The organism is Paenibacillus thiaminolyticus (assembly GCF_003591545.1).
GTDB lineage: Bacteria > Bacillota > Bacilli > Paenibacillales > Paenibacillaceae > Paenibacillus_B > Paenibacillus_B thiaminolyticus_A.
In genome coordinates, this window is record NZ_QYZD01000004.1 from 139,188 (window position 1) to 191,449 (window position 52,262).

The 52,262-nt window shown below is 44.4% G+C and carries 44 protein-coding genes, 5 pseudogenes and 1 other annotated feature (1 of these 50 only partly in view); of the genes and pseudogenes, 15 read left to right on the top strand and 34 right to left on the bottom strand.

The window, feature by feature from the left end:
• On the bottom strand, nucleotides 1-913 hold the beginning of the coding sequence (locus DQX05_RS07010; protein WP_119792413.1) for a Tc toxin subunit A. 2,285 nt of this gene lie to the left of the window's left edge; the window shows 913 of its 3,198 coding nt (coding positions 1-913); it begins with the start codon at nucleotides 911-913; its stop codon lies beyond the left edge, outside the window.
• 250 nt (nucleotides 914-1,163) lie between these two features.
• Here DQX05_RS07010 and DQX05_RS07015 point away from each other — a divergent pair, with 250 nt between their 5' ends.
• Both DQX05_RS07015 and DQX05_RS07020 read left to right on the top strand, forming a co-directional pair.
• Nucleotides 1,164-1,970: an N-acetylmuramoyl-L-alanine amidase gene (locus DQX05_RS07015; RefSeq protein ID WP_119792147.1), complete on the top strand. Its 807-nt coding sequence runs from the start codon at nucleotides 1,164-1,166 to the stop codon at nucleotides 1,968-1,970.
• Between the two features lie 18 nt (nucleotides 1,971-1,988).
• Nucleotides 1,989-2,228 (top strand): transposase, encoded by a 240-nt coding sequence (locus tag DQX05_RS07020; RefSeq protein ID WP_182914650.1) that lies wholly within the window; start codon nucleotides 1,989-1,991, stop codon nucleotides 2,226-2,228.
• Between the two features lie 484 nt (nucleotides 2,229-2,712).
• On the opposite strand, the gene DQX05_RS07025 is transcribed toward DQX05_RS07020, so the two are convergent.
• The 12 genes from DQX05_RS07025 to DQX05_RS07080 form a co-directional block, all read right to left on the bottom strand.
• Nucleotides 2,713-3,324: an ADP-ribosyltransferase gene (locus tag DQX05_RS07025; RefSeq protein WP_119792149.1), complete on the bottom strand. Its 612-nt coding sequence runs from the start codon at nucleotides 3,322-3,324 to the stop codon at nucleotides 2,713-2,715.
• A gap of 79 nt (nucleotides 3,325-3,403) precedes the next feature.
• Nucleotides 3,404-4,648 carry an anthrax toxin lethal factor-related metalloendopeptidase gene (locus DQX05_RS07030; RefSeq protein ID WP_119792150.1) on the bottom strand — a complete coding sequence of 415 codons (1,245 nt, stop codon included), beginning with the start codon at nucleotides 4,646-4,648 and terminating at the stop codon, nucleotides 3,404-3,406.
• 145 nt (nucleotides 4,649-4,793) lie between these two features.
• Entirely contained in the window at nucleotides 4,794-7,349 is a 2,556-nt protein-coding gene (locus tag DQX05_RS07035) for a binary toxin-like calcium binding domain-containing protein (protein WP_119792152.1), read from the bottom strand.
• Between the two features lie 64 nt (nucleotides 7,350-7,413).
• A complete protein-coding gene (locus DQX05_RS07040; RefSeq protein ID WP_119792154.1) occupies nucleotides 7,414-9,975 on the bottom strand; it encodes a binary toxin-like calcium binding domain-containing protein in 2,562 nt (853 codons plus the stop codon).
• 90 nt (nucleotides 9,976-10,065) lie between these two features.
• Entirely contained in the window at nucleotides 10,066-11,799 is a 1,734-nt protein-coding gene (locus DQX05_RS07045) for a TULIP family P47-like protein (RefSeq protein WP_119792156.1), read from the bottom strand.
• A 23-nt stretch (nucleotides 11,800-11,822) separates the two neighbouring features.
• On the bottom strand, nucleotides 11,823-13,298 hold the full coding sequence (locus DQX05_RS07050; protein ID WP_182914651.1) for a TULIP family P47-like protein: 1,476 nt from the start codon (nucleotides 13,296-13,298) through the stop codon (nucleotides 11,823-11,825).
• 112 nt (nucleotides 13,299-13,410) lie between these two features.
• Nucleotides 13,411-15,684: a TULIP family P47-like protein gene (locus DQX05_RS07055; protein WP_119792160.1), complete on the bottom strand. Its 2,274-nt coding sequence runs from the start codon at nucleotides 15,682-15,684 to the stop codon at nucleotides 13,411-13,413.
• Nucleotides 15,685-15,706: 22 nt separating this feature from the next.
• Nucleotides 15,707-16,126: a hypothetical protein gene (locus tag DQX05_RS07060; RefSeq protein WP_119792161.1), complete on the bottom strand. Its 420-nt coding sequence runs from the start codon at nucleotides 16,124-16,126 to the stop codon at nucleotides 15,707-15,709.
• A 258-nt stretch (nucleotides 16,127-16,384) separates the two neighbouring features.
• Nucleotides 16,385-18,178: an RICIN domain-containing protein gene (locus DQX05_RS07065; RefSeq protein WP_119792163.1), complete on the bottom strand. Its 1,794-nt coding sequence runs from the start codon at nucleotides 18,176-18,178 to the stop codon at nucleotides 16,385-16,387.
• A 314-nt stretch (nucleotides 18,179-18,492) separates the two neighbouring features.
• The gene (locus DQX05_RS07070) at nucleotides 18,493-20,211 is read right to left on the bottom strand and encodes a methyl-accepting chemotaxis protein (protein ID WP_119792165.1); all 1,719 of its coding nucleotides are present in this window, start codon (nucleotides 20,209-20,211) and stop codon (nucleotides 18,493-18,495) included.
• A gap of 211 nt (nucleotides 20,212-20,422) precedes the next feature.
• The gene (locus DQX05_RS07075) at nucleotides 20,423-20,788 is read right to left on the bottom strand and encodes a hypothetical protein (RefSeq protein ID WP_119792166.1); all 366 of its coding nucleotides are present in this window, start codon (nucleotides 20,786-20,788) and stop codon (nucleotides 20,423-20,425) included.
• Between the two features lie 167 nt (nucleotides 20,789-20,955).
• Nucleotides 20,956-22,407, bottom strand: coding sequence for a BglG family transcription antiterminator (locus DQX05_RS07080; RefSeq protein ID WP_182914652.1), 1,452 nt, complete (start codon nucleotides 22,405-22,407; stop codon nucleotides 20,956-20,958).
• 455 nt (nucleotides 22,408-22,862) lie between these two features.
• On the opposite strand from DQX05_RS07080, the pseudogene DQX05_RS32810 reads away from it, so the two are divergent.
• Nucleotides 22,863-23,452, top strand: a pseudogene (locus DQX05_RS32810) (sugar O-acetyltransferase).
• A gap of 92 nt (nucleotides 23,453-23,544) precedes the next feature.
• On the opposite strand, the gene DQX05_RS33045 reads toward DQX05_RS32810, so the two are convergent.
• The 3 genes and pseudogenes from DQX05_RS33045 to DQX05_RS31375 form a co-directional block, all read right to left on the bottom strand.
• Nucleotides 23,545-23,727: a DDE-type integrase/transposase/recombinase gene (locus tag DQX05_RS33045; protein WP_182914653.1), complete on the bottom strand. Its 183-nt coding sequence runs from the start codon at nucleotides 23,725-23,727 to the stop codon at nucleotides 23,545-23,547.
• Entirely contained in the window at nucleotides 23,678-24,007 is a 330-nt protein-coding gene (locus DQX05_RS31370) for a helix-turn-helix domain-containing protein (RefSeq protein WP_220483161.1), read from the bottom strand. The genes DQX05_RS33045 and DQX05_RS31370 overlap by 50 nt, the downstream gene beginning before the upstream one ends.
• 48 nt (nucleotides 24,008-24,055) lie before the next feature.
• Nucleotides 24,056-24,247: pseudogene (locus DQX05_RS31375) on the bottom strand (transposase); the annotation flags it as partial.
• A gap of 822 nt (nucleotides 24,248-25,069) precedes the next feature.
• On the opposite strand from DQX05_RS31375, the gene DQX05_RS07110 reads away from it, so the two are divergent.
• Both DQX05_RS07110 and DQX05_RS07115 read left to right on the top strand, forming a co-directional pair.
• On the top strand, nucleotides 25,070-25,849 hold the full coding sequence (locus DQX05_RS07110; protein WP_119792177.1) for a polymorphic toxin-type HINT domain-containing protein: 780 nt from the start codon (nucleotides 25,070-25,072) through the stop codon (nucleotides 25,847-25,849).
• Between the two features lie 15 nt (nucleotides 25,850-25,864).
• Nucleotides 25,865-26,266 carry a DUF4279 domain-containing protein gene (locus tag DQX05_RS07115; protein ID WP_119792179.1) on the top strand — a complete coding sequence of 134 codons (402 nt, stop codon included), beginning with the start codon at nucleotides 25,865-25,867 and terminating at the stop codon, nucleotides 26,264-26,266.
• Between the two features lie 507 nt (nucleotides 26,267-26,773).
• On the opposite strand, the gene DQX05_RS07120 is transcribed toward DQX05_RS07115, so the two are convergent.
• The 3 genes from DQX05_RS07120 to DQX05_RS33050 form a co-directional block, all read right to left on the bottom strand.
• On the bottom strand, nucleotides 26,774-27,436 hold the full coding sequence (locus DQX05_RS07120; RefSeq protein ID WP_147385162.1) for a hypothetical protein: 663 nt from the start codon (nucleotides 27,434-27,436) through the stop codon (nucleotides 26,774-26,776).
• A 95-nt stretch (nucleotides 27,437-27,531) separates the two neighbouring features.
• Nucleotides 27,532-27,708 (bottom strand): hypothetical protein, encoded by a 177-nt coding sequence (locus tag DQX05_RS07125; RefSeq protein WP_182914654.1) that lies wholly within the window; start codon nucleotides 27,706-27,708, stop codon nucleotides 27,532-27,534.
• An 885-nt stretch (nucleotides 27,709-28,593) separates the two neighbouring features.
• Nucleotides 28,594-28,962, bottom strand: coding sequence for a transposase (locus DQX05_RS33050; protein WP_397335045.1), 369 nt, complete (start codon nucleotides 28,960-28,962; stop codon nucleotides 28,594-28,596).
• Nucleotides 28,963-29,734: 772 nt separating this feature from the next.
• On the opposite strand from DQX05_RS33050, the gene DQX05_RS07135 reads away from it, so the two are divergent.
• Nucleotides 29,735-30,511 (top strand): Cof-type HAD-IIB family hydrolase, encoded by a 777-nt coding sequence (locus tag DQX05_RS07135; protein ID WP_119792185.1) that lies wholly within the window; start codon nucleotides 29,735-29,737, stop codon nucleotides 30,509-30,511.
• Between the two features lie 374 nt (nucleotides 30,512-30,885).
• Here DQX05_RS07135 and DQX05_RS31805 read toward each other — a convergent pair whose 3' ends face one another.
• From DQX05_RS31805 to DQX05_RS07145, 3 genes are all read right to left on the bottom strand, one after another.
• A complete protein-coding gene (locus tag DQX05_RS31805) occupies nucleotides 30,886-31,146 on the bottom strand; it encodes a hypothetical protein (RefSeq protein ID WP_259391840.1) in 261 nt (86 codons plus the stop codon).
• A 91-nt stretch (nucleotides 31,147-31,237) separates the two neighbouring features.
• The gene (locus DQX05_RS31810) at nucleotides 31,238-31,438 is read right to left on the bottom strand and encodes a hypothetical protein (RefSeq protein ID WP_310735648.1); all 201 of its coding nucleotides are present in this window, start codon (nucleotides 31,436-31,438) and stop codon (nucleotides 31,238-31,240) included.
• A 64-nt stretch (nucleotides 31,439-31,502) separates the two neighbouring features.
• Nucleotides 31,503-34,514: a KAP family P-loop NTPase fold protein gene (locus tag DQX05_RS07145; RefSeq protein ID WP_119792419.1), complete on the bottom strand. Its 3,012-nt coding sequence runs from the start codon at nucleotides 34,512-34,514 to the stop codon at nucleotides 31,503-31,505.
• Nucleotides 34,515-34,766: 252 nt separating this feature from the next.
• On the opposite strand from DQX05_RS07145, the gene DQX05_RS07150 reads away from it, so the two are divergent.
• The 3 genes from DQX05_RS07150 (at nucleotide 34,767) to DQX05_RS07160 (ending at nucleotide 35,759) form a co-directional block, all read left to right on the top strand.
• A complete protein-coding gene (locus tag DQX05_RS07150) occupies nucleotides 34,767-35,084 on the top strand; it encodes a hypothetical protein (protein WP_119792187.1) in 318 nt (105 codons plus the stop codon).
• A 113-nt stretch (nucleotides 35,085-35,197) separates the two neighbouring features.
• Nucleotides 35,198-35,422, top strand: a complete 225-nt coding sequence (locus tag DQX05_RS07155; RefSeq protein WP_119792189.1) for a hypothetical protein — start codon at nucleotides 35,198-35,200, stop codon at nucleotides 35,420-35,422.
• The gene (locus DQX05_RS07160; RefSeq protein ID WP_119792191.1) at nucleotides 35,403-35,759 is read left to right on the top strand and encodes a hypothetical protein; all 357 of its coding nucleotides are present in this window, start codon (nucleotides 35,403-35,405) and stop codon (nucleotides 35,757-35,759) included. Before DQX05_RS07155 ends, DQX05_RS07160 begins: the two co-directional genes overlap by 20 nt.
• 631 nt (nucleotides 35,760-36,390) lie before the next feature.
• On the opposite strand, the pseudogene DQX05_RS31815 reads toward DQX05_RS07160, so the two are convergent.
• Nucleotides 36,391-36,674 (bottom strand): annotated as a pseudogene (locus DQX05_RS31815) (multidrug resistance efflux transporter family protein); the annotation flags it as partial.
• 9 nt (nucleotides 36,675-36,683) lie between these two features.
• On the opposite strand from DQX05_RS31815, the pseudogene DQX05_RS07170 reads away from it, so the two are divergent.
• Nucleotides 36,684-36,856: pseudogene (locus DQX05_RS07170) on the top strand (N-acetyltransferase); the annotation flags it as partial.
• Between the two features lie 52 nt (nucleotides 36,857-36,908).
• Here DQX05_RS07170 and DQX05_RS07175 read toward each other — a convergent pair.
• From DQX05_RS07175 to DQX05_RS07210, 8 genes and pseudogenes are all read right to left on the bottom strand, one after another.
• Nucleotides 36,909-37,895: an SMI1/KNR4 family protein gene (locus DQX05_RS07175; protein WP_119792193.1), complete on the bottom strand. Its 987-nt coding sequence runs from the start codon at nucleotides 37,893-37,895 to the stop codon at nucleotides 36,909-36,911.
• A 10-nt stretch (nucleotides 37,896-37,905) separates the two neighbouring features.
• A complete protein-coding gene (locus DQX05_RS07180) occupies nucleotides 37,906-38,307 on the bottom strand; it encodes a hypothetical protein (RefSeq protein WP_119792195.1) in 402 nt (133 codons plus the stop codon).
• Nucleotides 38,308-38,361: 54 nt separating this feature from the next.
• Nucleotides 38,362-38,808 carry an Imm63 family immunity protein gene (locus DQX05_RS07185; protein WP_119792197.1) on the bottom strand — a complete coding sequence of 149 codons (447 nt, stop codon included), beginning with the start codon at nucleotides 38,806-38,808 and terminating at the stop codon, nucleotides 38,362-38,364.
• A gap of 32 nt (nucleotides 38,809-38,840) precedes the next feature.
• Nucleotides 38,841-39,263 carry a hypothetical protein gene (locus DQX05_RS07190; protein ID WP_259391842.1) on the bottom strand — a complete coding sequence of 141 codons (423 nt, stop codon included), beginning with the start codon at nucleotides 39,261-39,263 and terminating at the stop codon, nucleotides 38,841-38,843.
• A gap of 388 nt (nucleotides 39,264-39,651) precedes the next feature.
• Nucleotides 39,652-41,226 (bottom strand): GMC family oxidoreductase, encoded by a 1,575-nt coding sequence (locus DQX05_RS07195; protein WP_119792199.1) that lies wholly within the window; start codon nucleotides 41,224-41,226, stop codon nucleotides 39,652-39,654.
• The gene (locus tag DQX05_RS07200) at nucleotides 41,223-41,819 is read right to left on the bottom strand and encodes a gluconate 2-dehydrogenase subunit 3 family protein (protein WP_119792201.1); all 597 of its coding nucleotides are present in this window, start codon (nucleotides 41,817-41,819) and stop codon (nucleotides 41,223-41,225) included. Before DQX05_RS07200 ends, DQX05_RS07195 begins: the two co-directional genes overlap by 4 nt.
• Nucleotides 41,820-41,822: 3 nt before the next feature.
• Nucleotides 41,823-42,221 (bottom strand): hypothetical protein, encoded by a 399-nt coding sequence (locus tag DQX05_RS07205; RefSeq protein WP_087443802.1) that lies wholly within the window; start codon nucleotides 42,219-42,221, stop codon nucleotides 41,823-41,825.
• A gap of 168 nt (nucleotides 42,222-42,389) precedes the next feature.
• A pseudogene (locus DQX05_RS07210) lies at nucleotides 42,390-43,091 on the bottom strand (ABC transporter ATP-binding protein); the annotation flags it as partial.
• A 121-nt stretch (nucleotides 43,092-43,212) separates the two neighbouring features.
• Here DQX05_RS07210 and DQX05_RS07215 point away from each other — a divergent pair.
• Genes DQX05_RS07215 through DQX05_RS07230 form a run of 4 tightly spaced genes read left to right on the top strand, consistent with a single transcriptional unit; the run spans nucleotide 43,213 to nucleotide 47,216 of the window.
• Nucleotides 43,213-44,709, top strand: a complete 1,497-nt coding sequence (locus tag DQX05_RS07215; RefSeq protein WP_119792203.1) for a spore germination protein — start codon at nucleotides 43,213-43,215, stop codon at nucleotides 44,707-44,709.
• Between the two features lie 5 nt (nucleotides 44,710-44,714).
• The gene (locus tag DQX05_RS07220; RefSeq protein ID WP_119792205.1) at nucleotides 44,715-45,932 is read left to right on the top strand and encodes a Ger(x)C family spore germination protein; all 1,218 of its coding nucleotides are present in this window, start codon (nucleotides 44,715-44,717) and stop codon (nucleotides 45,930-45,932) included.
• Complete coding sequence (locus DQX05_RS07225; RefSeq protein WP_119792207.1) at nucleotides 45,913-47,016, top strand: GerAB/ArcD/ProY family transporter; 1,104 nt, start codon at nucleotides 45,913-45,915, stop codon at nucleotides 47,014-47,016. The genes DQX05_RS07220 and DQX05_RS07225 overlap by 20 nt, the downstream gene beginning before the upstream one ends.
• The gene (locus tag DQX05_RS07230) at nucleotides 47,013-47,216 is read left to right on the top strand and encodes a hypothetical protein (protein ID WP_119792209.1); all 204 of its coding nucleotides are present in this window, start codon (nucleotides 47,013-47,015) and stop codon (nucleotides 47,214-47,216) included. The genes DQX05_RS07225 and DQX05_RS07230 overlap by 4 nt, the downstream gene beginning before the upstream one ends.
• A gap of 297 nt (nucleotides 47,217-47,513) precedes the next feature.
• Here DQX05_RS07230 and DQX05_RS31820 read toward each other — a convergent pair whose 3' ends face one another.
• From DQX05_RS31820 to DQX05_RS07240, 3 genes are read right to left on the bottom strand one after another with little or no spacing between them, the layout of a single operon-like run.
• A complete protein-coding gene (locus DQX05_RS31820; RefSeq protein ID WP_259391843.1) occupies nucleotides 47,514-47,954 on the bottom strand; it encodes a hypothetical protein in 441 nt (146 codons plus the stop codon).
• Nucleotides 47,939-48,199 (bottom strand): ABC transporter transmembrane domain-containing protein, encoded by a 261-nt coding sequence (locus tag DQX05_RS31825; RefSeq protein WP_259391844.1) that lies wholly within the window; start codon nucleotides 48,197-48,199, stop codon nucleotides 47,939-47,941. The genes DQX05_RS31820 and DQX05_RS31825 overlap by 16 nt, the downstream gene beginning before the upstream one ends.
• A gap of 31 nt (nucleotides 48,200-48,230) precedes the next feature.
• Nucleotides 48,231-49,442, bottom strand: coding sequence for an MFS transporter (locus tag DQX05_RS07240; protein WP_119792211.1), 1,212 nt, complete (start codon nucleotides 49,440-49,442; stop codon nucleotides 48,231-48,233).
• Nucleotides 49,443-49,978: 536 nt separating this feature from the next.
• Nucleotides 49,979-50,235, top strand: a binding site (T-box leader).
• A gap of 60 nt (nucleotides 50,236-50,295) precedes the next feature.
• On the opposite strand from DQX05_RS07240, the gene brnQ reads away from it, so the two are divergent.
• The gene (gene brnQ / locus DQX05_RS07250; RefSeq protein ID WP_119792213.1) at nucleotides 50,296-51,657 is read left to right on the top strand and encodes a branched-chain amino acid transport system II carrier protein; all 1,362 of its coding nucleotides are present in this window, start codon (nucleotides 50,296-50,298) and stop codon (nucleotides 51,655-51,657) included.
• Nucleotides 51,658-52,262: the final 605 nt, after the last annotated feature.

Below are 52,262 nucleotides of genomic sequence, written 5' to 3' on the forward strand. Positions count from 1 at the left end.
CAATGTTGTAGTGGTTGGCGATATCCTGCGCTGTCGGCTCAGGCTTAACCAGCAGACGGAAGCTGTTTGGCGTCAAGGAAAGGGCTTCCCTCGTCCGCGGAGACGGGGTAGTATCGGCCGCTCGGGAAGCCAAGTTCCGCGTCTTGCTTATCCGGCGGATAGCGACGTGATCCTGCAGGATGGAAGTCCGCTGCGTGTCCAGCAAGGTATCCCAAATTCCCAGCAAATTGGATGAACGCGCCTCCGCCACGGCCCTGATTTGAGTGAGATCGTCATCATAGGGGAGTGTCATGGGATAGTATTTATCCTTCAAGGATGTCAGCGTGCCGGAACCGTCGGGCTGCAGTACATCCAACAGGATATCCAGGGAAGAGACCTCTCTGTTCATGTTATCCGTGTTGAGGATCAGTGACTTCAAATCAGGGCGGCGGTTGTCAATATGCAGTTTGTCATTTGAGTCGTGGAGCTCCCGCGCAATTTTATACAGCATCGTCAGGTAACGGCCCGGCGAAAAAAGCGACTGTATGGAGGAAGCTTCCGCATAGCCTTCCGGCGAGCTCTCCGGGAACAAGTCTCCCCAATCGGCTCCGCCTCCAAGACTCCGCTCCAACGCTGCACGCATGCCTTGCAGACCGGTATCCGCGGATAATTTGGGAAGGCTCTGGACGACCGGATCATTGTGCAGTTGCCAGGCCTTGTAAAGCATGCATAAGTTGTCTGTCCTCTGGACGGCTAATTGATAAATCTCCTTTGCGTCGGAAGAGGGAATCTCCGGATTGTTTTTCTGAAATTCCGCCAGATCTTCAGATGCAATCTCAAAGACTGTCCGATAACCGGATTGCTGAAGCGCTGCTGTTAATTCTTCGGTTCCGAGCCGGAATACGCCGGCCGTGTTGTCTGTTGTTGACACTATGAACTCCTCCTCTTGTGTTCTGAATGATGAGTACGCAGTCAAAATGACGTAGACATCAAAACAATAGAAAATATCCTTACCGTTTTTGGTTATTCCCCATGAACAGGTCCCCCCTTTCATTTACAATCCAAGCATACCTCTCGCGTTCTTATTAAAAGCATAGACATTTTCATTAATGGGTGAAAATATATTTCATCCTTCAGGAATCTCGAAAGGTATATTTTAGGTGTAACTGCAAGGAAGATTTGCAATGAGAAAGGACATCAAAAGATCACACATTGTTATAAAGGGAGAGAGAAACATGGGATATAAAATGATTACCGTCCATGCGGGGCACAACGCATTTGTTCCGGGCGCAACCGGATGCGGCTACAAGGAACATGAAGTCGCCAGAGAATTTGCAGCCATGCTCATAGATGCCTTCAAGCAAGCGGGTCAAGCTGTTGCCTCCACTACGGATGACATGGGGAAAACGCAGAATGAGAACCTGGCCAACATCGTCCGCAATTGTAACAGCTATGATAAAGATGGAAGATTAGATATTTCCTTGCATCTTAACGCGGCCGCATCAACGGCTACAGGGGTAGAAGTTCTTTATTACGATCAACAAGCCTTGTCTGCAAGCGTTAGCAGGGCAATCTCTGAGGCGGTTGGAATTAGGGACAGAGGAGCTAAGGAACGGAAAGAGCTTCAGGTGCTTAATTCCACGAACGCCCCGGCCATATTAATAGAACTGGCTTTTATCACGAATCCTGACGATATGCGGAGACTTTTGAATAATAAAGAAAATGTCATGTCTGCAATCGTAAAGACAGTAACTGGCCGAGAAGCGCCTGAGTCCTCTGGCAAAAAGAAAATCGTTACAGGCGGATTGAGTGTAGCCGCTATTCATGAGCTCTCTCAGATGTTCCTGGAGAAGAGATTTTGGGCACAGATTCAGTTTTTAAATAATGGCACTTCTTATGCGGTTACAGGAGCGTTAAGCGGCGAAAATCTGGCGCGTGCGGAGACATGGTTCCAACAGCACGGGTGGAACTATGAACTGAGAGACGCGTAATTTGGAGAGGAGGAATAGATGAATATGGAGATTAGTGATGTTATGATCGTGGCCGTCATTGTCGGATTAGTAGAAATAGCAAAAGGGCTCGGCCTTTCGAGTCGCCTGGCTCCGGTACTGTCCATTATTCTAGGTATTGCGGCAGGCGTTGTCTATCTCGCTCCAGGCGATTTGAAAATGGGCGTCATGTATGGAATTGTCTCTGGCCTCACCTCTTGCGGATTGTACAGCACGGGGAAAAGTGCCTTGAGAAAATAACAATAGTAGAGTTGCGCCGCAAGTTTAGTGATATGCCCCTCCTTATAATAGATTAATCGTAGATATCTGCCGCTCTGCGATTCTTATCATCCATTCTAAACTCACACTTCTTCTTACCACCAAACACGAAAGCCGACTGCATCAGCAGCCGGCTTCATCATTATCATCTTCCGATGTCTCAAAGCCCTCTGTAAATTCCACCATCGGGTAAGTTTATTATGCGGTTGCAGCATTTACACCTTCAGGACGCTCAGAAATTTAACCATCTTTTATACCTGATTCCAAGGCTACATGCATCGCCGGAAGCTATCCATTGCCGGCTGCTGTAAGCCGCCAGAGCTTCCTGAACTGCCGGAACTGCTTGTTCCGCAGGCTGTCAATGAAATGCGAGCCGTCCATGCAATAACCGCAGATAGTGATAGCTTTAAACATAAAAAGACCCGAGATGTACTCAGGTCTTTACGAGTTCCTGCAAGTGAAGATTCTATTTTATGATTCTAGCTTCAACTTTTAATCTTTGTGATCCGCCATTAACAATCGTCCTTATATTATCAATATAATATTGAGTATTCCTGGGCAATAACATCTCAAGTTGGCCAGGAAAATAGCTAATTGGATCTACATACCCGGCACTCTCTCCTTTAGGAACCTTTAGTTCTATAAGAACGTTTCTTGCCAGAAAATTGTTCCCAAGAACGATTGATGTGCTTAAGTAGCCCCGCTCCAATAGCTCAGTTCCTTGGAATTGTCCTCTGATCTTCCTGGCCACCTCCTCATTAACTTTATTCCCCTTCATTAAAGTGGTCTGGAATTCTTCTCCGAATATGATTCCATCCGTCCCACGATATACGGTTATGGTATCATTTAATTTTGACTTATTTAACGCTTTGTCCATTAGTTCAATTTTCTTGTCCATATTAGGATTGGCCCCTAAGTTGCCGTTATTTTCTCTAAGATAACTATTTATAGGACTGGCGTTTTTGGTATAGTCCGTAATTTGTATTTTTTCATTCTCTGTTAATACGGATTTCCAGCGGGAATATTTTTTCTCTCCCCATTTTTTTGCTTTTACTGTGTCAATACGAAAATCTATCATATTGCAACTCACCTACTTACACAGCATTTTGGCAGGAAACATTTTCGAACCCAAAATTGCTTGTTATTTTAACTGATAATTAATCCTCTATATATTCCTTTATTTTAGTTTTTATATAATCAACAGCTTTAGGTGCTTCTTTTTGAACAGCATCTTGTTGTTTAGGATCTGTAGAGTGCATTGCTTTGAATATTTCCGCAAAAAATTCCTGTGCGTTACGTGTAGCGTAGTCTTGATATGTTACGATGTTCGTAATATTATTTTTTTCTTCCTCATAAATCCCATTAAATCTAGGACTATACGAAGTCTTATTAAATAAGACGATATCCGCGACATGCCCCATTTCATGTATTAACCCTCTTGCTGGATCTGCGCTCTGATCTATATTTTGAATAAATGTTTCGTGCTTCACTCTTATATAGACTTTATTCGTATTTTCATCAAATAAACCCCGCGGATTATTTTCCCGTATTTTCACATCTTGAAATACGATAGATTCTAATTCATCAAGAGCATCATTTAATAACTTTGAAGGTACATGTTTGATTAAAGCATGAATTGCTTCTTTCGCTTGATCGATTGTGTAGGACTCAAATCCCCCTCCAATATTTAACTTGACAAAGTCAGTATCTTTATTTAGCATTTTGTTTAATGCTGCTTCCGTCTCTTTTACTTTATTTTCAATCTTCTCTTTTTTGATTAATCTTGCATTTACTTTAATAAGTTCTTTTCCATTTTCTCTAATAACCTTCGGTTTTCTAAACATGTTATTCGTGATTTCTATTGCATAATCCGTTGGCAATACCGTTTGTCCATCTTCAAAATGGCCTACATAGGTGCCTTTCGGCAGCTCTAACTCCGCTACATAGTATTGTCCTGTTTCTCCCCCGGAAAGTGTTAAATTTCCTGTTTTTAAATCGGTCAAGTTGCCATATTTATACTCATTTAAGACAGTTTTAATTTTCCCGCGATCTAACTGTCTACTCTCGCTTCCAACCAACATTTGCAATTCATTGGAATAGCCTAAAGCTTTCGGATCAAAATGGGTATAAATGATTTGTCTTTCCTTTAATAGATTAACGGGTTGCTTGATCATGCTGTTCATTTCTTTGATTTGACTTTTTAATTGTTCATCAGTTAGTTCATCAATATTTCCACGAACTTCATTCAACTTTCTATTCATTTCTTTTGATGATCTTTTAAATTCCTCGAGTGCTTCCTGCCGATTTTGTGGTAGTGTTTTAATCCAAGCCGAATAACGATTCTTACTCCATGCTTCGGCTTTACGTTCATCTTTCTTGAAATTCAGAGGTTTTTTATCCATTAGTCATTCCACCATATCTTGTTTTATTAAAGTTACCTGATATCTGCACGTATATTATGGGGGGGGGACAAACCCGCCAGAAAAGGCAAGGTTTGTCCAGGAAAACCAATTGCGATCTTTAGATATATTCCCTAGGTGCTACATATTATTTTACGGGCGATAACACAAAATATTGATTCGCTTTTGCTTCGTCTAATGTCGCAATTTGAAGTGGTGTTAGATCTGGTGGTTTTTCAATGTCGTAAGCCAACACTTTACTTCTATCTGCGGCGCTTACAATGTTATATCCTTTGTTTCCTGATTTTTGTAAAAACCAAAGTTGATATCGTACACCCAAATCATTCATAAATATTAATTTCTGATTTCTTCTGTCCCATGTCAGAACTTTCTTGGCCGGTATGTCATAAATGTAAAAGGCTCCCCTATACACATGATAGACCAGTTTAAATTCTTGTTTGGAATTAGCATCCCATTTTTTTATAAATGCTTCATCCTTATAATTGGTAATATATTTTGTTAAATCGGTAGATGCAAAATAAAAATCCTTTTGATCATTGATTTTGGAGAACTCTTTGTTTTCCTCTTTCAATTTATCCCATGCATTTCCTATTTTTATAATTGAAAAATTATCAATATATACCGTACTATTCGTTGAAATAGTGAGGCTTCCAAAATCATCTGGAAATTCGAATATTTCAAACATCATCTTTTTCCTTTTGTATCCGTTAGAAATATCGAATTCACGTGTTGTTCCGCCAAATTCAACAGTGGCCTTACCCGTACCGTTTCCTTTAACATCTATGCTAATAAGATATTTAGAATTTGCTTCTAATGTAATATCATCCAAATCGTAGGTCACATTTTTATTCGGCTCTATCTTGTAACATCTGCCATTATGCAAGCCATTCGTTTGGTCGTATGAACCTCCGTCCCAGTTTCCATTGTTACTTTTGAAATCATCCCATGCTACAGGGACACTGATTTGAATATTCATTCCAGGCCGGATTGTCATATCGTAAATCGTTTTTATATTTTTATTCCCTTCGCGTTCTTTTTTGATCTTTCTTTCTGTTCTTCGATCATAGATAAAATGTACCAGGTTCGGACTCAGCATATGTGCTTCATCTGTATACTCATCTTTAAAATACCAATTTTCCCCCGCCTTATATGCCCCTATCGATTTTATCAATGCTTCACCTAGCGTAAGTTCCGGTGTGCGGTCATTTGGATTATCAGGATCCTTTGCCGCAATACGGCGCTCCATCATTAGGCCGCCCTTAATATCAATCAGGATTCCGGTTGTTACACTTTCGATTTGCGGGATATAATTCGCCCACTCATTCTCTTCGATGACTACTTGTCCTCCTGCGGGGTCTCTTTTGGCAAACGCCCCTTGAAATTGGGTCGTTTCCAACTTTAATTTTTCTCCATTTTCCAATCTATCCACTAGATTGATATTCATGGAAATAGGGGTAGAACTGAATTGATCTAACGTATTCAAGGCTATCGCATGTAAATGTCTTCTAGGATACGATTGATCTGGAGGCAAGCTGAAGGCTTCCTGATTCATTTGCCCTGTGATAGTGGCAATCGTCTCTTTCCCTAACACTAAATTTGTGGTGGGGATAAATTTATACACAGGAGCTGTTCCTGTATTGTAATAGCGAATATTCGCATTCACATAGGCTGCCTGCGCAGAATTTAAACCTAATTGTTCGGACCAGTCCTGTCCTGAAGTCTGTGCAGAGTTAACCGTATGCGTAGACGTATGCGAATAATGGCCGGTAACAGACCCTGAAAACCCTTCAAAGAGAGAAAAACCTGCACTCACATCTATTCCTTCCGTATTGGAAGCACTGGAGCTGGAAGACGTCTCCCGGCTGATTCTTTTTCCTGATGATGAACTAAACTCTTTATTATCGGAAAGAATCAGCCTTTCCATCCCCACCGTGATACTTGGATATGCTGCAACAAGCGGATCCCAAGCTACTTTTTTTATGTTCCGATCTATACTTCCGCTGGCTTTTTCCAGGTCAGAGTAGGGATCTCCTGCCGTATGGGATTCGTTGGGATTGGACACATATTTTTTGTATCCTTGCGCGGCATATTTTTCATCCCAAGGCACAACTAAATGATTAATTACGGTATATCCGTTTATCTCCCACTCATCATAAATTCCGTCATTATCTGTATCTAAAAGAGGCTGTTCATCCTCGGTGTTGTCACTGCCTCCGGGGAGATATTCAAAAGAAACCTGTCTGGGAATGGAGAAGTCTTCTGCTGCAATCGCTTGAGTTTCTTGCTGGTTACATGTATATTTCACTTCAAATTGAAACAAGTCTTCTTGCTTCACATCCGGGTTTCCAAAATAGAGGACAACAAATGTATACTGTTCTCCTTCTGTCAGTGTTACTTCCGTATCCTTTACTTCTTTTCCATCCACAAAAATATGTGTATATGGATTTGAACTGGTTATAAATTGATATAGACCGGTTTGCTTTGGAGTAAAATCGGCAATCCATCGGGCTGATTTTACTTTCTTTTTCAAATCGACTCCTTTTAATTGGCTTGGATCTACCTTAAATCCATTCATTCCACGTCCGATGACAAAAGCCGGTTCATCCAAATTCTCTCCATAGAAAAATTGACCCACCGATTTTAGCATTTGTTGATTTTCCTTGATTCGGCTTGTTTTTTCCATCGTTCTTCTCTCCTTCTTTAGAACTCATTTTTTTCTTATTCATTTAGATTCATAGCTTTTTTCATTAAAATGGAGGAGATATCGTAAAATATTGATTATTTTTTGCTTCATCTAATGTCGCGATTCGAATCGGGATTGTATTATTTACGGCTTCAAGGCCGTATTCCAGCACTTTACTTCTATCTGCAGCGCTTACGATCTTATAGCCTTTGCTTCCGGATTTTTGAAAGAACCAAAGCTGGCTTAGCACAGATGTATTGTCTGCAAAAATCAATTTTTGGCTGCCTCTATCCCATGTCAAGACTTTATTGGAAGAACTAAGAATGTAGAATGCTCCCCTAGGCCTCCGGTATTCTAGCCTGAATTTTTGATCAAACATTGTTGTTGAATTTGCCATAATGGCTTCACCTGCAAAGCTAGTCATATATCTTTCTGGATTCATGGACTTAAAGGAAAAAGTTCGCCCCGCAACCTTTTTAGAATAATCTTCATTTTCCTCTTTCAGTTTGTCCCATGCATTTCCTACCTTTACAATCGAAAAATTATCCATGTAAACGCTTCCTGAACTACTTGTCGAAATTTTCAATTTATTAAAGTCGGCTGGAAAATCAAATACTTCTACCATTACCTTTTGTCTGCGATATCCGTTAGGAATATCGAATTCATTTGTTGTTCCACCGAACTCAATCGTAGCCTTACCCGCACCATTTCCTTTCATATCCATGATAACTAGATATTTTGAATTGGCTTTAAAAACAATCCCTTCCTTGTACACTTCTCTGTTCGGATCTATCTTGTAACATCTGCCGTTATTCAACCCATTCGTCGGGTCATATGAACCCCCCTTCCAGTCTCCCTCTTCATCCTTAAAATCATCCCATACTAGCGGGACACTGATGTGAATATTCATCCCCGGCCGGATTGTCATATCGTAGATATTTTTTATATTCTTGTTCCCTTCCAGTTCCTTTTTAATCTTTTTTTCCGTTTTGCGATTATAAATAAAATGGACCAGGTTCGGACTCAGAATATGCGTGTTATCCGCACGGTCAAAATACCATCTATCCTTTTCTTCGTAAGCCCCTATCGCTTTTTCCAGCGCTTGGCCCAGTGTAAGCTCCGGTGTAAGGTCATTTGGATTATCAGGGTCTTTTGCCGCAATACGGCGCTCTATCATCGGTCCGCCTGTAATATCAATCAGGAGTCCGGTTGTCACACGTTCAATTTGCGGGATATAATTGGCCCACTCGTTTTCCTCTGTAACGACTTGTCTCCCTGCCGCATCTCTTCTTGCAAATGCTCCTTGAAATTGGGTCGTTTCCAATTTCAATTTCTCACCATTTTCTAGCCTGTCCACTTGATTGATATTCATGGAAATAGGAGTGGAGCTGAACTGATCTAACGTATTTAAGGCAATACCATGTAAGTGTCTTTTAGGGTAGGCCTGACTCGGAGCCAAGCTGAAAGCTTCCTGATTCTTTTGTCCTGTGATGGTAGCAATCGTCTCTTTCCCTAAAACTAAGTTAGTGGTGGGAATAAATTTATACACAGGAGCTGTTCCGGTATTGTAATAGCGGATATTGGCATTTACATAGGCTGCCTGCGCAGAGTTTAAACCTAAGTGTGTGGACCAGTCCTGTCCTGAAGTCTGTGCAGAGTTAACCGTATGCGTAGATGTATGCGAATAACGGCCGGTAACGGATCCTGAGAACCCTTGCAAGAGAGAAAAACCCGCACTCACATCAATTCCTTCCGTATTGGAGGCACTGGAGCTGGAAGATGTCTCCCGGCTGACACTCTTTCCTGACGATGAACTAAATTCTTTATTATCGGACAGAATTAGCCTTTCCATCCCCACCGTGATACTTGGATACGCTGCAACAAGCGGATCCCAAGCCACTTTTTGTATATTGTGATCTATTCTTCCGCTAGCTTTTTCCAAATCAGTGTAGGGGTCCCCTGCCGTATGGGATTCATTCGGATTGGACACATATTTTTTGTATCCTTGAGCGGCATATTTCTCATTCCATGGTACAGCCACATTATTAATTACTGTATATCCGTTTATTTCCCATTCATCATAAATTCCATCCTTATCCGTATCTATAAGCTTTTCTTCATTCCCTTCCGCTCGAGGTACAATGCCCACGGGGAGACTATCGAAGGAAATTTCTCTGGGAATGGAGAAGTCCTCTGCTGCGATCTCTTCGGTTTCTTGCCGGTTGCATGTATATTTCACTTCTAGTTGAAGCAAGTCTTCTTGCTTTACGTCCGGGTTCCCAAAATAGAGGATAACAAATGTATAATGCTCGCCTTCTGTCAATGTTACTTCATTATCTTTTACTTCTTGTCCGTCCACAAAGATATGTGTATACGGATTTGAGCTGGTTATAAATTTATAAAGGCCCGTTTGCTTTGGTGTAAAATCGGCAATCCATCGGGCTGATTTTACTTTCTTTTTCAAATCAGCTCCTTCCAATTGGCCAGGATCGATCTTAAACCCATTCATCCCACGCCCGCTGACAAAAGCCGGTTCGTCCAAATTCTCTCCAAAGAAAAATTGTCCCACAGACTTTAATACTTGTTGATCTTGTTGCTTTTCCACGGTTCGCCTCGTCTCTTTCATCGTTCTTCCTTCCTTCTTATTTATTTTTCCCTTTTATACACAAGGCAACATCAAGTACACAATCTGCAACTTCTGAATTGTCAAAGGCTTTCAAACTTGAATCAATTTAAATTTTTGTGCTTTAATATACGGGCTACTAAAATCATGTTGCTCATTCACTTTAATATTTGTTCCATTGTCAGTGTCAGCCTTATCTACATCCAATACGAAATAAGGGTACTTTTTATTCTTTAAAATATAATAACCATCTCCTGTATCCTCAAGGAGCCAATAATGCTCATCTTTCCCTTGATTAGGTGTAGCAAATACATTCCTTGAGCCCATGTAGTCATTCCAGGCTAATACTAGACTCTCATCGTACATATTTTTGAATTGATATGCCTTTTTCGTTTCATCATTGATAAGTTTCCATTTTTGGTTTAAAGCACCGCCATATTTCCATAAATGAACATCCCCGTTTTTTTGTAAAGACATATCAACGACACTTGAGTCATTTAAAGCACTTACAATTTTGTAAGTATTGGAGTTTCCATTATTCAATTTAATACCTTTTATACAAAAAGCTACATCAAACACACAATCTGTAATCTCTTCTTGATCCATACCACTCCACTTCACTACTTCACTTCTTAACTCACCAATAGAAGTATTGGTATCAATTTTGATATTTCCGGCAACAGAACCGGAAATTGCGTCAGTGACAAAATGGATAATAACATCCACTATAGGAGCTGCTATTCCTAATATCCATATCCACCATGGAATATGGCGCTCGTAACTTACTTTTGGATTACTGTCAGGCTTAAATTCAATTCTCTTCGAAGTTTTATTAAAATAAAAAGTATTTTTCGTTTCGACTTCAAATGTTACATACGAGCTTGCCAGTCCCGTAATGTCACATTCTCCTGCTGCTTTCATCCGAAGGCTGTTGCCTTCGACTTGTATTTTTAAATCCGTTAGTATCGGATAATAATCGATTAAACCCCAGCGTACCGAACCGCAATTTATATTCCTGCTATTCTTGATGACCCCGCTTGTATTCGATGTACCTTCAAATTTAAAATGGTTTTTTGTTGTTCCATTCCCAAATGAATTTGGCAATTCCGGCATAATGATATGCTCGAGAAACAATCGTTCAGACAGCACCAGAAAACTATCATGATTATTATCCAGGATTGAACCATCAATCCCCTCTGTGAGTCCAAATATGTCCCGATTCGTTACGACGGAAAGAATTGACAAAAACCCTTTATCTTTACTGGAAGTCGGAGAATAATAAGAATATTTGTACTTTTTAGGTTGCATCCACGGAATGTCCGGTGATATATTCAGTTGTGCAAAGATATAAGATATTTTCTCTTTGTTTGCTATAAACATATCTGCTAATGTTAAATTTAAAAGGGTGTAAATCATGCTTCCTTCAGCAAATATTTTATTTACATCCGGATTAATTACCGTAATTGCTCCTTCCCTTTGATCGCCTTCCTTCTCTCCCTTTACTTGAAAGTTAAACATTAGCTTCTGAATATAGGATTTATTGTCATCAAAGAAACCAAGTTGAACTTCAAAGAGAGGGCATATACCGTGTAACAGTGTGCGCTGCCCCATAAAGGTCAGCTCCCCCTCTTTCACAAGTGCTTTCATTCGCAAGAGTTTACTTGATCCCCCGGGAACAATCTCCCAATTATCAAAAGTTAAGCTGACAGATGTATTTTCATCCTCATAGGTAAAGGTTATTTTAGTTTCATTCATATACTTCTTTAGTTGCTTATTTATACTCTCATTTGAATTCACATAAATGATGTCCCAACCGTAAGTATTCACATTAACACCTTCTTTCTACTCTTTTATACAAACTTCCCACCTAATTGGAGCGGTCCTGCTAACCCGGCATAATCTAATTTAAAAGTGTCACTGGCATTCCAAATAATTTCGGAAGTCGTATTTTCTAAAAAAGGTTCGATGCTCGGGGACGTATTAATATTCCAATTTTGAATAATATCAGGGGTTTTAGCTAAAACACCCGTCAATATTAAGATGACAATGGATCCTATCAATAAGGATGCCCCTGCTGTAAATATGGCTAAGACAGCCTGAGCTAAAAGTCCTATAATGACTGCTATAACTTCCCATACCCAATTTGAACCTTCTTTGATGACATAATGTGTTACCGTAGGCTGTAAAGCTTCTTCATATGCTATCGTTTGTTCGCCATTTCCGTTTTCCGCCAGTTTTAACTTATACCAGTTGATCGTTCTGCAACCTACCACGCCACCTACTCCTATAGAAGTTTCTGTGGCTGCTTCCAGCTTTAATGTGTCGTTTACTAAACTTAGGCTCATCTCGGTCATGTACGGATCGTATTTTGATCCGTTCACTTCTACCCTATCCAACTTAATTTTTCTGTCTTTTTTCAGTCTCAATATATATTGATATTGACCTGCTTCCCCACTTGCATTGATTACCTCATAGTCATTGATCGTTGAATATTCGAACTTCATTGGTAAAGTTGGTAATAATACATCTAATAAAAATCGTTCTTCTGCGATTAGAAACCCGGCATTCGACGATTCCGGAATGACATAGGCGTCCAACTTTTGCTGCTGCTGTATTCCCCCTTTTCTTCCTCCTGTCATACACAATACTCCTAACAAGCTTTTGTCCAGGTCTTCTTCAATATCTGTGTATGCATAATCGACATAAGAAGGCTTGCACCAAGTCCATGGTTCCTCATCGCTAATATACAGATTCAAGTTAACGACACTAAAGGTGTGGTTGAATGCTTCCAAGTTCAATGTCAACCATTTAATGATTTGCTGCATAAATAATTCCTTCAAGATCATCTGGAGATCAATAAACAAACTGCTTCTCAAGCTCCATGGGAAAAATAGGCCTTCAACATTTTTGAGCGAAATGGCTATCACTACAGGATCATAAAGTGGATCAGAGCTTATTGATTTAATTTTCAAGTCATATAATTGTTCATTCGTTGTCTTATTCGATATATTTTCATGTGGCAGGTAATTGAGCTTAACCTGGACATTCAAATCCGCGGATTGAAATCCAAATTCACCTGTAAACAGATCCTCACTCAGAAATGTCTGAAAATTCCGAACAGGTATATTCATTCGAATGCTATTTCCGTCACCGCCGGTAATAATTTGCCATTCTCCAAAATCCCCTTTGAAATTATGATTGGAGTCATTCAGCTCAAAATGTTGCGGACTGCTTTTTTGCTCCCTTATAATGCGGTTAACCTCTGCAATAGGAATGGCAAATACGGTATCCCAATTAAAAGTGCTGGTTGAATGGGTAATCGTCACGTGCATCATCACCTCATTACTTCAAATTTTGAAAGTGGGGAACGTCTTGTCCGGCGCTCCCCGCATTTGAGTGTAATTTCTTAATCTAGAAGGATTGCTTTTGATCAAATCTTTAATTTTCCTTATTTAGTTTTCCACCCATTAAATAAATGCCTTGAAGCTGAGCGGTTTCAATTTGAAATTCACTGTTGTCGGGCCAGTTTACGGTTCCTACGCAATTCGCGACAAATTCATGGATTGTTGGGAGTAATGAATAATGTTCTTGCTGTGCATTTTGGATGGCTCCAATAATGGCCGTTGGCACCATTCCCCCTACTGCTCCCCCAACTACTCCTCCTATAACCTTATATTTATTTTTCCATATCTTTGAGAAAAAGCTCTCCGGCTTATTTGCTACTTCATTTATGATTTGCTGAGTAGTGATTCCCGGTCTAGTGAACAAGGTAACTTCATCAGCTGCTTCCTGACTCATTCTTCTGAAGAATGCTGCCCCTGTTTCTCCAGATTCTTGAGCAATTTCTCTCATGGCGATCGCGACACTTGATCCTAGTTCGGCTGACATACGGTTACCGGATTGCCGAAAAGCTTTTCTTACAACATCTTTTAATTTTGTGAATATCTTACCGACAGGAATAAAACCTACCAAAATTCCAATAGCGACCCCTGTAACGATTTCAATAATCAAATTCTCATTCTTCTTCCAATCTTCAATTGTAAAGGTCATTAACATGGTAGGATCCGTATTTTCAATGGGAATCAAGACGTTACTATATTCTTTACCTAATTCATCAACACCGCTTTTTAGGGTAATGTCAAAGCTTTGCTTATAATTAACATGGCCCATCATTCCTCTTGCCTGTTCCCAGTACAGGTCTTCCATCTCTAGAACAAGCTGATTGTTGATTATGCCCAGTCTGAATTTACCTTCATCAACATAACCAGGCACGTCATTCCCCGAGTCATTTTCTATTGTGGCGAACTTAATTCTCTCTTTATTCGAGATAACCAATCCATTATCCGTTTTTTCAAATTGTTCTGGTGTACCAATCTGCATTGCAACTAACGCATTTTCTACCCATTTCTCCACAAATAATGGCATATCAATTCCAAAGGCTGATTCATTATTCACGGCGTGCAATAATCGGGCATCTACTGTGTGCTGTGGAAATTTATTTACATGATTCTCGACCATCGACATAACGGAAAAGACACTCTTGTCCAAATCCGGCATCTTATTTTCACCCTCGACGCTTGCTACTCCGTAATAAGCGGTCGTCGGCTTCAACCATTGGAAATCTTCGTTTTTTGCGGTTTCTTGTAAAAGAAAGTAGGAAAAAATATTTTCGAATTTATCGATGTTTTCATTTAACCATTCCTTGACCATACTAGTTGCGATACTGTTCAACAACGGACTTGTAAGGTCTTCGGAGTAGTAAGAATCCACAAGAACCACTGGGGGATTCTGATTTTGGTCCCGGTCTGTTTTTACTCTCAATTCAACTTGATTCCCATCATTCAAACCGGTAGGATCTTCCATCGTTTTTTCTGTTGAATTGAAATATTCTAATCTCACTTGAACTTTCAAGAACGCATCAGAAGAAAAGTCGTAGGTAAGATTTGAACTTTCATTAGTAAACGCACTATTCTCGCCAAGTTTTAAAATAAAGTTTACATTTTGGCCGTCTGCTCCTGTGGTGATTTCCCAAGAATCAAATGTTCCTTTCATACTAAAAAATAGCGGGATTCCCAATGAGTTATCCATCATTTCGTTATCAAAGCCCTTAGGATACAGTTCTTTCTCTAGAATGGTTTTATTTACATTTGAGAACGACGTTACATAACCGGTATCCCATCCAGCCAGGGTCAAGTCATTTGACGTACGAACATGGATCCTGTAATTGTTAACATGATTATTTAATAGATTTCTATGTTCCTTAAACCACGATACGAGCAAATGCTCTAACAGATTAGAAGCAAATCCGTTTTCTTTATCAAAATGGAAAGAATGGTTGATAGAGTATAAGGCATCTTCTTTTTCTGAAAACTTATACATGTCAGTCGAACTGCTCTTATCGATTTCGATTTTCGCGCAAATTTTAATCCAACTGTTTTTTAAGTCATACTTCGTCTTTTTATTTTCTACATCCACTTCCAATGTTCCATCTTCTATATAACATTTATAAATAGGATATTGTCCCGTGCCTTCATTCGTTAGTTCCCATTTCAGCCATATTCCTGTTACTTTTGCCTTCATGGTCTGCTCATTAATTTCTTGAGAGAAGAAGCTTGGAAAGTTTCTTGCAAGCATGCTTCCTTGATTTTTCACATCATTAACTGTTTGATTCCAATCATAGATTGTAAGGGTATCCAGTTTTCCGGCACTCATATTGATTCCTCCTCTATATTCCTCATTTGATTGTCAACAGGTACTTTTCATTCCCTATAAAAAGCTCCTTTATTTTCTGATGCAGCATTCCTTTTAAAACCAACTTATTCGCTAACTTATTGTCTAAATCGGTGTTTACTACCATCAAGTCATATTTGTTTTTCTCTAATCCACCTACGTTTCTAAAAATCAGGTTCTTTTGATAAGTCGGCGGAATTTCTTGCATGTACTCTTTTTTAAGAGCTACGACAGCCTTGACTCCTGTGACATTTTCTTCATACATCTTATTTTGATGCGCATCTTTCAAAAGGAATTGGCCATCTAAAAAATGAAGTTGAAAGTAAGCATAATTGTAATGGTATTCTTTGTTTATTTTCTTAATCGAAAAAGTGCCATCGAATGAGGTCTGTGCATCATCATAATGATAAGGAAAAATATTCACTTTCATCACCTCCTTCAATACCGAACAAGATTTTGAAAAGGCTTGACAGATAAAATCTTTTCCCGTTCTTTTCCTAATAAAATCAATCCTCCTTTCTATTACGCTTAAAGTATAGCTTTTGAAATTCCTTAAAAAGGATATATTTTTTCATCTATCAATGAAAAAAGTGTCGTGTGAAAATTTATAATATAAAAATAGCTGTCGAGATATTCTCGACAGCCTGAGAACTGTATGCAAAAGAACCATTCGAAAGGGCTTTCAAACTTGAATCAATTTAAATTTTTGTGCTTTAATATACGGGCTACTAAAATCATGTTGCTCATTCACTTTAATATTTGTTCCATTGTCAGTGTCAGCCTTATCTACATCCAATACGAAATAAGGGTACTTTTTATTCTTTAAAATATAATAACCATCTCCTGTATCCTCAAGGAGCCAATAATGCTCATCTTTCCCTTGATTAGGTGTAGCAAATACATTCCTTGAGCCCATGTAGTCATTCCAGGCTAATACTAGACTCTCATCGTACATATTTTTGAATTGATATGCCTTTTTCGTTTCATCATTGATAAGTTTCCATTTTTGGTTTAAAGCACCGCCATATTTCCATAAATGAACATCCCCGTTTTTTTGTAAAGACATATCAACGACACTTGAGTCATTTAAAGCAGTTACAATTTTGTAAGTACTGGAAGTTCCATTATTCAATTTAATACTTTTCACTAGTTTTTTTTCTTCCCAATTATTATTGGTTACTTTGTACACATTCATCGTATCGAGATCATATTCTACAATCAAATAAGTAGATTGAGATGCACTACCCGATAAAAAAACAGGTACCTTACCAAAAAATCTGCTTGCTGAATAGGTTCCTAAGCTTTTGTGATAATGTCCAGCAAATACAGCTTTCACATCATACTCTTCTAATAGGTCAATAAATCTCTGGTTTGGTCCCCCCTTCCAGTCGTTCGGTTTATGCACATTCACAATAATTGTTTTACCTAGTTTCGAAGCATATTTCAGATTTGCTTCTATCCAATCTAAGTTTTCATGGATCTGATAATAATTCGAATAGCTTCCTCCATATGCGTTCATGGTTGGAAAATTATTTAATTGTAGTGAATAGATAATACCGAAATCAATTGCATAAGCAAAACTCCCCTTCCAAGGTTCACTCCAACTAGTAGAGGCTTTTTTGATATCATATTGGGATGTCGGCAAACCAAGTTTCTCAATATGACTCTTTAGCATTAACATCGATCCGCCAAAACATGCATCATCAGCACAGTCACCTTGATTATTTTCAATATCGTGGTTGCCTAGCCCAAAGTAGTAATTTCTATTGAGTATAGGAAGAAGTGTATTAAGCATTTTGGTCCGCTGCCAAGAATGCCCGAATGCGGTTATATCTCCATTGATAATAACCGAAGATTGTTGTTTCGTATTATTATAACTATTAATACTTTGATATTGCTCTCGTATTAATCTTTCAGACTCTCTTTCTTTATCACTATCACTTTCTGGCACGTTATTATCTGTATTTTTGGTCCAAGGATATTGTGGATCTGAAGTAATTACTAGAGCTCTTCCTTTAGGAATAGGCTTATTCAAGTCTGTACTCAAAGTAAACTCGTAATTATGTCCGCTTAGTACCTGAAGTGTTTTTGCGCTTATAGTTAGATTAGGGTTCGGAGCATGGTTATTCTTAAATATATATGTGTTGTTTTGAGTTTTCTCAACTCTCCAAAAACGTGTATACTGTATATCTGCTGCAGGAATTGTAGATACAATTACAGAACTCCCCTTATTTCTATCCCATGCAAGAAATCTATCCGTATTTGCTGGTTGGATAACATATCCGCCAATCCCTTGCCAATTAGGGGACTGATACCTAATGTCCCATTTTTGAGATTGCTCTCCAGCCCATTCTGCAATTACCGCTGAGGTACCTTCATGTTGTAAAACTTTACTTTCTTTGCTGCCATCGATTTGTATTTTGTACGTACCGTCTGGAAGAACATTAGCTGCTTTTTCATCAATTAATTTTTTCATGAGTACCCTCTCCTTTTTACGAGTCAAAATTATACACGGAAATAACCTTCACATTATGAAAATCACGACTACAAGCAAAGTATATCTATAACTTTCTAAAAAAAAGCACACATATTTTCACCTATGAATGAAAAAATATATGCCTTTTCATTAAGCATTTATATGACCTTACAGATGTAAATGAAGGAGGTGGAAACGATTTTGCGGCGTCGATCTTGTCGGGCCTGCTCTATAAAAAAACAAAAAAACGGGACGTTCAGGAATGAAACCTGAAACGGCCCGTTTTATCGAGGTAAAAAAGCTCGGATTTCCTCTTATACTTTAAAGTAGGAAAGTTGAGAGCGAAGATCAGCAGCCATTTGAGTCAGTTCGCCGGTGGATGCAGAGATTACTTCCATCGAAGCGAGTTGCTCTTGTGTCGCCGCAGAAATATTTTGCGAACGGGAAGAGGAAAGTATAGCTGAATGATTAACAGATTGAACCGTATTTTGTATTGCTTCGGCGTCAATTGTCATTTGATTTACGGAAGAGATTACCTTTTCAATATGGATGGCTACTTCTTCTACCGATTCCTTGATTCCCTCGAAAAGCTGTCCTGCATCGCCAACGGCGCTCACCCCGGCTATCACCTCATTTTTTGTCCTTTGCATTGACTGTACCGCCTCGGATGTTTCATCCTGTATCGCGTTAATTAAGTTCCCGATTTTGCCCGCTGAATGAGAAGACTGTTCAGCAAGCTTACGTACTTCGTTAGCTACAACCATATAGCTGCGTCCTCTGTCCCCTGCTCGCGCAGCCTCAATGGTAGCGTTTAAGGCCAGGAGATTTGTTTGTTCTCCAATGTCTTTAATCAAGTCCATGATTTGAGCAATCTCGCTAGAACGCCGATGTAAACCTTGAATGGTAAGTTCGAGGTTAGATATAACTCGATGAATCGATTGCATCTGGTTTACGGCAAACTCAATAGCTTTATTTCCCTCCGTTGATTTATCGGATGCGTTCGTTACGGCTTCGTTAACGGAGGCAACTTGAGTCGTGATTAATACATCCGTATCTTCTACCATCTGATTCAAACTATTTGCAGCATGATCCACTAGCTGCACCTGATGTTCCGCACCTTCCGCTATTTCCTGTACATTTTGTGCAATATGTTCACTTGCTGCACTCGTCTGAGATACGCTTTCGTTAAGCTGCTCGGTAAATGATGCTATCTGTTGTGATGTTTGTGCAATTTGTTTGGTAAACCCGTTCACCCTATTGAGCATATGATCAATGGCATGTGAGGTTTGGCCGATTTCATCTGAAAAAGGATAATCAATCTTCTGGGTAAAATCCCCTTCTTCGGCCTTTTTCATGACTTCGCTGACTTTTTTGAGCGGCTTGACAATGATTCTGGTAAATGCGATACCCATGCCGGCTCCAATTATCATAAGCAGGATGGTTACGCCTAGAAGCAAACTTCTAGTGGTGACTGCTTGTTTCGAGCTCACATCACGTAATTGCTCGGCTAATTTGATATTCAAATTATTTACAGATTCAACATGATCATCCATTTCGTTTAATATAGCGAGTCCTGTAGTCTGGATATAATCATAAGCTTCTTGGCTCTTATTCTCTCTTGACAGTCCTAAGGCGTGTGTTACGGCATCCAAGTATTTAGGATATATGCTGTGCATTGAGTTAATGAGGACTTCCTCGTCAGGAGATAAGTTCGTTTCTTGATAAGCAGCAAGATTTTTTCTGTTTTTTTCAATTGCATCCATCACATTTTTTTCTATGTCTATCCTTTTTTGATAATCAGTCTCGAGTATGTCTTGTAAAATTTGGGTATGTATAAACTGATTTAAAGAAGAATAGCTACCCAATATAATGGAAGGCACTAAGCGCTCATTAATGATTTGTTCGGTGTTTTTCGTTAACGAATTCAAGACACTGATACTGATAATGTTGGAAATGGCGACAAATAGAATTAATGTGGTTACCAATAGTGACAGCTTTTTTCCCGCCGAGATATTTCTAAGTTTCGTAATCATTCAGTTCCACCTCTTTGTTATAACTTGATTCAATTGAAAGCAAACGTTGAAAACCTTTTAAGAGCTATCCCCCTTCTTCCCTCTTTCTTTATATCAACTTAAACTTAAGTCAATAGTTACATAGATCATTATTTTAATTGATTAGATTTTACGTAAAATATCTTTTTTTAGCATTGAGGTAGAGAATAAATATACAAAATTACTTTTTAATTTACAGTTCATCAGTGATTATTTTTTTGGAGAGAGCACTTTGGTTTATTTTAAGGTCAGACATTAATGCAGCTATTTGCTGTTCGAGTTGTTTTACGATAGCTATTTTTATGTTTGAAATATCATCCTCACTGCAAAATGCTGAACATGAGAGCTGTCCATCGGCATAGTATTTTGTGTCGCCAATAACAACATTTATTTTCTCCTTGTAGATTCTTTTTACCATCCCATTCGGTGCTTTAATTTCAAGATATCTTTTCGTCTCAATCAATAACTTCCATTCGCAAATTTTAAACTGAAGCTCGCCCCTATTAAGCTCACCGATCACTTGAAATAAACTAGACTTATTATTCACACTACTATTCATACTACGTTGTTCCTTCCTCATTTCGTAAAGTATGCTAACGGTAACAATTTAAAAAGTAACATTTATGCGCGCAGAAAATGTGTAGCTATATAAAAGGGAGACAATATAGATGAAATGACGGAAGGGGATACGTGCGAAGAGTACAGAACAAACGGAACCGTGTACCCTCAGTTACAATGATCAGACACCCGTTTTAATGCATCTTGAATAATATTAATATCATAGCTGGACGGAATTGGGTCTATATGGATGATAGGAATGTTATTGGGCAGCAGAGTATAACTTTGCTGATTGGTTGTCACTATGATATCTATATTTTTCGTTGTGGCTAGATATTGCATCTCATGGGCATGATTTGTAGTAACTATTTTGATTCGTCCGCAGATATTTTCAAGCAGCTTCAACTTCACATATCTCATAACACCGATTTCACTTACATACAATAAGATTGTTTTTTCTTTCTGCTGCATATGATAGCCTAGCTTGCTGGCTACAAAGAACATCGTAATGTCGGCAACATCATCTTCCCTAATGGATTCTACATAATTAAAACACTGGTGCATGGCCTCATGGACTGACTTAAAAAGACTGAATTCACTATCTTTAATCTTTATCGTATTTTGATTAGCATTACTGTGAATTCCGGTAATCCATCTTATACTTGCGTATTTATAATAGTCATATAATTGTTGAAACAAAATGGGGTCGTCGGAAAAAGGCAACCGTGCTTTTTCTTCTATGGATTGAATCAATTTAATAACAGGATCCATATGACACTGCTCTACCATTTCATTATGAGTCTTCGTGCTACCTGCCATTTCCCCCTCAATTCGTGGTACGCCAAGTATTAGAGCCGCTCCATATTGTAATTCATGAGAACTTACCCTTATATACAGTTTTTTTAAATGTTCTTCAATCATTGGAATAATCCATCGAAATGAATCACTGGATTCGTTAAAAAGGGTTGGATAAACAAATTTTGTAATGTACTGTTTTTTTAAAAGGCGACTTTGCCAGATAGACAATACAATCGGAAGTTGGATATAAGAATTGTCAGAAAACTTAAATCCCCCAATTTGTTCAATCGATCTCATAAGCGTACATATCGATTTTAAAGTATCTTGTTGTATCCAAGCCGTACTGTTTTTATTCAGATAATAATCAAAATAAAATTGGCGTAAATGAAACTCATTTCCATGAATTTTTACAGGTTTTGTACCTAATTTTAGGTGGTATTTTTTCAACTCATGTTTTAATATCTTTATAATTTTACTGATTGTACTGACACTATAAAATAATTTTTGGCTGAGTTCTGTTAATGTACACCCTGACTCATTATGAATGAGATATCCTATTAGATTTTGAACTCTGTCTGTTTCATTTAGTAACTGTTTAAATGGTACAATAGGTTGGTTAGAGGGACGATTTATATGAACCCCCTTGCCCCTCCGGCTTTCAATAAACCAAGTATCCGGTAAAAAAGACTTTAGTATTTCAAGATCATTTCTTATCGTACTAACGGAACAACACAGCATCGCAGCTAATTGTTGAGTTGTAATCCAACCATCATGCTCAACTAAATATTGGTATAAAGCAACAAGTCGATTTGATGTTTTCACTTCCATTCACCTCTAATGTCTTCCGTACTCACTACCTTCTATTGTTTATACGATTAAGGAGCGTAAACCAACTTTCATTATGGAGGATTCCACCAGAGCTGTTCATAGATAAATAGAACTAAAATTTATACTTTAATACATGATCATACCTTCATAATATGTCTAAAGTACTGTATGAGCTTATTTTTTACCAAAAAAAAGAGCATGACCTCGGTAGTTATAACTACGACTTAAATACCGGTTCTTGCTCACCAACTAGTGAATGATTCTCTCAAAAATCAGCTCACAATAGGAAGCTGTTCCTATACCAGACGTCGCTATTTCAGGAGCTACTAATTGTACAAATCTCCAGCTGTCTTTGTAAGGAATATTTTTGGGAAAAGAATTTTCTTAGTAAAATGAATGTTCAAAGATTAAAAATCTCATGAATACTCGAATTGTGAGGAACTTATATGATGACAGAAAAAGAAAAGTCCCTTCAGGGTTACATGTACAATCCAATGGAAGAGGGTTTAGTTCAGGACAGGAACATTGCAAAGGATCTTTATTTTGAATATAACCATACTCTTCCGTCAACTATGAGAAACGGACAGATATTATGAAAAAACTTCTTGGTGAAATTAAAGGTAATTTCCTTATTGAACAGCCGTTTTACTGCACCTATGGATATAATATTTCTGTCGGGAATAATTTTTTTTCGAATATAGGCTGCACCATTTCCGATGGTGCAAAAGTTACTATCGGAGACAATGTTTTCGTTGCGCCACATGTTTCTTTTTTAACGGAAGGACATGCATTTCTACCGGATTTGCGTAATGACGGATGGGAATATGCATATCCGATTACGGTTGGAAGCAATGTCTGGATATGCGCAAATGTTTCCATACTCCCAGGGGTAACAATTGGAGATAATTGCATTATCGGGGCTGGCAGTGTGGTTACGAAGGATATTCCGTCTGGGATGCTTGCATACGGAAATCCTTGCCGGGTTATTCGTCCTATCACAGAAGAGGATAAAAATAAGTTTAAATGGTTTGAAGAATAAGGGATGTAACAGTAATAGCGAAGATCAATGAAGAGCCGTGGTTTTTTTTGAACTGCCCCCCGTCAAGAGACAATACAAAAAGTAAAAATTCTTTAAGCCGCCTTGGTTCTGAATTCCATTGGACCGTTATCGATGCACCGTCCAACACGGGACATACTCTGGGTCATTTCGTTATCGTCCAAGATCTTCTTGAAGCCCAAGGAGGTATATTGGTAACCCCGGTCGCTATGAAACAAGGGCTTGCTTCCTGGAGCTTTTTGCAAGGCCTTTTTCAATGTCTGAAATACGAGAGAATCCCGTTTGGCGGCGCATATGCAACGTTAATTGACGGTATCCAAAGGTACGATCAACTTTCTCATAAATAGACATCATGACACGCGTTAACTCCACATTTTCCTGCTCATTGGAGCTAGGCTTCCGATTTACCCACTGGTATACTTGCCGGTACGAGACCTCATTTTGGTGTGCTGCCTTTTGGTACTCATGGTTATGTGCAAGACAGTAGAGAACAATATCCACGCGTTCTTGCCAAGTTGTAGACCGACCCTTAGCCATAGCTTTCGCTCCCCCTACATAAGTGTTTAGGCTGCTATGGCTATTATACTTCTTAATCCAATTACGGAGTTGGGTTCGAGAAGCAATTTTGTACTTATGAATAACTCGACTTTGCGTGAACTCCCCGGATAGATAATCTTTTACGGCTTGGAGCTTGAGTTCCGTAGAATAACTTCTGTTGTGAGCGAGATACTCTAACCCTTTGTATCCGTATTGTTCATAGCGATCTCGCCATTCGATGAGTCAGTCGCTTTTGCCGATATTATTCTCATTAATAGTATTGGAGTTGAAGGTGATGCTGATTACAACAGTCGCGAATTCTCATTAGATCCCAAAACGGAAAAAAATGAATATTTATGTTGACAATAGAAAAGGGAAGGTACAAATCAAGGCATATTTTCCTGGAAAAAAGAAGGGTGATAAGGACAGTCTAACGATTCCCGCTGGCGGGGATGACTACCTAACAGTTAACGTTAGAGAGAAAGGTAAATATAGTTTCGATGTCAAACGCTCCGGGGGACAACCACTTGACATCGTGGTACGAGCAAGAGAATATTAAGGTCCTAAGAAGTTGTCTTCAAAATGGGCAACATATGCATTAACTAATTAAAGATAAATACGACTTTCATTCATTGTTTCGAATGAAAGTCGTATTTTTTAACCTACATCCCCCACGGTTCGCACTGTTATTTCGATATAAGTACCTTTCGTTCCTCCGCTTTCCACGATACCCTCCCCCCTCCAATCTTATAGCCGCTGACTTTGAATCCATCATTTCGGAGTTTATTACATATCTTTAAAGTATTTTCAAAAACAAGGACATGATCCGTCATTTTTTGGTATACTCAAAAACGTCATTTTTTGACAAGGAATCTAGGTCATTCAGCACCGCATATAGACAATTTAGCTGTGTGACGAGATAAGGGGGGAAAAGAAATGATTATTGTCCGTTTGCTTAATCTCAACCTGAGCATGGACATGAAGTATATGGACGTCAGCATTCCGTGACCAATCAGGAACCCAGTCTCGGATTAAAATTTTTGCAAAAAAAGGAGAAGAACAATGAAAAAAATTATTTCTTTGATGTTATTTGTTATCCTTTCATTCACAAGTATTCCTCTTGCTTCTGCTCAATCCATCGCGAATTGTAATTTACATTGCTTCTCTGCCGGAACGTCAGTACAAACTAATACTGGGTTCAAGCCGATTGAAGAAATCCGAATTGGTGATTTTGTACTGACGAAGGATGAATTTACAGGAAAAACAGGATATAATGCAGTTATTGAATTGTTCCACAGACAAGCAAACGAAACGTATCAAATTACGGTCAAAGGAATAACGATAACGACGACGGAAGAGCATCCGTTTTGGATTCCTGGACGAGGTTGGGTGGAGGCAAGACACCTAAAGGCAGGCGACCTGCTTCAAAATCCAGAAGGCAAACTCTATCCGATTGACCGGATCGAGATTAAGAAGCACATCACCACCGTGTATAACTTCCGTGTCGAAGGATTACATAACTACTTCGTAACGGAACTGGAAATATGGACGCATAATTGTGGAGCCGGCGGAATAAGAAGTATCCCAATGAGGGCGCCTTCAGGAGGAGGCGGTGGCTCTAGCTCTAAAAGCATGAGTGAGGCACCTAAAAATATTAATTTAGTTAAAGATAATTATCTCAAAAAGAATAATATTGATGCTCATCAACTGAAAGGGGACGTAGTTGGTAAGAAAAATATTTCAAAATACGATATTTATAAAGATAAAGATTCAGGCCAGCTTTTCGTTTATAAAAAAGGGGGGAAGGGAGAAGGCATTCCTACGGGCGAATATCTTAATTAGAGAGGTGTTCTTTGCTTGAAAAAAACAAATGTTATGGTTGAGTTTATTATAACCGGTGATGAATTAAACCCTAATATGGTGACAGAAAAGCTAGAAATGATTCCCCACCACAACTGGCTGAAAGGAGATGCTATACCAGGGAAAAGTCTCACTCGAAAAGATTCTTGTTGGATTATTAGCACGGGGTATGAAGAGTCTTTAGATATTAATGAACAACTCGAGAAAATGATTAATCGACTATCCAAAAAAACAAATGTGCTAAAAGAAATAAAAGCTATGTATAATTTAGACTTTTTATTTGCGATAATTGTAAATGTAGAAAACAACGAAAAGCCTTCAATGTACTTTGATAGCAGGTTTATTGAATTTACCAATGACATTAAGTCGGAATTCTATATAGACTTGTATATTTATTAGTTTCTATACGCAAAAGCCTCGGAGTAGTCCGGGGCTTTTGCTGTATATGTTTGATTTCCAGCAAAAAAGGAGCCCCACCAGCACAATGCCAGCAGAGCTCCTTTTCACCGGTTCCTCCGGATTTGTTTCCAGTATACACCATTTATTTAATAAGGGATACCCTGCTTCCCGTTCCACTTTACCGGGGCCCCGCCAGCCTCAGCAATCGCCCGGACATGGTAAAGGTCTCGGAGAAATCCGGGACTTTTTTTATTTTGGTCGCAAAGAGGAAGAACGTATTTCCCGGTTGTAGAAAGATAGGATTTTTAGCATGATGGTTGTAGAGAGGATATGTCAAGGGGACTACCTTACATTTTTCGATGCAAAGTAAATACGTGATATTGTACAAATATGTAAAGTGAATTGGTAATTCCTATAACACTGTACAAGTGAAAAGAGGCCCCGCAGAAATAACCGGCGAGGCCAGCTGGGAATGTTCAAATTTTATATACTAGTTATATCATAATCCTAGAGAAGTAACCAATCAGCAGCACGAATAGCCCAAGCTATGACCTTTGCAATATTTTGGGCTACCTTTGTGTCTTTAATTTCCGTATTATTTAGCAACCATTGGGGTAATTGCTCTCTAGTTTTACTAGCAATATCCTCAGCAGCACCATCTAATTTAGTTAAAAAGTTTACAATTTTCTTTGAATTATTTACCAACGTTTTTCCCGTTTGTTCATCAATTAAATTGAATTTAATAGCTGAATCAACGAGTTTCTTTCCACCACAATTGAGTGCTTGAATTACCTTTAACAGACCCTTGGTTTTTAGCCCCATAGTTGAAACATTTTCATTAAAATCACGCGGCGGATTTAAGGAAATCAAGGGATTATGGTGGGATTCTTTATGTGCGGCATAACTTACGTCTTCTGTAGAAGCAAAAACAGAGAATGGAGAAACTATCGTTAATAACAGAGCAACTGAAAGTACTGAAACCGTGGCTTTTCTAAGTAAAGAAGATAAAATCATACTTTTGAGCCTCCTTATTTTGCTTAATTGTTTTTTTCTTTTCAAAGATAGATTTCTTCCGTTTAGATTTGCACCAAAGTATTTTTTTATGTTTTTCCCATTAATACCACCTCCTTCTAAATATATATTCGATATATTCTTATGATTTCCTTCCATTTAAAGGAATTTTTATTATAGGGTATGAAAGTAATTGCGTAGGTAAAGGAGCCCCCACGAGCATAATGTCATCAAAGCCCCCTCTTCACCGGTGCTTATTTCCCCATCTGCTTCAATATCCGATCTGCCACCACGGCAATCTCTGCCCATGTAAGCGGCTCGTTCGGCGCGAATCCTCTATTACGGCCATTCATGATCCCCGCATTCATCACTCTTCGGATCGATCCCTCTGCCCCATATCCTTCATAATCCCGCTGCTTCGGTTTTTCCATTCCCTTCAGATCCTGTTAATTGTGCCAACCGCTTGCCTATGGCCTCCTGGATACCCATAAGGATAGCCTCTTCCTGCCCAGGATGGTATGGGGCCACAGCCGATATGACCGCGCAGCCTAATAGAAAGAAAATCTTCTATCCACGCTTACATACTGGTATAAAATGTGAACCTCATGAATGTCTAATCCGGTGTAACCACTGCATTTTCCGTCTCTCGAACCTGCCCCGCCTTGCAAGATTGTGTGAATAAATCATTATGCCAGGGCTTTTCCTTTACCCACAACGGTGTATTTTCCACCGATCCATTTCCCCTTCATGTTGGCCATGCAGTTGCCATGACATGATGCGCTCCAATATACTCTGGTTTTCTTTTTACCAGAAATATGGTCTTAGAAACCCACATTTACTACAGTCACCTATACTTTTTTTAGGAGGGTGTTTAAATGAGAAAGGTATTTGCTCACCTTAACTGCTTTGACTTTGTTTGCAGTTCCCGTTTTATCTGCTTCTGCGCAGCCAAGGACTATTCAGAATGAGGCCGTTCCAGTTTTTCAGCACAATGGATCAACTGGATATAGTCGAAGATGAAATACCAGATGAGGGAGAGTATAAAGGTTCATTTTATTATGAGCCTAGTTTCGGTAATGAAATCCGCTTTCACTTGCAAGTCCGATAGGAAAAACCACTAAAACCAAGAATCGAATAACAAAATCTTTTAGACCGAGAAAATATACAGGCTTTTATAGATACATCATTGTTCCTAATGATGGCGGAAGTGGTTATCAATTCGAGTTTTCCTCTAGAGCTTTCTAAGTTAAACAAGAGCCGTAGGAAGTATGTGAACTGCCCCCCGTCAAGTAGACAATACAAAAAGTAAAAATTCTTTAAGCGGCCTTGGTTCTGAATTCCATCGGACTAAGGCCGTTTAGTTTTGCTTGTAATCGTTCGTAATTGTAAAAGTGGATGTAGGCCTGGATGTCCCCCTCGAGCTCCTTAAAGGTATGGTAGGTATGTACATAATAGTTCTCGCATTTTAGAGTTCCCCAAAAAGATTCCATTGGACCGTTATCGATGCACCGTCCAACACGGGACATACTCTGGGTCATTTCGTTATCGTCCAAGATCTTCTTGAAGCCCAAGGAGGTATATTGGTAACCCCGGTCGCTATGAAACAAGGGCTTGCCTGGAGCTTTTTGCAAGGCCTGTTTCAATGTCTGAAATACGAGAGAATTGTTATTGGAACGTCCAAACACATAGAGATGATGGATTTGTCATGAAGATGAATAACTCGACTTTGCGTGAACTCCCCGGATAGATAATCTTTTACGGCTTAGAGCTTGAGTTCCGTAGAATAGCTTCTGTTGTGAGCGAGATGTTCTAACCCTTTGTATCCGTATTGTTCATAGCGTAGTCTCTATTCCCCCTTGGCCGCTTTTAAGTGCCTGTAACACTACAAGTTTTTCTTGTACACTCCATTTTTTTCGCATGATAAAAACTCCCCTTAAAGCAGAAGGTTTTATTATTTCACCTGTCTACTTTAAGGGGAGCATATCATTTCCTCAACGGCTCTTTTCTGTGATGACCTGTGGGGCGACTCAATACCAGTATATCTAATTAGATTGCCTTGCTTGCGACAGGGCAAACATCCATTTCTCCTCGCGTGTCGTCAATGCTACCTCTTGCGGAGAATCAATCAGAGCCCGCGGGTTTGCCTCAACGTTTTAAAGAAAGGAGTCCATCGTAATCCAATCCCATCTTCAACACCTCAATCGCATAAGTCTATTACTCTACATTATAGGTAGATGTTACCATGAGAGGCGTGTACAGAAAAGAGCCTCGGTTCTAATCCTAAGGAGTGTACCAGGCGGATGCTGACGCGCAATAAAAATAGCCCTGCTTCTTCAGCAGGGCATGCAGCTTTGGTACACATTGTTCAAACGAAGCTATTTATTCTAGACCCGAATCAATGCTACACTGGTAGCAGAACAACATCGATATAGACAGAGATTGGAGCAGAGACCTGACATGAGTTACAACATTGTATTTTTTGACATCGATGGCACATTGGTCAATGATGAGAAGCAAGTGCCGCAAGACACTGTCGAGGCGATCGCAGAGTTGAAAGAGAACGGGATTGAACCCGTCATCGCCACGGGGCGTGCCCCCTACTTCTTTAAGCCGCTTGCCGAGCAGCTTCAGATTGAGTCTTTTGTTAGCTTAAATGGGGCCTATGTCGTATACAAAGGTGAACCCCTCTATCAGCGCCCGCTTCCGCGCAATAGTGTGGCGAAGCTCGTGGAATTGGCGGGGCGCCATCGTCATCCTCTGGTGTTTGAAGGCAGCGAACAATTTTACGCGAGTGACGAAGCCCATCCCTTCGTCGTGGAATCTATCGATTCCCTCCGCATCGATCGGCCGGGCTATGATCCCGAGTTCTGGAGCAAGGCCGATATCTATCAAGTGTTCCTGCACTGCGAAGCGCAGGACGAGCATTTATATGACAACGTCTTCGATGATCTTCGCCTGATCCGCTGGCATTCCAAAGCGATGGACGTCTTGATCAAGGGCGGTTCCAAGGCCGTCGGAATCAAAGCCATGCTGGAACGATTGAACCTGGCTCCGGAGAATGCCGTCTCATTCGGTGATGGACTCAATGACATGGAGATGCTTCAGCAAGCAGGTCTCGGGATTGCGATGGGCAATTCTCATCCGGAACTGCTGCCTTTTGCTGATTATGTTACCTCTTCCGTAGATGAAGGCGGAATCCGCCAAGGACTGCGGCATGCCGGGTTAATTGACTAAGCTTATTGCAGGGGGGGAGCGGGCGATGTCCGGCTGCCCCCTTTGTGCGTATCACCTATCTCCAAATCTCCACAGAAAAAGCTCCTGCCAGCAGGTAAGACAGGAGCTTTGCTTATAAGGATGCCCGCGCATCCCTTGTTCATCTAAACTGATAGCGGTCGGACATCCCGAAGGAAAGCGTCAGCACGCCGCCATGCTCCACCAGATCCGCGCCCTCCTCTTTCGCTTGGCAAATCACACTATATATCGAACTGGTGCCGATGTACTGCCTATACACTTCATCATCAAATTGATCCGTGCGAAAGCCCTCAAATAAAGCAGCAGCGATTATATAATAGCTGGCGAACTGAGTCCGATAAACGGGGAATGATTCCTCACCCCAAGAATAGCAAGCACTCCTCATTATAGGTCAGCGAGTCGAAAGCATGCTCGGCACAAATTTCCGGCAAAAACGAATACAGCTCCTCCGCCAAGCTGGCATCCTGCAAGCGCTCTGCTAAGCGCTCCGGAAAGTCTTCATACTTCTCCTGCGTATCGCATTCCATGAACATCTGCACGGCGGTGTGTGCAGCAGCCGCGATCTCCTCGGCCTGATAAGGATACGGTGTGTACGTCTCCGCGGACTGCCGCAGCAATATAAATTGCTTCTGGGAAGCAAAGCCTTCGACTTGCCATTGGCTTACGATGCCGGCTACGATCTGGCCAAGTTCTGTGCTTGCGATATCATTAATGCGTTCTGATTGCCAACCCGCTTCGCAATCTCATCCTTGAGCGCATCCAATACGGGGTTGCACGCATGTCCTCTGAAGACTCGCCCAGACCCACGATATTGCTCTTGTACACTTTCCAATGATGCACTGTGTCACCGTAGTCCGAGCGGAGCTCGTCAGGCTCCCTGTCTTGCTCCATGGAAGCGATACCCTCCATTAACGACAGGGCAAAGCTTCCGATGCGTTTTCAATACATATGTTGGAATACGCAAGCCGAGGAATTAGTTCTCTTTCTCAGTTGCCGGTCTATCATCCTGCTGTATCAATTCATCCAATACTTTATACGTCTCTTCTACATGACGGGTAAAAGATGCTTCGTCTTCGCCAATAAGCCATTTCTCTTCCCCGTTCCATTGCCTTCCTTTTATCCTGTCCCTGTGCTCAATCCAATAATTTTTGATGCGCTCTTTATCAAGGACCTTCAAAAATCCTTCCAGGCGGGGCACACGATGCTTGGTATGACCGAACGTCGTTTCGAAATTGATAAAAAGGTAATCCAAAAAATAATCAAAGCCTTTTGCATGCAGCCGGGGATTAAAACAAATGGTAAAAAGATAGTTATTGATCGACTTATTGATGCCTTGCCCGTCTTTATCGCCTTGCATATTGTAGTAACCACAAGGAATGCCGCTGCTATAGATCGTGCTCCCCAACTGATAAATAATAAAGTTGAGCAGCTTCGATTTCCATCCTTGCAGTTTCTTCTCGAAATCCTTAGCCGGGATCTGTGATTGAATATATCCGTAAGAACAGCCGCAAATCTCTTCTGCAGCTATCCCCATCACTTCATCAAAAATATTGATTTGCATGTCAATATATCTGTTTTTGAATATCCGGAATATATATTGAGAGATTTCACGCATTTCTCCAATGACGATGTCATTGACAGTTCCTTCCGTAGGGTTATCGGGTCCGCCGTGTATAGACAATGCCCTTGACAAATTAAACATATCCCCGCCTCTGTCCGCGCTGCAGCATAAACGGAAGATCAATAAATCGCGCAAACCAAGAAGACCTCTTTCTTTTGCAGCCAGTTTCTCCAGTATTCCATCCTGTCTATGCCGATTCTCACCAAAAATCCATTCTGCAATTTGAATGACATGGTTATCGCTGTTATTCCAATGCTGCCCTTCCTCGTCCGTCCACCCAATTTTATTCAGTAATTTTGCGATGAAAAAAATAAGGGTAAAGCTTCGAAAACCAATGTTCATCTTTTGGATGTCAAGACATGAGTATTGCGGTAAAGATTCCAGAGCATAAGAAATAATTTCCTTTGCTTTGTCTGGTGTAAATTCACTGTGCGGCGAGTTAATTAGAATTCGCCAGATTTTCTCATGATTGGCCTCTCCGCTTGAGAAGGAAAACTCTTCACGCTCCAGCACCTGAGTAATGCTTGTTCTATGCAGCAGTTCATTTTTCAAATTGACATAAAACTTATACTGCTGTGTGTGGGCGGGACGGGATACTTTAATGATAAGATTTAAGTACTGTTCCAGATTTCTGCCGCCGGGACTCCACTTCGATCCATTAAAGCAAGCATAGGAAGTGAATTGTTCCTGAGAAATATGGCTCGCCGATCCCAATCTTTGCTTGACATCAAACACTTTATTTAAAATAAACCTTTGCTTTTCAGTCAGACCTCCGAGGTATGCCGTATACTTTGTGGAATTTTTATAGACATCTTCTTGGCTATGCGATTCATCGTCTTCCGGATAGTCGTCATCATATTTTCGAATCAGCGAAAAAAAACCTCGTTTTCCCTGCGCCTCCGTATTGTATATTTTTCTGAAAATATTCGGGTAATTGATGTAGATAATCAGCAGATGAATAAGATCATGCTTATCAAAATCCGAATTCGAGAAATCCAGCTGTTCAACCTCAAGCAAGAGCATCGTATTAATGAGTCTTTTCAGTTTCCTTGCATCCCCTACAAAAGGAATGTACAAATCATATTCCTTGGAATGAAATATATCCTTGAGCCCCTCGACGGCTTTGGCTACCAATTCAGGATTGCTTAGCAGGTTCCTGGCTAATGATTTATCCGTGTTCTCCGTAAAATATTTCAATAATAATTTATAATCGATGTACAAGCTCGTTTTGATATTGATGAACTTCTCCAGAAACTCATTAATTTTTTCCGTATCTAATTTTTGATGCTCGAGTGCCGTAAGATTCTCGGTGTCATAACAGAGCACATAAGATAAATTGGGAAGAATAAAGGATTTTTTGATGACGAACAGGATCTCTTTGATATTGGAAAAGGTTAAACGGTCTAAATCATCCACAACGATCACAATTTTTTTATCGATGCTTCTCAGGACCATGCTTAGCCTGTCAAATGTCTTATCAATGGAGGACTTGTCGAAAGGCAACCCAAAGCGAAATCCCGAAATAGACAACGATAAATTCGAATCGTGTAACAGCTTGACATACTTGGCCATTAGGGATTCCAGTTCCGGGGCGAAAAAATTCTCCTTGATTACCTTCAAGAGACCATCCGCAAATTTCTCCATTAGGTTATCGCTGTTCTCAAACCGAAGCGGATCGAACATGTACACGATAATTTTATCATCGTAGTGGTTGTCCCAGTGTTCCTTGCACAGATTGACGAAGGTCGATTTCCCTGTTCCCCATGGCGCATCGATTCCGAATACCAAGCTTTCCGGCGAACCTTGATTATATACCCTCTCGGCAAATCTCACGGCCATTTCAGAAAATTCAAACGCATCATCATGTCTGCTCCGTCCTTCTTTATCACTGATGAAGCTCGAATCTCTATAAATTGTTGTCATCCGATTCATCTGCCGCTCTCTCACTGCTATCGCCGCAATGAACACGAGAGGAAGGGAGATCAGCACGGCTATATGCGACCAAGCCAGCGCCCCAACCCAATTACGGAGATCGCCGATTCCAATCCCGCCAATGAAGAACATCGAGAGCATGCCGGCGGCAAAAACGATAAGGAGATCGTACCTCCCGCTCCTTATGATGCTACGGATGTGTCTCCATGCCTCTCTTTTCACGAGGCAGAATACAATGATGAGAAGATACAGCGCGCCTATCATCCAGAACCAGGCTTCCTGTTGATGATGAATGGAGCTGCCGTAAAAACTGAGAATAACTTCGATGCCCCCAAGTACAAGCTCCGCCAGCAAGACACCAAATAAAAATAATTTACATAGCAGGTAATGATTTATTTTCATAAATTCGCGCTTATCGTTAGTATCTAGCATCTTCTGATCCCCCGCCATCCCTTTATTCGCACCAGCGCTAGTTTATCCTCTCGTCTTATGTCTAATATGCAATTAGGTATAATATGCCATTTTAGAGTTATTTCTCTATTTTCCCAGATGTCTGCAAACAGAACCATACGCGGATCAGACGTTAGATCGACTACCCCATTTTCCAAGCAACTCACACTTTGGTGTCTTTTACCACTACATAATAAGGGAACTTGTATGAATTCATCATGATGGAGTGGGAAAATGACAGATCATACGACGGAATACGGCCCGGAATGCGGGCACAAAATGGAAGCCGTGCCGGGGGATGTGACCTGGTGCGAGGAATGCAATTGGAACATCGATTCGAACTGGTGCCACATCTCTTCGTTGGGCCTTTTGGAGCGGATCAATTACCGCATGGGGGTTCAAAAATCACATCACTTGCTTGAGGAGAATCTGCACACCGAGCGAATTACATATCCCTTGACCTGGCGCAAAGCGCTCGCTTATCTGTTAGCCGGCAGTATCTATGCAGCTACGTTCAGCCTACCGATTATTGCGGTGAATTGTTTTTTATAGCAATTCGCTGCGGCTTACCCAGCTTGCCTTTGTCCTGTTTCTTCTATTCATCGGCGCATCATGCGCATAAGGATGTGACCCGTTCCTGGTTTATCGAGTCAGCGAGGCATATTATGGCTTCTTGGTACGAGTTCGTGCTTCCATACTGCGAAGAGGGCGAAGTGCTCGGGCCGATCTCCACACCGATTCGTTATGCCCGGCTGCTGCTGGCTAATCTGATTTTCATCCTGTATTACGGCCTCGGTATCACGGTTTGGGATGAGAGCCAGCGCGCCGCGTATTTCGCGGACCGAGTCGCGGGCGAGATCGTGGGAACCGATGCCGCTTGCTCGGCCTAGCAAATGTCACTTCGCTCCCGTATTCTGGCTGACGGCTGAGCGAATCGCCCGCTACCGCTTTGCATCGGATTTGTTCGGGGAATTCCGCCAGAAGATGGAGCATGTCCCCGCAAGCGAGCAGAAGCGAATCCAACGGATTTGCGATTCCAGCGCTGTGCAACTGGATTCCACCCATCCGCCGACACAGTACAGATTACGGAGTCTGCAGCATCATCAGGTAATGACGCCGCGATATGTGCCCGACAGCAAACTGAAAAATCAACTGGAGGAAGAGTTCGCGCGCCTGGAGAAATTAAGCCAGCGCTACCTGCTGGATGATATTCGGGCGGCGTTGTGATGGAGGGGCGCCTATGCTCCATAACAGCACTAATTAACCACATCGGCTGTGTAGATGATGGAATGTGCTTCTCTTTCATGGCAATCAACAAAAAGGGAGTGTCTCATAGGCTTTGCACTATGAATGAGGTGACGGGTCAACAGAGGATGTTGAGATGGGAAAAACGGCGGCGGGAAAAGCGATAGAAGATAGATGAGACAGTGTAATCCTGCGTTACTACAGCAATTTACGTTAATTAGGCTGCTATTTGATGAAATTCCTGCACAAGTACATTATTTCTATCGATTTTTATCATTTAATTATTGAATAGTCTGAAATTGATGCAGTTTTGCAGGCTTCCCTGTAACGGAGTACACTTCATACAGGAAAGGTGTATTTTTGCAGTATTTCCGCGAGTTGAGCTTGAGAATCAGGGGGCTGTCTCACTGTACCTATCTACTACTATTGGGACACCCCTTTTCTATTTAGCCGCTAACATCTTGCTTGCGACTCATTCCAACCTTATGAGATAACAGACACATAACTATGTGATATCATTCCAGCATAATGATGAACATTCCGCACCATGATAAAATAGAAGGAAGCGGAGAAGCTAATAACACGATTGGCAAAAGTACTTCCATAAATTGATAGAAAAAACCAAAATGGCATAGGATAGGCCAAACCCTACGGAGCTCCACAAAAACCATGTCCCTGTATTTTCTCACATCACTTGCAATAACGGCCGCAGCTTTTTCCTGCTCATCACAATCACCAACAGGAATGGAGCCATAAATATAAATCGTAGCGACGCACTCCATATCCAACTTCATCCTGATACTTCACTGTCTCGATTCAGTATATATGTAAAACAAAAAAGAAAGCCAAACAAATGCCTAACAAAATGGACGTATTACTTGCTTCAAGCTCTTTCATCAGTGAGACATGACAGAACAGTTAATGGCATGCGTAGATATGGTAAGATATGAGACCGACGACCCGGAAATATGCTCCCATCCGGCGAACTGCCTGATGGTCGCATTGGCGGGCATGTGCCATTCACATCCATAGAGCGATTTGACCGCATTCGCTTGCGGAAACGTTTCATGAATGATTAGGAACGGTCGAAAAACGAAGCATTTCGCACAACGGAAATGAAGTGATTTGGAATCAGGAAGCCGAACCAACCGCATTCAGCCTCCCGATCAACTCTCCGGCTGCGGTTGGCGTCAAGCGCAGACTATCGCCGCCGTCCGTAATCTGGCCTTGCTGTAGCCGGGCGTCCAGCCAGTCGGTAATAAAGGCCGGTGCATAGCCTCCCGTGCTGAAGGCTCCGCCGAAGGCGATCATTTTCTCGTAGTTGGCCAGATACTGCTCTCGGGTTGTCTGCGGATACGTCTTCGTGTACAGCCACAATTGCAGATCGTACATCAGCATGGAGCGCTCATCCGCATGAAAAGCAAAATACCCTTTTTCTTCAACGATGTCTGTACAGATAGTACGGATGATGCCTTCGATATCCGCCACTTCGTCAACATGGGCGCACAGTTCCGACAGCAGCGGTGAAAATTGGCCATGGGCCACTCTCCGCAAGTCCTCCTGCTTGTCCTGTTCGGAGGTATCGAATACCTCCTCATTCACCAGCCCTTGAATGAAGGCGGCGAAGTTCGGCGCCAGCAACGTAATGGCATAGTCCAGTTCCTGATCGACATGGACGACGGCAGGCTCCCCGTCCCTGCCGCATGCCCGGTAGTCGAGCATCACGACATCATGCCCAGCGGAAGGACAGTCGCAAATGACCACACCGATATCCGGATAGCCCCACTCTTCTATCATAAAAGGGCTGCCGAACTCCCCGCATACAGAATACGGCTTCTCGCGCCCGATGCCCATAATGCCGGTAATGGCGATATGATTCTCCGCCCAGGAAGTGGCTTCCTCTGTCGGAAAGCAGGTATTCACCGGCACCCCGCCATTATGCCGCTTCATCAGCGCAATATAAGACGCAGGTAATCTATATCCGAGCTCCTCCTCGAAAGATGCGATAAGCTCATCTGTCGGCGGCTCGCCAACATATTCCTCTAATGCATACTCGCTATCGTTCCAGAAATCAGCAAAATCAACTTTTCCAAAATGCTTCACCAGTTCTTGGTTCATGCTGTCACCTCTATTCATCGGTTCCGTTCTCGTCTACTCTCGAAGATATCGGAAATGTTCCTTCTATATAATCCTTGATCATCCCTCTAATCCAGGGCGTAGCGGCATGTTTCTGCACAGCCTCTCCGATCAACCCGAAATCATCGGACACATACCCCGCCAGATCGGGGTTCTGCGTGATGGCGAAGACTTTCTTAAAGGCGAATTCCCGCAGTTTGTCAATTTCCGAGTCGGGAAACCTACGGGCCTCGGCAGCATTTTGTACGATGTCATGGTTCATGGTCCAATTCTCATCGAATTCCCCCGTGTCGCGCCTGTCTAATTGTTCATCCCAATCGATGTCCGAGGCAAATATCTTTTCAAAGAAAAGATCCCCGTGAACGGCGTTCCATATGTAATCTAGCGATAGCACGGTTAGTTCCCCCCTCTCTACAATATATCTTCTCGAATGCAGCGGAATTCCGCTTCACAACGAACGGTTGGATTCCAGCTCGCGCCGCCTGCCGGCCTTATGCCATTCCTCATATATTCCCCCGATGTCATGGAAGGCCTGATTCACCATGCTTGTCAGTTCCTGAATAATCTCCTTCGTGTATCGCAAGCGGGTATTCACATTGTCCGCCTTGTACTTGTGCAGCAGCTTCACATGAGCGATTGTGCTTACGGTATCTTCCAAAATCCAATAGATGACGTCATCCACATTTTGGGACAATTTGCTTAGCATCTGCACGCCTCGTTCATACATGACCAGCTCATATGCATGCTCTCGAATGCGCACACAGGGGCTGAGATCGCCGATATAATCTTGTTGAAAAGGCTGTGTCACCATGTTTTCATAGGAGTCATCGTAAATGGACGTGTGCCGCAGCAGGCCGATAATCCTAGTCGTAATTTCCCGTTCCGTATGCATCATGGATAAGTGCTTCCCCCTTGAGGCCCTGAAGCTCACAATGGAGCTGGGCGGCAATGATTGTTCCGCAGAAAATGGGCGATTTCCCGGAATAGCCCGGCTGCTTCCTCTTCATAGAACACGGCCACCTCCCGGCCATAGGCGTAATTGAAACGGACATATCCGCCCAGCTCCCGGATGAAGCTCATCCCGGTATGTTCATTGTCGATCAGCAGATCCGGTCGGAAAAAGTCCCGGCAGCGCGCTCCCAGCTCGCGCAAGCTCAAGCTGCTGCCGTTCTCGGGAGTGAATAGAAAAAAGGCGTGTTGTCTCGTCTTATTCCATGGTTCGAAATAAACGGGGACAGCAGACTCGGCAGCGCCGAACGTCTCTTGATAAATTCGATCCAGCGTACCCGTGTAGGATGCAGCCTCGGGCGATATGAGCCGGATCGTCTCGGAATGCCTCGGTAGCCACACGATCCCCTCCGCCTGCGGATGCACGGCCAGGAAATGGCCATCAATAGTTGTCCCGATGGCCACGCATTGGCGAAGCTGCTCCCGGGTGATCGGGCTTGTCTCCTCATGCTCCCACAGAGCATATTCGGCGAGGCCTATCCAAGCATTGTTGCACAGACCGCGATGCCTATCTTTTATATCATACCAAGTCTCGTCTTGTTTTCGATGCGTCCAGGGAACTATGCTAGGGAAAAATACCGATTGATTGCCCCAGGGAGAGGGAGGTCCACAAAAAAAGCAGAAACCCCTTCCGCAACGCTGCAAAAGGGGTTAGTTTACTTCTTTATCTTCCGTTGGCTGCCGGAACGAGATGCCGCCGCACGGCTCGATCTCATCAAATCGGCCTTTGTCATAACTCCAGCTTCTTTACCTTTTCCTTAATATAATCGGCTGTTCGCAGCGCCAATGACATGACCGTGTTCGTCGGATTACCAGCGCCAGACGTGACAAAGATGCTCGCGTCACAGACGAACAGATTAGGAATGTCATGGGTTTGCCCATAGGAGTTGACGACCGAGGACGCCGGATCATTCCCCATGCGGCAGCCCCCCATCATATGGGCGCTGTCCGGAATGACGAATTCGACCTTGCCGCCTGCGGCGTCGAGAATAGCCTTCATATTGGCGACCGCATGGTCAATCAGCTTGCGATCGTTATCGCCGTAACTGAAGGTGACTTTGGCGCGGGGCAAGCCGTACTCGTCTTTTTCATCCGCTAATGTTACCCGGTTCTCCGGATGGGGCAGCACTTCGCCGACCAGCGTGACTCTTCCATAATGGTTGTAATCGAGCAGCGTCTCCCGTAACCGTTCCCCCCACACCGGACCTCCCTCGGCCTTCGAGATCCCGCTCGCGAACTCGAGCGGCCGCGCCCCGTGAGAATGGAGGGTATATCCGCGCACGAAGTTATTGTTCGGGTCGGTCCGGTAGAAATCCTGGGTCGTAGCCAGCACAGGGGTGCCTTTATACAATCTGATTTCGTTCTCGAATTTGGCATAGACGTCGTGACTGCTGTGGACCATGACGGCCTTCCCGACCCAGCCGCTGCTGTTCGCCAGCCCGTCGGGGAATTGCGCGGTCGCCGAGTTGAGCAGAAGGCGCGGCGTCTCGACCACGTAGGCGGATAAGATGACGAGCTTCGCTTTTTGCTCATACGATTGCCCTTCATGAATGAAAGCGACTCCCTTCGCCTTCCCGTCCGTTCCCATAATGACTCGGGTCACCATGCAATCTGCCAATACTTCGGCACCGGCTTGGATCGCTTTCGGGATATGGACGATGAGCGTGCTGAATTTGGCGTCAGGCATGCAGCCTTGATTGCAAAAGCCCCGGTTAATGCACGGCGGACGGCCCTCGAACGGCGCGGACAGAATCGCGAGCGGAGCGACTGAGGAGCGGATGCCGAGCTTGTCGCAGCCGTTCATGAACATGTACGCGTTCGGGCTGAGCGGCTCCCTCTCCGGGTATGGATACGGTCCACGGTAGTTCCCCCACGGAAAATCCTTCGGTCCGGATACGGCAATTTCCTTTTCGTTCCTCGCATAGTATTTTTCCAGGTCGTTATAGCCGATCGGCCAATCCTCCGCGACGCCATCCAGCGTTCTTGCTCTGAAATCCGCCTCATGGAACCGCAAAAACACCGCCGTAAAATGAACGGTTCCGCCTCCGATCCCGCGGCCGGAATTGTTGTGCCCCATCGTCAATGGGTTCTTCCCGTCCACGATTCGGGTATCCTGCCACCCCAGGTTCCTCATCGCAAGCTCATCGCTCGCAAAATCCTTCTGCGGATCACGGAATGGCCCGGCATCGAGGACGACCACGCTCATGCCTGCTTCGCTTAATTCTTTGGCCAGCAAGCCGCCCGCGGCGCCCGCGCCCACGATGACGACATCCACTTCTTCGTTCGCATATTTTCGGTTCATCATTGTTCCGGCTGAGCCTCCCATGGATCCAATTGTCCCATCTGCGTGCGGACATATCCCCGCGGATAGGCGGGACCGGCGTATCCGATGTCGGACCATACCTTCGGGTGAGAACAGTACGCTTCGACCGTCAGATTCAACAGCTTCCTGAACAGCTCGGCTTGCGGTATGCCGTTCCAGACCCCTATGGGCTTGGCGGCGGATTGGCTCATATCTTGCAAAATTTGCTTCTGATCAGCCGCATCCAGGTCCATAAAGGAGGAGGAGTGCAAGGCTTGAGCTGCTTGCTCGAGCGCATGGAGTCCCGCACGAAGCAGCTTCGGCGCTTCGGGAACGCCAGTCTTGCGCTGGCTCTCCCCGGGGGATTGATGCAGCGTCCGATCGATGTGAACAAGCACGAAATCGAGCGCTTCCGGCGTCTCATCGCCGACGAGCAGCGAGCCGATGCGCCGGATCAGGCCGGCCTCAGGCGGTGTTAAAAAGTGAAGGACATTGTTCGGCTTGGCGCGGGACATCACGATGCTCTGGGTATGGTCATCCCATTCATGCCGTTCCTTCATCACATCAAAAGACGGATAATGACTATGTTGTGCCATCGGTCACCCCACCTTCCAGTACATCGCAACCAAGCCCAGCGCGCTTAACGCGGAGAACATCAGCGGGAGGATGACGGGCGGACCAATCATAAAATTGCGCAAGGCCCATCCCCCGACCCGAATCCCGACTCCGCGGAAATGAAAATAAAAGCCAATCAGGCCGGATATCAAGCCAAGCCACATCAGCACCTGGAACAGAGCGGCAAGCCAGGCCTGGTTATACCAGGTCAACACGATCCCGGCAATGAAAAATAGGGGGGAAAGAAACACGGGCACCCACATCGCTTTATGGTGAAAATTTTGGCGATAATGAAACATTGTCACCTGGATGCTCATCAAGAGAAACGCCAGACTGACAAACAAAATAAGAACTCGATCCATCGACCACGCAGACCAATTCATGCAGCGACCCCTTTTTACCAGATTCTCAAAAGTTAATTCAATTATTTCCTGCATGATGTCCGGTTATACTGCTTCTTCGCCATGAGAGAAAGGCCGACCATAAAGAAAGCTCCCGTCTGCATATAGCTTCTGGGAGCTTCTATCAAAAGGCGTGCTTTATTTCACCCGCTACCCGTCGGCATCCTGCTGCAAGCCCCACAGGTTCGCATACAATCCCGCTTGGGCCGCCAATTCGGGGTGCATTCCTTCCTCGACGAGCCGGCCCTAGTCAAGCACCCGGATCGTATCCGCATGTTGAATCGTCTTCAAACGGTGCGCGCTAATGATGACGGTCTTATCGGCGACCAGTTCGTTGATCGCTTGCTGAACAGCAGCTTCATTCTCCGGATCAAGCGAAGCCGACGCTTCGTCGAGCAGCACGATCGGCGCGTTCTTCAATAAGGCACGGGCGATCGATACCCGCTGCTTCTCGCCGCCGGACAGCGTCGAGCCGCCTTCGCCTACAGGCGTATCATAGCCCTGGGGCAATTGCGAGATGAACTCATGGCAGCAAGCGCGCTTGGCCGCCTCCTCAATCTCTTCTTGCGACGCATCCATGTTCCCGATTCGGATATTGTTACCGATCGTGTACTGAAATAGGTATACATCTCGGAACACCATCGATATATGCTGCAACAGCTTCTCGGGGTCGGCCTGCCGAATGGGCTGATCGCCGATCTTGATCGCCCCCTGATGAACATCCCAGAAGCGGGCAATCAAGCGCGTCACCATGCTCTTCCCGCTTCCTGACGTCCCCACCAGAGCCGTAACCGTATTCGGTTCGATCATAAAGGACAAGTCGCGCAGGACCGGCTTAGCATCGAAACCGAACTAGCGACAAATGCCGCAAATGTTCGGCACAGGTCACCGCCCGGATGCCGCTAGACGGGTATTTCTTACCCTCCGAATGGAAATAACTGAATGGGAATATCACTACCCGGAGGACAGTCCCATGAGCAAGAGCGATAATCCCAGCGAGTATGCCGACAATCTTGCATTTGATCCAAGCCGCTTGGACGAATTTGTTCAGCAGTTGACTAACGTGATCGGAGATCCGCCCGATCTTATGAACCACACCTTTGTTATCAGGCCCGGCGTGGAAGGGCATTGTCTTTTCATCGATACCTTGGTGGACAAGAACAGAATTGAAGACAATGTGCTTCGCAGCTTCGCCGAGGCTCCGCTGCCTGCTTCCTCTGAAGGGGATTCAAGCCTAGAGGACATGGTGAAGCAGAGAATCCCGATTGCCTCGATTGAGGCTGCCTCGGATTTGCATTCGTGCGCCCAGCATCTGCTGGAAGGGAAAGCGCTGCTTGTCATCCGGGGAGCGCCGCGTATCCTTGTGCTGGATGTATCGAAGTTCTATCACCGCCCCCTTTCGGAGCCGAAGACGGAGACGACGGTGCGCGGACCGCATGAGGCCTTTAATGAGGATATTGCGACCCACATCGGACTTCTGCGCAAAAGAATCCGCACCTCGGATTTGCGGCTGGAGCAAATGAAAATCGGCAAGGCAACCGAGACGAAGGTCATAGTTGCCTACATGGGATCGCTTGCTCCCGATGAAGTGCTCGAGGAGTTCCGGACAAGGATAAGCCGCATTCATACGGACAGCATTTTGGAGGGCACTTACATCGAGGAATGGATTCAGGATAAGACGCTGACCATCTTTCCCACCTTGATGAGAACGGAACGGCCTGATGTCGTTGCATCTCACGTGCTGGAAGGGAGAGTGGCGATTTTGGTGGACGGCAGCCCTTTGGCGCTGGTCGGACCTTTCACCTTTTTGCAGAGCTTCACCTCACCCGAGGATTATTATGAGCGGGGGGATATTGCCACATTTTTGCTCTGGATTCGGTTTCTCTCTTATTGTCTGGCGGTATTTATTCCCGCACTCTATATTGCCGTCACCTCCTATCATCATGAATTGCTTCCGCCCGCGCTGCTTATCAGCATATCGGCGCAGCGGGAGGGGGTGCCGTTTCCTTCTCCCGTGGAAGCGTTCCTTATGATGATTATCTTTGAAGTGCTGCGGGAGGCGGGATTGCGGATGCCGCGGGTCGCCGGACAAGCGGTCTCCATCGTGGGCGCGCTCGTGCTCGGAGAAGCGGCCGTCAGCGCAGGCCTGGTGTCCGCCGCGATGGTCATTGTCGTCGCGATTACGGCGATTGCCAATTTTGTCGCGCCCTTCTACAACTTCGGCATCACGCAGCGCTTTCTTCAATATTTTTACATGATATTGGCTGCCTTCGCCGGGGGCTTCGGGATACTATGCGGCGTGCTGCTCACCTTTGTCCATCTCGCATCCCTTAAGTCATTCGGTGTCCCTTATCTCGCTCCGGCAGCGCCGACGTTCATCTCGGACTGGAAGGATGTGCTCGTTCGCGTGCCGCGAACGTGGATGAAGACGTTCCCCCGCATGAATAAAACTAAGCGCAAAAAAAGGTGAGACCTATGAGATACAAGGCACTTCAGCGGGCAGGCAAGCTGCTTCTGATCGGATTCTGCTGTCTTTGTCTTCCCGGCTGCTGGGACATGGAAGAGATCAATCAGCTGGCGATCGTCAATCTGGTCGGATTGGACAAGGAGCCAGAGAGCGGAAAATATACGACCTATTATCAGGTCATCAATCCAGGGGGCATGGCTACCCAGAAATCGGCCAGCATGAAAGCTCCAGTATACACCTACCGGATCGAAGCATTTACCCTGGGGGATATTGGAGACAAGTTGCACGACATCATCCCGAGGCGGCCGTTCTTCAATCATTATCAGGGACTGATCGTGACGGAGCGGCTTGCGGAGTCGGGCATGCTTGAATTGATCAATTTTTTCGAAAAACAGCCGGATCGCCGCTCTACCATCTATTTGTTCGTCACGGATTCGCCGCTGTCGGAAATCATGAACACGTATATCCCGATCGAACGGCTGCCGGGCCGGGCGGCGCGTTCCATTATCGAACTCAAGTCCAAATACTCGGGCCAGTTCGGCAAGCAGGCGAGGGTGAAGGATCTCGCCGAAAACATGGAAACCTTCAAGCTGACCGTGCTGCCCGTCATAAGGCTGTCCGAATTGCCGTCCGAGCCGACGACGGACCGGTTTGAACATTTCGATGCCACCCATGGCAATTTTCTGTTGAGCGGCGGCACCGTATTTAAGGCGGATCGGATGGTCGGGAAGCTGACCGATGCGGAGATGGCCTGGTACTATTTGCTGAAAGGCGAGATTGGTATCCTGTATCAAACGTTGACTATCCATGATCAGCGCGTCGAGGTTCAGATGTCAAGTCCGAAGATGCATCGGAAGCTGTCGCTCGTACACGGGCAGCCCGTGCTCCGGATTGAGCTTAACGCGAAGCTACGGCTTCTGCACAATAACCAGGATAAACCGTTGACGCTACAGAACTTGGATGAAATCGAGAGAAAATTCAAGCAGACGGCGGAGAAGAAAGCATCTGATTTTTTTGAGAAAAAGAAGCAAAAAGGTTGGGACCTGCTGGACATTGAAGCGGAAATCAGGAGAAGCAAAGGCAAAGAGTGGGCCGCGGCTAAGCGGAATAAGGAACTGTGGAAGAAGACAAAGCTGGAGCTGTCGGTCAAAGGCACCGTCAGCACGATCGGGAACACGATTAATCCATACTGGAAGAGGGGTAGCGATGGAGAGCGTACGCATTAGCGGATGGCAGTTCTTTTTACTGGTGTTTAATTTCACGGTCGGAACCGCTATATTTCTCAGTCTCGGCGGACTTATAATCACGGCGGGGCAGGATGCATGGATGATTCCGCTATGGACGGGCAGCACCGCCGTCTTGATCGCTTGCTTATGGTTAATGCTGGCGAGAGGCAATCCCGGGCTAAGCATTATCGAAATCTGCACCAAGGTTGCCGGCAATAAAATCGGAGGGCTTTTCGCTTTGCTGTATATCTCCTTCTTTATCGAGATCGCAAGCTGGGTGACGCGCAATCTGGGCACTTTCATGAAGACAGTGCTCATGCCCCGGACGCCGCTGTCGGTGTTTCACCTGATGTTTTTGGCCGTCGCCTGCTACGCCACGATCAAGGGAATCGAGAGCATCGCGCGCGTGACGGAGTTTTTTACCCCCATCGTCGTGCTTCTTTTGATCGCGATCTGCCTGTTCTCGCTGGCGGAATGGAAATGGGAACGATTCGAGCCGATGTTCACCATGAACTTCTTGAAGACGATAAAGGAGACCCGATCGTTTTTGGGCTTTCCCTATCTTGAGGTCATCTCTCTTATGATGATTGTTCCTTATGTCAAGCGCAAGGTCAAGTCCGCTCTGCTCCTTGGCCTCGCGCTGGCTACCGTCTTGCTGAGCGGAGTTCTTTTCGTGATCATTGGTGTGCTTGGCGTAACGAGAGCTTCTCATTTCATTTATCCCTTGTTCATCCTCGTGCAGGAGGTGCGCATTGCGGAATTCATTGAACGGGTAGAGACCACCATCGTGATTATTTGGCTCGTGTGGATTTTCATCAAGCTGTGCATTTCCTATTACTGCGCCGTGGCGGGAATCTGCCAATTGTTCCGCTTGAAGGACAGGACGTGGGTAGCCATCCCGCTTATCCTGCTCATCTCGGGGTTCGCGATCACATTTAGCGACAATGTCGTAGAGACCTTCACCTGGGGAAAAAAATATAACTTCCAATATAACAGCCTGTTCGGGATTCTGATCCCGCTGCTGCTGCTCTTCCTAACCTGGATTCAGAAGCGGCGGAAGCGGAAAAAGGAGACGCCGGCATGATCGGGTTCTTATTGTTCATGGCGGTGGCCGGTGGCGGGGCTCTAGCCATCCAAGTGCGCAAGCGCACGCCGCCCCGGGAGATCGGAATGTTCGTGGCCTTGTCCGTCCTTGGGTTCGTCGTGTGGATCAGCATATTCTTGAACCACAAGATTAACCCGACGGCATGGATAGCCTGGCTGGAAGATCGGATGAGATGGTAGGGCCGTCATCATCCAATAGGAGATATTAGGTTGCCATCCAAGGAAAAACAGTTAAATGTTCAACCCTCTGACACAGCCTTCGTACAATGAACCAGGACCGATTATAAAGACCTATGTTATGAGAAGGAGGGAATTAGATGCATCATGCAGGGTAGAGTCCCCGTTCCGCTGCGTACAGAGCGGAAGAGGGCTGGCGGCTCGGTTGGGAAACGGATATCATTACGGCCGCTGCGAAGTCTGCTAGATCGGTAACGCGTTTTGGAACCGGGCCGCGGTATTTGACCAGCTTGCTGCTCCTTACCTGACCGGCAAAAATGTGGTGATCGCTGGCGGCTTTTGGGATTGGTTGTCGAAATAGCAGCAGTTAGAGCCGAAAATCCGATCCGGCTGGGTTCCGACTGAGACGACGAGCGCCGTCATTTCCCCGGCTTTGGCGACAAAATCAATACCGTTCAATACCGCTTTAAAATCTTTGCTCCCCTGCTTCTCATAGGAATCCGCCGGAATCCCGAATATTTTCACGGCAGGCATCCCCCGCACATATTCCACACCGGTCGCTTTCATCTCTTCCACCGCGAATTGAAAATCACGAAAAGCTTGCTGGCCGCTGGCGCTTGCAAAAAGGCGGGCCTGCAGCCATAAGCCGATGCCGATAGGAACAAGCAGCACGAGGGCCATCCGCCAATCGAGCCAGAATAAATAGCCGATCAGCAGCAGCGGGATCACGATGGCGCACACGATACCGGAAGCTGGTGAGCGATGAATTTCTCGATTTTCTCGACACTGGTCTCGATAATTTTTTTCAATTCTCCCGTCGCTGTCTTCGTATGGTAGCCCATCGGCACCTTGGCGACATGGTCGGCCAGCCTCACCCGCAGCCGGTAGAGGATGTTGAACGCCGCGATATGAGAGCACATGACGCCGATATATAACGTGATCAGCGCCCTTATCAAAGCTAGAAACGCAAAGATCCCCCAATACAAATGCTACTCGCCTTTAAAGACAGGTACATACCTATTTGTCTGCATTTGCCGCTTCCGCTGCTCCCTTGCTTGCGGCAAGCTTCGCGCCGCCGACAAGCAGCGTTAGAGCCATAAGCAGCACTAACGCAGCGACCGCCGCAAAGGGAAGATGCTTATCGAGCTTGTACAGGCTCGTGCTCACAATCGGGGCGATCACGGCGGAGATGCCAGAGACCGATCCGACGAGCCCCGCCACGCCTCCCTGCTGCTCGGGGGTCACGGCAAGCGAGGAGCCGGACATGAAGCCCGGCATCATCAGCCCGGTTCCGACACCGAACAAGAAGAAGGCCGCGTAAAAGCTGACGAGGTCAATGACGAACAAGAAGAGCAGCATGCTGAGTATGAGAAGCGCCGAACCAGCCAGAATCAAGGGCTTGGGCTGCCATTTCGGCTTTTTCATCTGCAGCCACTGCGTTACAATCATTGCCACCCCGCTCACCATCAAGCCCATGGACAACATCCGCGCAGTCTCCTTCGTCGTCATGGACAACTGATCCTGAAAATAGAAGCCCCCAACCACTTGCAAGGTGACAATGCTCAGCATCGTCGCCAGCCCGGCGAACAGATAAAGGCGAAGACCCGGTTGGAACGGATTCAGCTTCGGAGGCTTGGCCTGAATCTTCACCTTGTGCGCCGGGATCAGCAGCAGGGCGACGACCATCGCGATAAGCGGCAGCAGCGCGCCAATATACAACGGCCAGATGAGGCCGATGATCGCGAACGCTCCGGCAATGGCCGGGCCAAGCACGAGCCCCATGCCATTGGCGGCGCCGATCAGCGCCATCCCTGCCGAGCGGCCCTGCTCATCCGTGATGTCCGCCATATACGCCTGCGCCGCGGAGGGAACGGCAGGAATGAACAAGCCGACCAGGCCGCGCGCCACGATGAGCAGCGCAACCAGCAGAGCGCCGCTGATCAGTTGGGACAAGCCGGCATACATCGTCGCCGTGAACAGCACGTAGCTGATGAACATGCCAAGGAAGCCAATCAGGATGACCGGCTTTCTTCCTCGCACATCGCTCCATCTCCCCCACACCGGCGCCATCACGGCCATGGCGACCGATCCGAGCGAGATAATCAGGCCCGAATGGGTCTCGCTCAGCCCTAATTCGCGTATCAGCGGAGGCATCACGGGGGCGATAATCATCAACCCAACCATCGCCACGAACACGCTAAAAAATATACTGAATCGAACTCGAGTCATCTTTACATCTTTCCTTTCGCATCTTTCTTTGCACCGCCATGCTTCCTTCGTTGCTTTACATGGCACATGCTCCTTTTTATGCTAGGCGAGATTTCAGCCGCCAGCCACCGATGAACGGATTATGTCTGCTTCAAAACGGATTTTTTGCGCGGCTTACCGTCTCGGCAGCCAGAATCAAAAAAAAAATCGACTCTGCGGCAGCGGCCGTAACAGGTCGATTCCTAGTTTTATTTTTGATTTTTAGTTCTTCATCTGTGCCCTCGCACTATTGAGCAGCTCCACCAGAGCGATAATATCTTCCTCTGTCGTCTCGCAGTGCTTGAATACAAACCCGCAGCGCCGGTTCCTGGTTCATTTCATAGATGGATATCCAAACCTGTCCGGAGCGCAATACCTCTTGTAAGCGAGTCGGCCCGTCGTATGTCACGAAGCTGCTGGCGGTAATAGGGATAAAGTCTAGCAGGAATATTCTCTGAAATATTGTGCGAAGACAAGCTCCATGGTATTATGTGAAAATAGATAACAAACACTTGACGTAAACTTCATGGACGAGAAGAGTAAGCTATGAATCCCGATCTCCAGAGAGTTGGTGTATGCTGGAAGCCAACGTTCGGCTCATAACTGAAGGTCATCTCCGAGAAGCGCGGCTGAACTCGAGTAAGCCGCGACGGACTTCCACCGTTATCCGGAATTCGTATGGTATATCAGTACGTAATGAGCTGCATGGTGCGGGAACGATAAGAACTTGCTCCGTGAAAATGGGTGGTAACGCGGATCACAATCCGTCCCTGTGAGGGGGCGGATTTTTTGCGTTTATGTAAGAAAGTGTCAAGAAATATAGGGGGAAGAAAAGATGAAATCACTCTCGGGAAGCCACGTATTTTTCGTGGGACTCATGCTTTTTTCGTTATTTTTTGGTGCAGGGAACTTAATATTTCCGCCGATATTGGGGCAGCAGGCGGGAGATAGCTTCGTCGTCGCCATTCTTGGCTTCATTCTGACCGGCGTTGGCTTGCCGCTGCTCGCCGTCATCGCGATTGCCCTGACAGGCCGGGACGTGCAGCATCTCGCTGGCCGGGTGCATCCGAAGTTCGGCATCCTGTTTGCCATCATCGCCTACTTATCGATCGGCCCTTTCATGGGGATTCCCCGTGTAGCTAATGTGTCCTACGAGATGGGAATGCTCCCCTTTTTGAGCGAACCGCTTCAAGCCAACGGTTGGATGCTGTTGATTTATACGCTCGCGTTCTTTGTTCTCGTCTATTGGCTCTGCTTGAATCCATCCAAATTGGTGGACCGTGTCGGGAAGATTCTTACGCCCTTGCTGCTGCTCTCCATCGCCGGACTCTTCATCGCTGCGATGATGAATCCGCTTGGAGAAGCGCAGCCTGCGGTACAGGAGTATGCGACTTCGCCCGGCTTCAAAGGATTCATGGAAGGGTATATGACACTGGATACGATCGCCGCGCTCGCGTTCGGTATCATCGTCATCAATGCGATCCGCGATCAAGACGTCCAGGACAAGCGCGCGATTACGAAAGCCACGATTCAAGCCGCCGTCATCGCGGGTGTGGGCTTGTCGCTCGTCTATGCGGCGCTGGGATGGCTCGGTATGACGAGTGTAACCGAGTTCGGCTATGCGAAAAATGGAGGGCAGCTGTTGACGCAAATCGTCCAAAAACTGTTCGGACAGTCCGGACTACTCTTATTGGCCGTCATCGTTACGCTTGCTTGCCTGACGACCTGCATCGGACTCGTATCCGCATGCAGCCAGTATTTTTCCACCTTATTCAGCCGGTTCAGTTATAAGCAAGTCGCGTTCCTGACTTGCCTAGTGGGCTTATTGGTAGCCAATCTGGGGTTGAATACCATTCTGTCGGTATCCGTTCCGGTGCTGTTGGTCATCTATCCTGTAGCTATTGTGTTAATCATAATGTCCTTGGGCCACCGCTTGTTCGGCGGGCGCCCGTCCGTCTACGCTGGCGCTCTTATCGGCACCGTGGTCATTAGCTTGTTCGACGGGTTGAAGGAGGCCAAAGTCCCGGTGGAGCAGGTTACGGAGTGGCTCAAATATCTTCCTCTATATAAACAGGGAATCGGCTGGGTCGTTCCGGCGATAGCAGGCGGGATTATCGGATGGCTTGTAGGATGGATAATCGGAGCGATATGGAATCGCGGACGAGCCGGTGCTCCGGCTTCGCAATATAAAGACTAAGACGCAGAAAAATAGAGTTACTTCTGACAGAGCCGGCGCCATGCCGGCTTTTTTGATTTTGTGGGCGCCGGGGATTCCCTGTGACGTGTTGATGAAGTGTGTTTGCTTGGAGGAGGAGTAAATTTCTGCATTTATACATCATTTTATGCTATTTTAGCTACTATAAAGTAAAATTCCTGCATTTCTACATTATTTTGACTGTTTTCCACTTCTTTTTAAGTGATAGGACTGAAATTGATGCACTTTTGCAGGATTCCCTCTAAGATGCCGTCGTGATCACGAGAAAGCTGCAGATTTGCAGCATTTTTAAGTTTTAAGCGCTTTTATCGCTGTTCCAAGCTTGCGAACCGAGTCCAACAAGTGGAAGCCTTTTCGATGCAGGGCTAGGCCGGTACACGAGTTCTACCACGAACACTGTAGGCCATACGGGCACAGTACATCTTGGTACACGAACACCGCAGGCCATACGGGCACAAGTACATCTTGGTACACGAACACCGCAGGCCACACGGGCACAGTACATCGCGGTACACGAACACCGCAGGCCACACGGGCACAGTACATCGCGGTACACGAACACCGCAGGCCACTCGGGCACAGTACAT

Coding starts and splice junctions, on each gene's coding strand:
- DQX05_RS07225 (WP_119792207.1), top strand. CDS start 45,913: ATGGAGAGCGTACGCATTAGCGGATGGCAGTTCTTTTTACTGGTGTTT.
- DQX05_RS07155 (WP_119792189.1), top strand. CDS start 35,198: ATGGCTTCTTGGTACGAGTTCGTGCTTCCATACTGCGAAGAGGGCGAA.
- DQX05_RS07175 (WP_119792193.1), bottom strand. CDS start 37,895: ATGAACCAAGAACTGGTGAAGCATTTTGGAAAAGTTGATTTTGCTGAT.
- DQX05_RS07020 (WP_182914650.1), top strand. CDS start 1,989: ATGAATATGGAGATTAGTGATGTTATGATCGTGGCCGTCATTGTCGGA.
- DQX05_RS07160 (WP_119792191.1), top strand. CDS start 35,403: ATGCCGCTTGCTCGGCCTAGCAAATGTCACTTCGCTCCCGTATTCTGG.
- DQX05_RS07025 (WP_119792149.1), bottom strand. CDS start 3,324: ATGATAGATTTTCGTATTGACACAGTAAAAGCAAAAAAATGGGGAGAG.
- DQX05_RS07185 (WP_119792197.1), bottom strand. CDS start 38,808: ATGATGCATACGGAACGGGAAATTACGACTAGGATTATCGGCCTGCTG.
- DQX05_RS07015 (WP_119792147.1), top strand. CDS start 1,164: ATGAGAAAGGACATCAAAAGATCACACATTGTTATAAAGGGAGAGAGA.
- DQX05_RS07230 (WP_119792209.1), top strand. CDS start 47,013: ATGATCGGGTTCTTATTGTTCATGGCGGTGGCCGGTGGCGGGGCTCTA.
- DQX05_RS31370 (WP_220483161.1), bottom strand. CDS start 24,007: ATGGCTAAGGGTCGGTCTACAACTTGGCAAGAACGCGTGGATATTGTT.
- DQX05_RS07220 (WP_119792205.1), top strand. CDS start 44,715: ATGAGATACAAGGCACTTCAGCGGGCAGGCAAGCTGCTTCTGATCGGA.
- DQX05_RS07075 (WP_119792166.1), bottom strand. CDS start 20,788: ATGAATAGTAGTGTGAATAATAAGTCTAGTTTATTTCAAGTGATCGGT.
- DQX05_RS07110 (WP_119792177.1), top strand. CDS start 25,070: ATGAAAAAAATTATTTCTTTGATGTTATTTGTTATCCTTTCATTCACA.
- DQX05_RS07240 (WP_119792211.1), bottom strand. CDS start 49,442: ATGACTCGAGTTCGATTCAGTATATTTTTTAGCGTGTTCGTGGCGATG.
- DQX05_RS31810 (WP_310735648.1), bottom strand. CDS start 31,438: ATGGAGGGTATCGCTTCCATGGAGCAAGACAGGGAGCCTGACGAGCTC.
- DQX05_RS07215 (WP_119792203.1), top strand. CDS start 43,213: ATGAGCAAGAGCGATAATCCCAGCGAGTATGCCGACAATCTTGCATTT.
- brnQ (WP_119792213.1), top strand. CDS start 50,296: ATGAAATCACTCTCGGGAAGCCACGTATTTTTCGTGGGACTCATGCTT.
- DQX05_RS07065 (WP_119792163.1), bottom strand. CDS start 18,178: ATGAAAAAATTAATTGATGAAAAAGCAGCTAATGTTCTTCCAGACGGT.
- DQX05_RS07135 (WP_119792185.1), top strand. CDS start 29,735: ATGAGTTACAACATTGTATTTTTTGACATCGATGGCACATTGGTCAAT.
- DQX05_RS07055 (WP_119792160.1), bottom strand. CDS start 15,684: ATGAGTGCCGGAAAACTGGATACCCTTACAATCTATGATTGGAATCAA.
- DQX05_RS07030 (WP_119792150.1), bottom strand. CDS start 4,648: ATGGATAAAAAACCTCTGAATTTCAAGAAAGATGAACGTAAAGCCGAA.
- DQX05_RS07195 (WP_119792199.1), bottom strand. CDS start 41,226: ATGATGAACCGAAAATATGCGAACGAAGAAGTGGATGTCGTCATCGTG.
- DQX05_RS07120 (WP_147385162.1), bottom strand. CDS start 27,436: ATGGAAGGAAATCATAAGAATATATCGAATATATATTTAGAAGGAGGT.
- DQX05_RS07070 (WP_119792165.1), bottom strand. CDS start 20,211: ATGATTACGAAACTTAGAAATATCTCGGCGGGAAAAAAGCTGTCACTA.
- DQX05_RS07150 (WP_119792187.1), top strand. CDS start 34,767: ATGACAGATCATACGACGGAATACGGCCCGGAATGCGGGCACAAAATG.
- DQX05_RS07205 (WP_087443802.1), bottom strand. CDS start 42,221: ATGAATTGGTCTGCGTGGTCGATGGATCGAGTTCTTATTTTGTTTGTC.
- DQX05_RS07200 (WP_119792201.1), bottom strand. CDS start 41,819: ATGGCACAACATAGTCATTATCCGTCTTTTGATGTGATGAAGGAACGG.
- DQX05_RS07145 (WP_119792419.1), bottom strand. CDS start 34,514: ATGCTAGATACTAACGATAAGCGCGAATTTATGAAAATAAATCATTAC.
- DQX05_RS07125 (WP_182914654.1), bottom strand. CDS start 27,708: ATGGAAAAACCGAAGCAGCGGGATTATGAAGGATATGGGGCAGAGGGA.
- DQX05_RS07035 (WP_119792152.1), bottom strand. CDS start 7,349: ATGGAAAAAACAAGCCGAATCAAGGAAAATCAACAAATGCTAAAATCG.
- DQX05_RS07040 (WP_119792154.1), bottom strand. CDS start 9,975: ATGAAAGAGACGAGGCGAACCGTGGAAAAGCAACAAGATCAACAAGTA.